Below are 57028 nucleotides of genomic sequence, written 5' to 3'. Positions count from 1 at the left end.
CCGATGAGTGCATCACGGTGAACATTGCAGACGGCGTCAACGGCCTTGCCGGGCAACTGCCGCAACTGGCCGAGCTCGCTGACGGGCAACGGGATTTCGTCCTCGGCAACGTCAAGGCGCGCCTGCGCATGCTGGCCCAGTACACCCTGGCCAACGCCCGCAATGGCCTGGTGATCGGCACCGACCATGCCGCCGAAGCGGTGATGGGCTTCTTCACCAAATTCGGCGACGGCGCCTGCGACCTGGCCCCCCTGAGCGGGCTGTGCAAGGGCCAGGTGCGGGCTATCGCCGCCGCGCTGGGTGCGCCGGAACACCTGGTGCACAAGGTGCCTACCGCCGACCTTGAAGAACTGCGCCCGGGCCTGGCCGACGAGCAGGTACATGGTGTCAGCTACGGGCAGATCGATGCCTTCCTGCAGGGTGAAAACGTCGATGACGCGGTCGCAGCCATCATCATCAATGCCTACGACAAGACCCGGCACAAACGCGAATTGCCCAAGGCACCGGCGGCACGATTCGCTACAATGCCGCCATCCTGAATGGACTCACCGGAGACTGTTGTGCAACGCCTGATCCTCACCGCCCTGTCCGCCGCCGCCCTCGCCGGCTGCGCGACGCCCTCCAAGGAAAGCCTCGACCAGTACATCGGCACCATGCTCGCCCAGCCGCTGTCGACCTACAGCCTGTTTCGTGAAGGCGATGTGCTGAGTTTCCAGGTTAACGTACCGGCCAACAACGGCTTGACTGATCGCAGCTTCCAGCTCGAAGCCTCCTGCGTTGAGCCGAACGTGGCGATCATGTACCTGGACGCCGACCAGCGCGCCTACTTCAAGAACCCCAGCGGCTACGCCCCGCCGCAGCCGATGCCTGATCGCTTCCATGCCATCCTGCTGAACAACCCGAGCTTCGCCGGGGCCTGCAAGACTCAAGCAAAGCCCGACTGGCGCAAGCTTAAAGGTGAAGATGGCGAGCCATGGGTGCTGGTCGACCGCAACAGCATCAACAAGATGGGCAACGACGTCAGCCTGTGGGCCGCCTTCGACCAGCCGAGCATCCTCCTCGACCTGCCATACAACGCGCCCTACGCGCAAAAGCGTGAGCATCATCGCTTCAACTGCAGCGCCGGTACCTACACCCTGCTGGCCGGCTACGATGTCGATGCCAACAACCGGGTCACCGACGGCATGGTCCCGTCACTGCCCAAGCCCGAGCCTGTGGCCGACAGCAACGCCGACTACCAGGCGCTGTTCGCCCTGGCCTGCGCCACGCCGGATAAAGTCGCGCAACTGGCGCCATTCAGCCCGCGCTTCAAGGCACCGATCGTCACGGCTGTGTTGCCGCCGGTCAGCCCGTCGGTGATGGTCGCCCTCGAGCGCCTGCAACTGCCCAAGCCGGCGCAACCGCTCACGTACCTGGATGCAGTCGGCACCTCGACCATAAAAGGCAAGACCTCGCCCATGCGCGAGGAGCAGTTCCTGTCGGTTGATGCCAATAGCCAGCAACTGATGGTGATCCTGCGCGGCAAGGGCTATGAGGCGCAAAAGATCACCTGGCGCGGATTGATCCCGCTGGTGAGCAAGACCGACTTCACCGGCATGAGCGAAAGCAGCGCGCTGACCAGTCTGAGCTTCAAGGGAGACTGGAAGACCATGGCGGTGGGCAGCAAGCTCAGCTATTCACAGCAAGGTGCGACCAACAACAACGTGATCGGCCAGTACGGCAAGGACCTGAAGATCACCGAGTGCACGGTGCAACAGCAACTGCCGGCCAGCACCCTCAACGCCAGCTTGAGCGGCAGCGCCAAGGCGCTGGACTGCAGCGTGCAGGGTGACGAGGATAAACGCGTCAACCACCTGTTCTACCTGGAAGACTACGGCTACTTCTTCAGCGCCAGCATCGACAAGAATACCTTCTACTACAATGATCTGCGCCTGCAGACGGTGAAGTGAACCCTGGGGCCGCTGACGCGGCCCATCGCCGGCAAGCCGGCTCCCACATTGGGTCGGCATGCACCATTGCCTGTGGGAGCTGGCTTGCCAGCGATCGACCGCGAAGCGGTCGCAAACCAGGCGACTCAGTCAAGCAGGCTGTCCCCCCGATTTGCAGCCCCCACGCTTTGGCTGGCAAACTTCGCCCATGCACGATACCCCGCTACAACCCGCTCAGCTCGGCGTCGCCCTGCGTCGCTGGCGCCTGCTGCACCGCATCAAGCAAGCGCATGCCGCACAGCTGTTCGGCGTGGCGCAATCGACTGTCTCGCGCCGGGAAAATGGCAGCCAGGCCATCGAGCCCAACGAACGCGCGCTGATCGAATCCCGGCTCGCCGCGCGCCTTGACGCCCCTGCCGAACAGGCCCTGGCCCGCCTGGTCAACGACAGCCCACGCCCCGTGCACCTGGTCTGCGACCTCAGCCACCGCTTGCTGGCCTGCTCCCCGGCCCGCGCCGCGCAGTTCAGCATCCCGTTGAGCGAGCTGCTCGGTCGTTCGCTGTGGCGCTATTGCAGCGCAGAAATCATCAGCAAGGAGGCGGCCCTCGACAGTCTCGGCTGGCGCGAGGTACTCGCCCCGCCAGCGCTGGAATTCGCCAGCGGCTGCAATGACTCGGCGCTCGTCCCCATCACCCAGAGCCTGTGCCGCTGGACCCGCATCACCCTCTCCGACGGCAGCGCCGCGCGGCTGGTGGAAACCCTCTGATACCCCACGGATTCTTTATCCATGGACGTTTGGCCCTCGCCCTCCTAGGCTTTGCCCCATGCCCACCACCTGGATCGACAACCCCATGAGTAGCACCACCCTCACGGGCCGCCTGGCATTCCTGCGCGAGGCCGAGAAACTCAAGGATGTATTGCGCAGCGCCCATACCTCCAGTGGCCGCCCGGAAAGCACCGCCGAACACAGCTGGCGCCTGTGCCTGATGGCCATCGTCTTCGCCGACCAGTTGCCCGCGCTGGATATGCTCAAGGTGCTCAAGCTCTGCGTCATTCACGACCTGGGCGAAGCCCTGCACGGCGACATCCCCGCGGTCAGCCAGGCTGACCACCCGGATAAGAGCGAACAGGAGCGCGCCGACCTGCTGGAGCTGACCCGTTCACTGGATGCTCCAATACAAGCCGAAATCCTCGCCTTATGGGAAGAGTACGAGCATGCCAGCAGCGAGGAAGCCCTTGCAGTCAAGGCCCTCGACAAGCTGGAGACCCTGCTGCAACACACCCAGGGCGATAACCCGAGCGACTTCGACTACGCCTTCAATCTGGGTTACGGTCGCAAATACACCAACGCCAGCCCACTCTTCCAGAACCTGCGCGCGCTGATTGACGAAGACACCCGCCGCCTTGTCGCCAATACTGGTTCAAACCCCGAGAACGCCATGATCCTGCGCCCCGAAACCCTGGCCGACTGCCCGGCCATCGAACTACTGACCGCTGCCGCCTTTGCGCACGCGCCACACTCGAGCCACACAGAGCATTTCATCGTCAACGCCCTGCGCCGCGCCGGGCAGTTGTCGGTGTCGCTGGTGGCCGAAGAGGCCGGGCACATCATCGGCCATGTGGCCTTGTCGCCGGTGAGCCTGTCCGACGGTTCTACCGGCTGGTATGGCCTGGGCCCGATCTCGGTGGCGCCCGAGCGCCACGGCCAGGGCATCGGCAGCCAGTTGATGCACGCGGCGCTGCAGGCCCTGCAAGCGTTGGGCGCTGCCGGCTGCGTGGTACTGGGCGATCCTGGCTACTACGGGCGCTTCGGCTTTGTTGTGCGCCCGGAGCTGGTATTGCCCGGTGTACCGCCCGAGTATTTCCAGGCCCGGAGCTACACCAGCCGGTGGCCACAGGCCCAGGTCAGCTATCACCCGGCTTTCGAAGCCACGAGTTGATCACAACTGCCGACGGAATGATTTGCACACGCGGCGAACCTTGTACAAAATCGCCGCCTTTGCCTCGAAAGGATGCGTGCAATGAAGTTCGAAGGGACTTTCCAATACATGGGCCAACACGGGATCGTCTTCAACGTCTCGCAGATCACCCTCACCGACAGCGAACGCGGGCGCCTGCGCGAGCTGCATTTTGGCGAAGCGAAAAGCGCCCACTACGAGGTTAACAGCAAGGTTGTCGAGGTCTACGACAAGATGCTGGCCAAGAACCTGCCGTGCACCATGATGATCGGCATCTCCAAGCCGCTGACCCGCCAGCAGGGCGACGTGCTTAACGCCCAGCGCACCAAGATCGCCAACCTCGCCGCCTCGGCCTTCGCCGGCGCCACCAGTTCCGTCGCCTCCCCTTATGTCGGTGTGCCTGTAGGCGCCGGTGTGCGCATGTACGCCAACGAAATCCTGCCCACCTACCATGCCGGCGACGTGCTGGTCAGCATTGAAGCGCGGGTCAACGGCGGCATCGGCCCGCAGAGCACTATCTCGACCCTGATCATCAAGACCTGAGTGGAGCCGCACATGTCCGAGATTACCCAGCTGGTTTTGGCCCTGGTGCTGTTCTTTTTGCTCGATCGCTTTCTCAAGCCCTACCCGCTGCGCAAGTGGCTGGGGGTCGCGCTGGTGGCGGTGGGTGCGGTCGGCTGCGTAGCGGCGAGCCAGACCCGCCTGCTGGGGGCGGACCTGGGGTTGCTGTCGATCTTCGCCGTTGCCCTGGGGGTCGGACTGTTCCTCAAGCGCCGTCGGTTTGAGCAGGTTGGCTGAGGCTTTGTAAGGGCTGATCGCTAATTTGGGATCGGTCCTACCTTCATGTCGGAGTAGTACGACATACGCCCGAAGTTGATTTGGGCATCTTTCCCTGCATGTCGATGAGGTGCGCGTGGCGCGTCTGCATTACACAGGGAAGGTTGTTGTGCAGATCGAAAAAACCTATGAGTACGCCGGAAACTTCGGCATCGTTTTCCACGTTTCGCAACTCGTGGTCATGCCGGATGATCGCGCACGGCTGCGCGAGTTGTATATCAGCGAGGCGAAGGGAGCGCACTACCAAGTCAATACAATGCTGGTGGCGCTCTACGACAGAATGCAGGCCGGCAAGCGTGTCTGTGAGATGAAAGTCGCTATTTCCCAGCCGCTTAATCGGCGTCAAGCCGATAAGTTGAACGACCAGAGAACATATACTTCCGGTACTGTCGGCAGCACTGCAGGGGGGCCTGTCGGCCTGCTTACAAAGGCGATCGTCGGAACAGCCGTTACTGCAATAACCGCTTACTTGGCTAAGCGCAGACTCCCGACTCACCACGCTGGTGACGTAATCATCAGTATCCAGGCATCTGTCAGTGGCGGCATCGGCACTCAGCAGTCAAGCGTTTCGACGATCATCAAGAATCAAGGCTGAAAACACATGTCGGAATTCGGTCAATTTTTTATCGCCTTCGTCTTCTTCGCACTGATTGAGCGCCTGCTCAAACCCTCCAAACTACGAAAATGGCTAAGTTTAACGTTCTTGCTGGGAGGTCTGCTGGGTAGAGTCACGCTGAGCGAAAAAAGTTACTGGGGCGGTTTTGACCTGTATCTGGTTTCGCTTTTTTCAATTGTCGGAGGCCTTGAGTTGTTCTTCAGGCGCAACCGCCACGAAGAGGATGCCTGAGCAGAGCACACATCATGTCTGAAGTTACGCAACTATGTTACGCGTTGATCCTGATCGCATTTCTGGATCACTGCCTGAAACCCTATTTAATTCGTAAATGGCTAGGACTTTCCCTATGCGCTGCCGGCATCACTTTACTGTTTAAACCAGGTGGCACCTATTGGGAGGCTAGGGATCTGTTCCTAGTGCCTTTGCTCGTATTCTGCGCAGGCACGACGCTGATCATCGGACGCCGCAAGTTTCAACCTGACGAATGAGTGAATATTTTCTAGTTGGGGCCTTTGCCATCTTCTCCATCTACGAGAGTCAAGGCTGAAAAGACCATGTCAGAGTCCAATCAACTCTTCCTCGTCCTGGCGTTTTTCATCCTGATAGATCGTCTGATCAAGCCGTACAGGCCGCGAAAATGGCTCGGCCTGACGTTCCTGGGTGGCGGCTTGCTGGGCAGATTAACGTTGACCGAAAGCCATTGGCTTGGCTTTGACTTGCACCTCGTTTCACTCTTTGCCGTTGTCGGCGGGCTGGAGCTGTTCTTCAGACGTCACCGATTCAATCCCGACCTCTGGGCCTGAGCAGGGCATACGCCATGTCTGCAATTACACAACTGTGCTACGTAATGATCCTGATGTCAGTGGTAGACCACTGCCTGAAACCCTACCCGGTCAGAAAGTGGCTGGGGATTTCGCTTTGGGGGGCCGGTACTTATGGTCTCTTCGCCTTTCCTGACAAGTACTGGTACGGGCTGGACATCTGGCTAGTGTCATTGCTCATCTTGAGTTCCGGCTCCAGTTTATTCTTCAGGCGCCGCAGGTTTGACCACCTGGACTGAATGGTTCTTTACCTGCAGCGCTCTGCGCCCTAAGCTGTCCCCTTCACCCATCTCCCCGAGGTATTCGTCCAATGCGCCATTAATGCCGCCGTCTTTGCGACGGCCAGTCTTCAGCCCCTTTCCCGGGGGACGTCGCGGGCATTTTATGGAGCATTCCATGACGAATACGTCGATCCTGACGCTGGACAGCGTCACCCTGGCCTTGCCGGATGGCAGGTTGTTGTTTTCCGATCTTGTCGAGACGTTCGACCAGCGCCGCACCGGCCTGGTCGGGCGCAATGGCGTGGGCAAGTCGCTGCTGGCGCAGATATTGGCCGGGCGGTTGCAGCCCAGCGAAGGACGCTGCCTGCGCGGCGGCCGGGTGCACTATGTGGGTCAGCATCCCACCGCTGCCAATACCACGGTGGCAGATCTGGCCCAGGTGCGCGAGGTGGTCGATGCCCTGCTGCGCATCGAGGCCGGCAGCAGCCAAGCCGCCGACTTCGATACCGTCGGCGAGCGCTGGGACGTCCGCGAACGCCTGCAGGCGCAGCTTGATCAGCATGGTCTGGCGCAACTGAGCTGGGAGCACCGCGCAGCTGTTCTGAGCGGCGGCCAGGCCATGCGCGTGGCGCTGCTCGGGGCCTTTATCGGTGATGCCGATTACCTGATCCTCGACGAACCCAGCAACCATCTGGACGCCGCCAGCCGCGAGACACTGATGACCCTGCTCGAGGGCTGGAACAAGGGCCTGCTGGTGATCAGCCATGACCGCGCACTGCTTGAACGCATGGAGCGCATCGTCGAACTCTCGCCCCTGGGCCTGAGCAGCTACGGCGGCAATTACAGCTTCTATGCCGAGCGTAAAGTCGAGCAGACCGGGCAGGCCGAACGCACGCTCGAACGCCTCAAGCTCGAACGCCAACGCCAGGCCCGCGAACTGCAACAACAGCGCGAGCGCCTGGAGCGCCAGCAGTCGCGGGCCAGCAAGGCGGCGCGCTCGGCCAATCAGGCGAAGATCCTCCTCGACCGCAAGCAGGAGCGCAGCGAGAGCACCGCCGGCAAGCAGCAACGTGACCATCAGGTGGCGCGCCAGGCCCTGAACGCACAGGTGCGCGACGCTGCACAGCAGGTTGAAACTTGCAGCCCGATCGTGATCCATGCGCCCGCGCCACAGCAGCCGATTGGCAGCCAGGTGGTGGTGCTCACGGACCTGCAGTTGCCCTTCGCCCGCCAAGGCCCGCTCAATGCCCGCCTGTACAGCGGTGAACGCGTGGGCCTGAGCGGTGCCAATGGCAGCGGCAAATCAACCTTGCTCAAGGTGCTGGCGAGTCAATTGGCACCAGCCGCAGGCCAGTGTGAGGTACGCGGGGAAGCCGCCTTGCTCGACCAGCACTGCAGCCTGCTGCCCGCCGAACAATCGGTGCTCGATTACCTGCGCAGCGCCACCGGCAATCCGGATGAGAGCCTCCTGCGCACCCGCCTGGCGCAACTGGGCCTGGGCGCTGAGCGCGTCACCTTGCCCAGCGGCGTGCTCAGCGGCGGCGAACGGCTCAAGGCAACACTGGCCGGGGTGCTGTACCGCGACACCCCGGTCCAGTTGTTATTGCTCGACGAGCCGAGCAACCACCTCGACCTGCCCTCCCTCGCCGCCCTGGAAGCCATGCTGCGCCAGTATCGCGGGACCTTGCTGGTGGCGTCCCATGACCGGGTGTTCATGCAGCAACTGGCGCTGGACGGCTACCTGCAGTTGGGCGAAGGCTCAGAACTGCACATCCGCCGTTGATTGCAGGCTGGTAAAGGCGCCGCCCAGGGTCAGGTTGTGGTGGGCGATGATCGCCTCGGCCGGCAAGCCGGGCGTGTCCATGCAGGTGTGGGCATCGCTGACCAGTACCACGTTGAAGCCCAGTTCACGGGCAACCCGGCAGTTGGTGTCGACGCAGTACTGGGTCTTGAGGCCGACGATGACCAGCTCATCAATGGCGGCCTCTCGTAACTGGTCCGCCAGCGACGTGGCAAAGAAGGCGCTGGGGCGGGCCTTGTCGAACACGATGTCGCGTGCAGGATCGACCGCCAGCGCGGGCAACAGTTGCCACGCGGGGCTGCCTGCGGCAATTGGCGACCCCTCGGGGCCGGTGTGGCGAACCGCAAAAACGGGGGCGTGGGCGGCGTGGGCGGCAGCGATCAGGGTGTTGACCCTGTTCAACACCTGCTCACCCTGCCAGGGCTGTTCGGGGCCATGGAACAAACCCACCTGCATATCCAGGACCAGCAGTGCGCGTTTTGCGTGCATCTTCATCTCTCCGTGATTGGCCAGCCCGGACGGAGAAAAGACAAGGCCCCGTCCATTGCTGGCGGGGCCTTGGTTTACCTGCTGCCTAAGGTTAAGCAGCCGTACCCGCCCCGCGTATAGCGGTGGTAGTGGTACGCGACGAGGTCAGCAGGCAAAGCTTCATGCTTCGATAATGCGCCCGGACTGTGGAACGGTCAATGCCTGTCGCGCCAGGCAGCGGCAAAGATTTTCCCTGCGACCAAGGTCCAATCTATGACTGGGCGTTCCCGATCTGCACGGGATGTATTATCGTGGCCAAGTGCGCAATAAGAACCGCCTGCCAGAGCAGGCATCTGCAACCGAATCGAGGGTGCCATGAGTAACGAAAGCATTAACTGGGACAAGCTGGGCTTCGACTACATCAAGACCGACAAGCGCTACCTGTCCTATTTCCGTAACGGCGAGTGGGACAAGGGCACCCTGACCGAAGACAACCAGCTGCACATCAGCGAAGGCTCGACCGCGCTGCATTATGGCCAGCAATGCTTCGAGGGGATGAAAGCCTACCGCTGCAAGGACGGCTCGATCAACCTGTTCCGCCCGGACCAGAACGCCCTGCGCATGCAGCGCAGCTGCGACCGCCTGCTGATGCCGCAGGTGCCGACCGAACAGTTCATCGACGCCTGCAAGCAGGTGGTCAAGGCCAACGAGCGTTTCATTCCGCCGTACGGCAAGGGTGCGCTGTACCTGCGACCGTTCGTCATCGGCGTGGGTGACAACATTGGCGTGCGGACCGCGCCGGAGTTCATCTTCTCGATCTTCGCCATCCCGGTCGGCTCGTACTTCAAGGGCGGCATGACCCCGCACAAGTTCCTGATCTCCGACTACGACCGCGCCGCGCCACAAGGCACCGGCGCTGCCAAGGTGGGCGGCAACTACGCGGCCAGCCTGCAACCGGGCTACAAGGCCAAGCAAGCCGGCTTTGCCGACTGCATCTACCTTGACCCGCTGACCCACACCAAGATCGAGGAAGTCGGCTCGGCCAACTTCTTTGGTATCACCGCCAACAACGAGTTCATCACGCCGAAGTCCGCTTCCGTGCTGCCGGGCATCACCCGCCTGTCGCTGATGGAACTGGCGCAATCGCGCCTGGGCCTGAAGGTCATCGAAGGCGACGTGCTGATCAACAACCTGGACCGCTTCGTCGAGGCTGGCGCCTGCGGTACCGCCGCGGTGATCACCCCGATCGGCGGCATCCAGTACGGCGACAAGCTGCACGTGTTCTACAGCGAAAGCGAAGTCGGCCCGGTCACCCAGAAGCTCTACAACGAGCTGACCGGCATCCAGAGCGGCGACATCGAAGGCCCGGCGGGCTGGGTTGTGAAAGTCGCCTGACCTGCAACAGGGGCCGCGTTGCGGCCCATCGCCGGCAACGCCGGCTCCCACAGGGGTCGGTGCAGGCCGGCCCATTGTGGTCCCTCTCCTAGATGAATTTTTCTTTAACCCGGGCACCGCCTATTCTTTGGCACAATCAAGTCTCTACCCGCCGCCCAGGTAAAAGCATGCCCCGCGTACTGACTATCGAAGACGACGCTGTCACCGCCCAGGAAATCGTCGCCGAACTTTCCAGCCATGGCCTGGAAGTGGAATGGGCCGACAACGGCCGTGAAGGCCTGGCCAAGGCCATTGCCGGCGGCTACGACCTGATCACCCTGGACCGGATGCTCCCGGAGGTCGACGGCCTGACCATCGTCACGACCCTGCGCACCCTGAAGATCGCCACGCCAATCCTGATGATCAGCGCCCTGTCGGATGTCGACGAACGGGTCCGCGGCCTGCGCGCCGGCGGTGATGACTACCTGACCAAACCGTTCGCCTCCGATGAAATGGCCGCCCGCGTCGAGGTGCTGCTGCGGCGTAACAGCGTGCCCCTGGCACAGACCCGCCTGCAAGTCGCCGACCTTGAACTGGACCTGATCAGCCACGAGGCCAAGCGCGGCGAGCAGACCCTCAACCTGCTGCCCACCGAGTACAAGCTGCTGGAATTCCTCATGCGTCATGCCGGTCAGGTGATTACCCGGATGATGATTTTCGAGGAGGTCTGGGGCTATCACTTCGACCCGGGCACCAACCTGATCGACGTGCACATCGGACGCTTGCGCAAGAAGATCGACGCCGCTGGCCAGACTCCGCTGATTCGCACCGTGCGGGGCTCGGGCTATGCCATTGCCGAACCCGTCTAAGGGCTGGAGCTCGTCCACCAGCCGCCTGCTGGCGCTGTACAGCTTCCTGTTCGTGGCCTGGAGCAGCATCCTCATGGGGGTGCTGTACTTCGAGGTCTCGGGCTACCTGAACAAGCTCACCCGCCATTCCTTGCTGCAGCGCCAGCACCTGTTCGCGCACATGAGCGGCAAGCAGCTCGATGATGCATTGATTGCCAGCCAGGCCTTTGAGGAGCGCAGTTTCGATGCCTATGGCCTGTTCGACGGGCAGTTCAATCCGCTCGGCGGGCAGATCCGCCAGGTGCCGCCCGAGCTGGGCCTGGATGGCAAGATTCATGAACTGAGCCGTTGCCTGGACGCCGACGACCCGCACCTGCCCCGCGACAGCTGCGATGCGGTGGCGATCAAGGTCCGCGATGGCCGCTGGCTGCTGCTGGTGCGCGACAACGGCTCGCTGTTCGTGGTCACCCGGATCATCCTCCACGCGCTGCTCTGGGGCCTGTCGCTGACCATCATCCCCGGCATCGCCGGCTGGTACCTGCTGCGCCGCAGGCCGCTCAAGCGTATCCGCGCGATCCAGGCCAGCGCCGAGCAGATCGTTGCCGGCGACCTGACCCGGCGCCTGCCGCTGTCGGCGCGGCGCGACGAACTGGACATGCTGGCGGCCATCGTCAACGCCATGCTCGATCGCATCGAGCGCCTGATGCATGAAGTCAAAGGCGTGTGCGACAACATCGCCCACGACCTGCGTACCCCGCTGACCCGCCTGCGCGCCCAGCTCTACCGCATTCGCCAGCAGGCCGGCGATGACTCGCCGCAGGCCGAAGCGCTGGAGCAGGCGATTGGCGAAACCGACACCTTGATGGCGCGTTTTCGCGGCTTGCTGCGCATTAGTGAACTGGAAGACCGCCAGCGCCGTGCAGGCTTCGTCGAGCTTGACCCCCACGGGCTGCTGCAGGAACTGCATGACTTCTACCTGCCCCTGGCCGAAGACGGCGAGATCGACCTGACCCTGGAGATGCCCGAACAGCTACCGGCGCTGCATGGCGACCGCGAGCTGCTGTTCGAGGCACTGGCCAACCTGGTGGGCAATGCCATCAAGTTCACGCCAGAGCAGGGCCAGGTGCTGATGCGGGCGCTGAGCGATGCCAAGGGTGTGCATATCGAGGTGCACGACAGCGGCCCGGGGATTCCCGAGAACGAGCGTGGGGCGGTGTTGAAGCGCTTTTATCGCAGCGAGGAAGGCCAGCGCCACCCGGGGTTCGGGCTGGGGTTGTCGATCGTTGCGGCGATCGTCGACCTGCATGGCTTTGAGCTGGAGGTGGGAGGGAGTGAGCTGGGTGGGGCGAAACTGGTGTTGCACTGTAGACGTTAGGGCCTCATCGCTGGCAAGCCAGCTCCCACGGGTCCTGTGGGAGCTGGCTTGCCAGCGATGAAAGCCCCGCCGATCAGTCAGCCAAGCGCCAGGTCGTGCCGCCCTTGCCGTCTTCCAGCACCACGCCCATGGCGGTCAGCTGGTCGCGGATACGGTCGGATTCGGCCCAGTTCTTGTCGGCACGCGCTTGCAGGCGCGCCTGGATCAAGGCTTCAACCTCGGCGGCATCGACCTTGCCTTCGGCACCGGCACGCAGGAAGTCATCAGCTTCCAGTTGCAGCACACCCAGCAGATCACCCAGCTCGCGCAGACGACCGGCCAGGCCAGCAGCGGCCTGTGGATCGCTCTCGCGCAGGCGGTTGATCTCGCGCACCAGGTCGAACAGCACGGCGCAGGCTTCGGGGGTGCCGAAATCGTCGTTCATCGCCGCCGTGAAGCGCTCGACGTACTCTTCGCCACCCTTGGCCGCCACTCGCGGCAGGCCGCGCAGGGCGTGGTAGAAACGCTCCAGGGCACCCTTGGACTCACGCAGGCTGTCTTCGGAGTAGTTGATCGAGCTGCGGTAGTGGCTCGACACCAGCAGGTAGCGCACCACCTCCGGGTGATACTTGTCGAGCACGTCGCGAATGGTGAAGAAGTTGTTCAAGGACTTGGACATCTTCTCGCCATTGATGCGAATCATGCCGCAGTGCATCCACGAGTTGGCGTACTGCTTGCCGGTCGCGGCCTCGCTCTGGGCGATTTCGTTCTCGTGGTGCGGGAACTCCAGGTCGTTGCCACCGCCGTGGATGTCGAAGCTCTCGCCCAGGCAGCAGGTGGACATCACCGAGCACTCGATGTGCCAGCCCGGACGGCCCGGACCCCAGGGCGACTCCCAGCTCGGCTCGCCCGGCTTGACGCCCTTCCAGAGGACGAAGTCGAGCGGGTCCTGCTTGGCTTCGTCGACCTCGATGCGGGCACCGATGCGCAGGTCTTCGATCTTCTTGCGCGACAGCTTGCCGTAGCCGACGAACTTGCCGACCCGGTAGTACACGTCGCCGTTGCCCGGCGCGTAGGCATACGCTTTGTCGATCAGGGTCTGGATCATCGCGTGCATGCCGGCGATATGGTCGGTGGCACGCGGCTCCTGGTCCGGCGGCAGGATGTTCAGGCGGCGCTCGTCTTCGTGCATCGCGTCGATCATGCGGGCGGTCAGGGCGTCGAAGGATTCGCCGTTCTCGTTGGCCCGGTTGATGATCTTGTCATCGATGTCGGTGATGTTGCGCACGTAGGTCAGGTCGTAGCCGCTGTAACGCAGCCAGCGGGTCACCAGGTCGAAGGCGACCATGCTGCGCCCGTGGCCCAGGTGGCAGAAGTCGTAGACGGTCATGCCGCAGACGTACATCCGTACCTTGTTGCCTTCAAGCGGTTTGAAGACTTCCTTGGTCTTGCTGAGCGTGTTGTAGATGGTAAGCACAAGAGTTCCTTAGCTGCCCCACGAATCGCGCAGGGTCACGGTGCGGTTGAACACCGGGCGACCCGGCTGGGAGTCTTTCAGGTCGGCGCTGAAGTAGCCTTCGCGCTCGAACTGGAAGCGGTCTTCTGGCTGGGCCTGGCCCAGGGAAGGTTCCGCACGACAACCGGTCAGCACCTGCAGCGAATCAGGATTGATGTTGTCAAGGAAGTTGCCGCCATCTTCGGTCTTCTCGGGGTTGGCCGAGCGGAACAGGCGGTCGTACAGACGCACTTCGCATTCGACGCTGGCGTCGGCCGGCACCCAGTGGATCACGCCCTTGACCTTGCGGCCCTCGGGGTTCTTGCCCAGGGTGTCCGGGTCGTACGAGCAGCGCAGCTCGACGATGTTGCCGTCGGCGTCCTTGATCGCCTCGTCGGCGCGGATCACGTAGCTGCCGCGCAGGCGCACTTCACCGGCCGGCTCCAGGCGCTTGTAGCCCTTTGGCGGCTCTTCCATGAAGTCGTCGCGGTCGATGTAGATCTCGCGGGCGAATGGCAGCGCGCGCACGCCCATGTCTTCTTTCGGGTGGCGCGGCAGTTCGAGGTTCTCGACCTGGCCTTCAGGGTAGTTGGTAATGACCACTTTCAGCGGGCGCAGCACGCACATGGCGCGTGGCGCAGTGCGGTCGAGGTCGTCACGGATGCTGAATTCGAGCATCGACATGTCGACCACGCCGTCGGAGCGGTTGGTGCCGACCATTTCGCAGAAGTTGCGGATCGACGCCGGGGTGTAACCACGGCGGCGGAAGCCCGACAGGGTCGACATGCGCGGGTCGTCCCAGCCGTTGACGTGCTGCTCGTCGACCAGTTGCTTGAGCTTGCGCTTGCTGGTGATGGTGTAGTTCAGGTTCAGGCGGCTGAACTCGTACTGGCGCGGCTTGGCCGGCACCGGCAGGTTGTCGAGGAACCATTCGTACAGCGGGCGATGGCCTTCGAATTCGAGGGTGCAGATCGAGTGGGTGATGCCTTCGATGGCGTCCGACTGACCGTGGGTGAAGTCGTAGTTCGGATAGATGCACCACGCGTCACCGGTCTGGTGATGGTGGGCATGACGGATGCGGTAGAGGATCGGGTCGCGCAGGTTCATGTTCGGCGAGGCCATGTCGATCTTGGCCCGCAGCACGCGCTCGCCGTCCTTGAACTCGCCGGCTTTCATGCGCGCGAACAGGTCGAGGTTCTCGTCAACCGAACGCTCGCGGAACGGGCTGTTCTTGCCAGGCGTGGTCAGGTTGCCACGGTATTCCTTGGCCTGTTCCGGGGTCAGGTCGCAAACATAGGCCTTGCCGGCCTTGATCAGCTCGACCGCCCAGTCGTGCAGCTGGTCGAAGTATTGCGAAGCGTAGCGCACCGGGCCGGTCCACTCGAAGCCCAGCCACTTGATGTCGCTCTGGATCGCGTCGATGTACTCCTGGTCCTCTTTGGCCGGGTTGGTGTCATCGAAACGCAGGTGACAGGCCCCGCCGAATTCCTGGGCCAGGCCGAAGTTCACGCAGATCGACTTGGCATGGCCGATGTGCAGGTAACCGTTGGGCTCTGGCGGGAAACGGGTGACGATGCTGCTGTGCTTGCCCGAGTCCAGGTCTGCCTGCACGATCGGACGCAGGAAGTTCGCAGGGATGGCGGGAGCGCCTTTGGCAGCGGCGTTGGGAGCGGTGTCGGCAGTGGGCTTGCTCATAGGATCCTTGAATACGGGGTGCACGGCCTGGGTAGGCCGACTGAATCAAAGCGCTTATCATAGCCGAAGCGGTCGAGCTGCCGACAGCATCGCGCCGACAAACTGGCGCGATATTCGCCGGCGAATGCAAAAAAACTGCCGCGAACCACGTATCGCGGGCTGTAGACTGTGCGTCAGGTGTGTATCGCGATACTGCGCGAACTATTTTCCAATGCCTTGAATAGCGAGAATTTGAGCATGACCCAAGTCAAATTGACTACCAATCACGGCGACATCGTCATCGAACTGAACGCCGAGAAAGCCCCGATCACCGTGGCCAACTTCATCGAATACGTTAACGCTGGCCACTACAGCAACACTGTATTCCACCGCGTCATTGGTAACTTCATGATCCAGGGCGGCGGTTTCGAGCCAGGCATGAAAGAGAAGAAAGACAAGCGTCCAAGCATCCAGAACGAAGCCGACAACGGTCTGAGCAACGACAAGTACACCATTGCCATGGCCCGCACCATGGAGCCGCATTCGGCTTCGGCACAGTTCTTCATCAACGTCGCCGACAACAGCTTCCTCAACCACAGCGGCAAGAACGTGCAGGGTTGGGGCTATGCAGTGTTCGGTAAAGTTACCGAAGGCACCGACGTTGTCGACAAGATCAAAGCCGTTGCCACCGGTTCCAAGTCCGGTCACCAGGACGTGCCGAAGGACGACGTGATCATCGAGAAAGCCGAGATCATTGAGTGATACTGCTGATCTCTGATCTGCACCTGCAAGAAGAACGCCCGGACATTACCCGGGCGTTTGTTGATCTGCTCGACGGTCGTGCGCGGCACGCCGAGGCGCTGTACATCCTCGGTGATTTCTTCGAGGCGTGGATCGGCGACGACGCCATGACGCCCTTCCAGACTTCGATTTGCCAAGCCCTGCGCGCCTTGAGCGACAGCGGCACGCAGGTCTTCCTGATGCACGGTAACCGCGACTTCCTGCTTGGCCAGGCCTTTTGCAAGGCCGCGGGCTGCACCCTGCTGGCTGACCCCAGCGTGGTCGAGATGGGCGGTGAGCCGGTGTTGCTGATGCACGGCGACAGCCTGTGCACCCGCGACCTGGCCTACATGAAAATGCGCCGTTACCTGCGCAATCCGCTGAGCCTGTGGATTCTCCGGCACCTGCCGCTGAGCACCCGCCAGAAGCTTGCGCGCAAGCTGCGCAGCGAAAGCCGAGCGCAGACGCGGATGAAGGCCAACGACATTGTCGATGTGACCGCGGAGGAAGTGCCGCGGATCATGCAGCAGTTCGGCGTGCGCACCCTGGTGCATGGCCATACCCATCGCCCGGCGATTCACAAGCTGGTGGTCGGCGATCAACCGGCGCGGCGTATCGTGCTGGGAGATTGGGACCGGCAAGGCTGGGCGTTGCAGGTGGATGAGCAAGGGTTTCAGTTGCAGCCTTTTGCTTTTCCCTGATTGAAGGCCCTGCGGGCCTTATCGCTGGCAAGGCCAGCTCCCACAAGGGGCCTGTGCATACAGTTCCTGTGGGAGCCGGCCTTGCCGGCGATGCTTTTACTTCAATGCCCCGCCGACGCCGGCCCGGCCTTGGCCGCGAACGGCGGCTTGGCCAGCCATACCAGCAGAACCAGGCCAGCGAAAATCCAGCCCATCAGGGTGAAGTAATCCACCGTCGACATCATGTACGCCTGACTGCTGAGCATTCGCTCCAGCTGCGCATACGACTGCCCGTTCGCCCCGCCCAGCTGGTTCAGCGCCTCACGGGTGGCCGGATCAAAGGTGCTGATGTTCTCGCTGAGGTAGGCATGATGCTGGTCCGCCCGGCGAATCCAGATCCAGGTAGTCAGCGACGCGGCAAAACTGCCGCCCAGGGTCCGCAGGAAAGTCGCCAGCCCCGAGCCATCGGCAATCTGGTGCGGCGGCAGGTCGGAAAGCAGGATGCTCAGGGTCGGCATGAAGAACAGCGCCACGCCGATACCCATGAACAACTGCACCAGGGCGATGTGCTGAAAGTCGACTTCGTTGGTAAAGCCGGCGCGCATGAAGCAACTGGTGCCAATCGCCAGGAATGCCAGCCCCGCCAGCAAGCGCAGGTCGAACTTGTGCGCGTACTTGCCGACAAACGGCGACATCAGCACCGGCAACAGGCCGATCGGCGCCACCGCCAGGCCCGCCCAGGTGGCGGTGTAGCCCATCTGCGTCTGCAGCCACTGCGGCAGGATCAGGTTGATGCCGAAGAACCCGGCATAACCGCCGACCAGCACGATGGTGCCGATGCGAAAGTTGCGGTGCACGAACAGGCGCAGGTTGACCACCGGGTGCTTGTCGGTCAGTTCCCAGATGATGAACACCGCCAGGAACACCACCGAGATCAGGCTGCCGATGACGATGAAATTCGACTCGAACCAGTCCAGGTCATTGCCCTTGTCCAGCACGATCTGCAAGGCCCCGACGCCGATGATCAGGCTCAACAGGCCGATATAGTCCATCGGCTGACGGCTGGTGCTGACCGGGCGGCTGCGCATCTGCTGGCGCACCACGACAGCCGCGAACAGGCCGATCGGCACGTTGATGAAGAAAATCCACGGCCAGCTGTAGCTGTCGGTGATCCAGCCACCGAGAATCGGCCCGGCAATCGGCGCCACCACCGTGACCATCGCCAATAGCGCGAGTGCCATGCCACGTTTCGCCGGCGGATAGACCGCGATCAGCAGGGTCTGGGTCATCGGATAAAGAGGCCCGGCAACAATCCCCTGGAGCACGCGAAAGCCGACCAGCTCAGGCATCGACTGGGCGATGCCGCACAGGAACGAGGCCAGCACGAACAGCAGCGTGGCCCAGATGAACAGCTTGACCTCACCGAAGCGCCGGCTCAGCCAGCCGGTCAGCGGCAAGGCAATGGCATTGCTCACCGCAAACGAGGTGATGACCCAGGTGCCCTGCTCCGAACTCACGCCGAGGTTGCCGGAAATGGTCGGCAACGCCACGTTGGCGATGGTGGTGTCGAGCACCTGCATAAAGGTCGCCAGCGACAGGCCGATGGTGGTCAGCAACAGGCTCGGCGGTGTAAAGGAAGCCTGATTGCCGCTCATCGCTGCGCCGTCTTGCTGGAGCCTGCACTGTTGTCATGGATCAGCTTGCTGATCAGGGTATCGGCCTCGACCAGCTGACGGTCGTACACCTGGGTGGCGAACGAAGCCTTCTGCGGCGGCTGCTGGGCCAGGACCGGGCCACTCTGGTCGTGCAGGTCGACCTCGACCTGGGTCGACAGGCCGATGCGCAGCGGGTGCTTGGCCAGTTGTTCGGCATTGATATGGATGCGCACCGGCACCCGCTGGACGATCTTGATCCAGTTGCCGGTAGCGTTCTGCGCCGGCAGCAGGGCGAAGGCGCTGCCGGTACCGGCGCCGAGGCTGTCGATGGTGCCGCTGTACTTGACGTCGCTGCCGTACAGGTCGGCAACAATATCCACAGGCTGGCCAATGCGCATGTTGCGCAGCTGGGTTTCCTTGAAGTTGGCGTCGATCCACAGCTGGTCCAGGGGGATCACCGCCATGGTCGCGGTGCCCGGCTGCAGGCGCTGGCCCAGTTGCACGGTGCGCTTGGCCACGTAGCCCGTGACCGGCGCCACCAGGGTGGTGCGGGCGTTGTTCAGATAGGCCTGGCGCAGTTCAGCGGCAGCGGCCATCACCTCGGGGTGCGACGACACCACGGTGTCATCGACCAGCGCAGTAGTGGTGTTGAGTTGCTGCCTGGCATTGCTCAGCGCACTCTGCGCCGATGACAGGTCGTCACGGGCGTGGGACAGCTCCTCCTGGGAGATGGCCCCGCCGGCGGCGAGGGTCTTGCGTCGATTGAAGTTTTCCTGGGCCTTGCTCAGCTCGGCCTGACGCGCCGCCACCTGGGCTTTCATGCCGTCGACATTGCTGTACAAGCCGCGCACCTGGCGTACGGCGCGGGCCAACTTGGCTTCGGCGGCCTGCAGGCCGACCTCGGCATCGCTGGGGTCGAATTCGAGCAGCACCTGGCCTTCGTGGACCAGGTCGCCATCGTCAGCGCCGATGCTGACTACGGTGCCGGTAACCAGCGGAGTGATTTCCACCACGTTGCCGTTTACATAGGCATCGTCGGTCTCTTCGCTCCAGCGCCCGTAGAGCTCGTGCCAGGCCCAGACCGCGCCGCCAGCGACGACGATCAGCAGCGCAAGGGCCAGCAGCCAGGTCTTGCGCTTGCGCTGGTTGTCGAGGTCCTGCGTGGTGTCATCCGCAGAAGAAGTAGTGGCCATTGCTAATTCCTTGGCTTAGTGAATACGTGAAGTCGAAGGCAGCGCGGCTGCCTGGGTGTCGCCCTGGAAACCACCACCCAGGGCTTGCATCAGCTGGATCGACATGTCGATCTGTTCGGCATTGAGCTCGGCCAGTTGGCGCTGGGCCTGGAGCAGCTGCTGCTCGACGCTGAGTACATCGAGGTAGTTGCCGATGCCGGAGCCGTAGCGCTGCATCACCGTGTCATAGGACTGCTGGGCGATGTCGGTGGCGTGCTGCTTGGCGACGATCTGCCGGCCCAGGGCATGCAACTGGTCAATGCTGTCGCTGACCTCGCCGAGGGCACTGACCAGGCGTTTGTTGTACTGGGCCACGGCCAGGTCGTAGTCGGCGTCGCGGGCATCGAGGTCGGCGCGCAGGCGGCCTCCATCGAAGATCGGCAGCGACACCGCCGGGGCAATATTGAAGAAGCGGCTCGGCGCACCGAAGATCGCATCGCCCAACAGCGCCTGGGTGCCAGCGGCGGCACTGAGGTTGAGGTTGGGGTAGAAGCGGGTCTTGCTGGCGTCGATCTCCTTGCTTGCCGCCTCGACCCGCCAGCGTGCGGCCACCAGGTCCGGGCGACGCCCGAGCAGCTCGGCCGGCAAGGCTGAAGGCAAGGCCACGGCGCCAGGCTTGAGCACGGCCGGGCGGCTGATCTGGCCACCGCGATCCGGGCCTTTGCCAAGCAGTACCGCCAGGGCGATCTGGGCGCTGCGCAGTTGTTTCCCGGCGTTGATCGCCTGCTCTTCGGAGCTGGCCGCCAGGCTTTCGGTCTGCTGGTACTGGTAGGTACTGTCGATGCCCGAGGCCAGGCGGCGCTGGCCCAGTTCGAGCATCTGCCGGGTGCGCTTGAGGTCGTCCTGGGTCAGGTCATGGACGATATAGGCCTGGCCCAGCTGGCTGTAGGCGCGGGCGACATCGGCAGCGAGGGTCAGGCTCGCGGCCTGGCGGTCGATCTCGGCGGCGCGGGCTTCGCCCAGGGCAGCTTCCCAGGCATCACGCTGGCCACCCCAGAGGTCGAAGGTGTAATTGAAGTCGACACCGAGGCTGCGCAGGGTCGAGTAGCTGCCGCCCTGCCCGCTCGGGTCCTGGTCGCGAGCCAGGCGCGAACGGCTGACGCTGGCCTCGGCATCCAGGGTCGGCATGCGTGCAGCATCGGCAGCATAGGCCGCGGCGCTGGCCTGGTGGGCACGGGCGCTGGCGATCTGCATATCAGGGCTGTCTTGCAGGGCTTCACGGATCAGGCCGTCGAGCTGTGGATCGCCCAACTGGGTCCACCAGTCGCTTTTCGGCCAGGCGGCAGGCGACAGATTGATGCCGCTCAGGGTCTGCGCGGCGTTCAACCCTGCAGCGTTAATGCTGCTGGCTTCGGTGTGCAGGCCACGGTAGCTGGCGCAACCGGCCAGGGTCAGGGCCAGCACCAGCAGGCTCAGGCCGGCACGCAAGGGTCTGGCGCTCATTTGGCACCTACACGCATGGCCGTCAGGGTGTCGCCGGAAGCCAGCAGCACCTTGGTCAGGATGGCTTCGAGGGTAGCCAGCTCGCTCGGCTCGAGCACGCCCACCAGCTCGTTCATCGCTGCTGCGCCGATCTGCGGCAGCTGGTCGGCGAGCTTCTGGCCGTCCTCGCTCAGTTCCAGACGAATTTGCCGACGGTCGTCAGGGCAACGGCGGCGGATGATCAGGTCTTTCTGTTCGAGACGGTCGAGCATGCGCGTCATCGAACCGCTGTCTACCGACAGGTAGCGACACAGCTCGGCCGGGGTGTCGACGCCGTACTGGGCGACGATGATCAGCACCTTGAACTGCGCAGCGGTAACGCCGTAGGGCTGCATGTGGCTGTCGATGATGCGGTCTTTGACCAGCGCGGCGCGGCCCAGAAGCATGCCGAGGGTGCAGTTCTGGAAGTTTTCCGGGGTGTAATGCTGCATGGACGGAGATACCTGCTTAGGCAGTAAGTTACACAATGTTACTGCTTAGGCAGCTAACGTCAAGGCATTAATTAGCTTGCTTATTATTTTGGCGATAGAAGGCAATCGCGGGGCAAGCCCGCTCCCACAGTGTGGGAGCGGGCTTGCCCCGCGATCAGGCATTCAAAAGAAGTGATTAATCAGGCAGGCACGCCACTGTGAAAGCGAAACTCTTCATCCGGGCTGCTGATCAGTTCGGCCTCGACCGCCCTGACCTTCTCCACCACCCGTTCGATATCCGCCGCATCACCGTACTGATGGGCGAGCTTCAGGTAACCCTGGTAATGCCGCGCCTCGCTGTTGAGCAGGCCGTGATAGAACTTGCCCAGCTCTTCGTCCAGGTGCGGCACCAGTGCGGCAAAGCGCTCGCAACTGCGCGCTTCAATAAAGGCACCGACGACCAGGGTGTCCACCAGTTTCACCGGCTCATGGGTCCGCACCACCCGGCGCAGGCCCGAGGCATAGCGCCCGGCCGACAACGGACGCAGGGCAATCTTGCGCCGTTTCATCAGGCGCAGCACCTGCTCGTGGTGCACCAGCTCTTCACGGGCCAGGCGCGACATCATGTTGATCAGGTCCAGGTGCGTGTTGTACTTGGCCATCAAGCTCAGCGCGGTGCTGGCGGCCTTGAACTCGCAGTTCTTGTGATCGATCAGCAGGGTCTCCTGGTCGGCAAGCGCCGCCTGGACCCAGGCGTCAGGGGTACGGCAACCAAGGAAGGCTTCGATTTCGGGAATAAGGGACATAGGCTCACAAACAGGCAGGGCAAACGGCAAGACCGGCGATTATACCGGCAGCAGCGCCGATCACCAGTGAACTATGCTTGATACATATCAACGCCCATTGCAGTTGGCGCCGACTATAGTCAGGCATTGGCCGCCATTTATGAAGGGAGTTCACGCTCATGCTAGAAGTACGCAGCATCCTGGTGGTACTTGATCCCGAACACGCGCACAGCCGGGCGCTGACCCGGGCCAAACTGATCGCCGGGGTCACCGGCGCGCGCCTGCACCTGCTGATGTGCGACAAGAGACAGGACCACAGCGCGCTGCTCAGCCTGCTGGCCAGCCAGCTGCATGATGACGGCTACGATAACGTGACCCATGAGCAGGCCTGGCACGACTCCCTGCACGAGTCGATCATCGACGTGCAGCAGGCCGAAGGCTGCGAGCTGGTGATCAAGGAACATCGCCCGGACAACCCGCTCAAGCGCGCCCTGCTCACCCCCAGCGACTGGAAGCTGCTGCGCCAGTGCCCGTGCGCGGTGCTGATGGTCAAGACCGAGCGGCCGTGGACTGGCGGAGTGATCCTCGCCGCGGTGGATGTCGGCAACCACGACGAGGCCCATCGCCTGCTGCACACCAGCATCATCGACCATGGCTACGCCATTACCAGCCTGGCCAAGGGCGAGCTGCATGTGATCAGCGCCCATCCGTCGCCGATGCTGTCAGCGGCAGACCCGGTGTACCAGCTCAAGGACACCATCGAACGCAAGTACCGCGAGGAATGCGCGGCGTTCCAGGCCGAGTTCGACATCAGCGATGAGCACCTGCATGTCGCCGAAGGCCCGGCGGATGTGCTGATCCCCTATACGGCGAGCAAGTACGACGCGGTGGTGACGGTGATCGGTACCGTGGCCCGTACCGGGATTTCCGGCGCGCTGATCGGCAACACCGCCGAGGTGGTGCTGGATGCGCTGGAGTGCGATGTGCTGGTGCTCAAGACCGAGGAAGTTAAGGTGCACCTGACGGAACTGGCCAGAAGCTGAGGGCCTCATCGCTGGCAAGCCAGCTCCCACAGGGACTGCATGCACTGATCTTGTGGGAGCTGGCTTGCCAGCGATGGGCTGCAAAGCAGCCCCGGCTTTTAGCCCAAGGCATCCTTGAGAAACCCCGGCGCGATATAGCGCTGGTAATGGGCTTCCGACAGCAAGAAGAATTCCCGATCAATGGCATCGCGCAACTCGGGCAGTTCCCAGTCACGAAACTCCGGCAACAACACCATGCCGTAAGCCTCCAGCTCACGGATCACCCGCGCCCCGCGGGCAATCAGTTGATACGCCCAGCAATATTCGGACTGGTGCGGCACGAAGCGGATCTTGCGCAGCTCCAGTTGCTCGCGCAGGCGCGTGGCATCAAAGACTTCAAGTTTGGCCACCATGACCTGCACCAGCAATTGCTCCAGGCGCAGCCACACCGCACGCTTTTCGTCTTCGTTGTAGCCGTTCCAGTTGATCACTTCATGGTGAAAACGCTTGCAGCCACGGCACACCAAGTCCCCGTAAACCGTGGAGCAGAGGCCGACACAAGGCGTTTTAATTGAATGATTGGACATGAAAAAATCGACAGTTTGGCGGTGGAACAGGCTGCCATGTTAGCCCTTTGTCTAACGAGGGTCACCCGCTAAAGTCATCCAGCGCGCCTTACCTTTATCGACTTTTTACCGTAGAATCACCCGGCCTTTTTAAGGCAGCAATGTCCGTTAGAAGCTGTTTTCAAAGCGTCACGAGCACAGTTCATCCGGTAGAACGGCGTTGGCCCGGGATATTCGTCAAGCGCATGTCCCGCGCCAGCCCTCATCAGCCTCCATTCTACAGGCGTAAAACTTTGAAAGCAGCTTCTGTAAGGATTTCCTGCAACCCTGGCTACGCGGCCCAAGAAGCCGTATTGCGCACGGGTGCCGGAATTTCTGGATGAGCGTCCCGGACACCCATTTGGGACCACTGATGAGGGTAATAACTGTGCTTGAAGCCTACCGCAAACACATCGAAGAGCGTGCCGCCCAGGGTATCGTGCCCCAGCCGCTTAACGCCGAACAAACCGCAGGCCTGGTCGAGCTGCTGAAGAATCCCCCTGCTGGCGAAGAAGCAGTCCTCGTCGACCTGATCACCAACCGCGTTCCACCAGGAGTGGACGAAGCCGCCTACGTCAAGGCCGGTTTCCTTTCCGCCGTCGCCAAAGGCGAAGCCAACTCCCCGCTGATCGACAAGAAGCGCGCCGTTGAGCTGCTGGGCACCATGCAGGGCGGCTACAACATCGCCACCATGGTCGAGCTGCTGGACAACGCCGAACTGGCCCCTGTCGCCGCCGAACAGCTCAAGCACACCCTGCTGATGTTCGATGCGTTCCACGACGTCGCCGAAAAAGCCAAGGCGGGCAATGCCCACGCCAAGGCCGTGCTGGATTCCTGGGCCGCCGGTGAGTGGTTCACCAGCAAGCCAGCCATCGCTGACAAGTACAGCCTGACCGTGTTCAAGGTCCCTGGCGAAACCAACACCGACGACCTGTCCCCTGCCCCGGACGCCTGGTCGCGCCCTGACATCCCGCTGCACGCCCTGGCCATGCTGAAAATGGCCCGTGACGGCATCGTGCCTGAGCAACAAGGCGCCATCGGCCCGCTCAAGCAGATCGAAGAAGTCAAAGCCAAGGGCTTCCCGGTTGCCTACGTCGGTGACGTGGTCGGTACCGGTTCTTCGCGTAAGTCCGCGACCAACTCGGTACTGTGGTTCTTCGGCGACGACATCCCGTACGTACCGAACAAGCGTGCTGGCGGCTTCTGCTTCGGCTCGAAAATCGCCCCGATCTTCTACAACACCATGGAAGACGCCGGCGCCCTGCCGATCGAGTTCGACGTGTCGAACCTGAACATGGGCGACGTCATCGACGTCTACCCGCACGCCGGCAAAGTCTGCAAGCACGGCACCGAAGACGTCATCACCACCTTCGAACTGAAGACCCCGGTGCTGCTCGACGAAGTCCGCGCTGGCGGCCGTATCCCGCTGATCGTCGGCCGTGGCCTGACCGAGAAAGCCCGTGCCGAGCTGGGCCTGGGCCCAACCGACCTGTTCAAGCTGCCTGAAGCACCTGTCGACACCGGCAAGGGCTACACCCTGGCACAGAAGATGGTCGGTAAAGCCTGCGGCCTGCCGGAAGGCAAAGGCGTGCGTCCAGGCACCTACTGCGAACCGAAGATGACCACCGTCGGCTCCCAGGACACCACTGGCCCGATGACCCGCGACGAGCTGAAAGACCTGGCGTGCCTGGGCTTCTCCGCCGACCTGGTCATGCAGTCGTTCTGCCACACCGCGGCCTATCCAAAGCCGATCGACGTCACCACCCACCACACCCTGCCGGATTTCATCCGCACCCGTGGCGGCGTGTCCCTGCGTCCAGGCGACGGCATCATCCACAGCTGGCTGAACCGGATGCTGCTGCCGGACACCGTCGGTACCGGTGGTGACTCGCACACCCGCTTCCCGATCGGCATCTCGTTCCCGGCCGGTTCCGGCCTGGTCGCCTTCGCCGCTGCCACCGGCGTCATGCCGCTGGACATGCCGGAGTCGGTACTGGTGCGCTTCAAGGGCAAACTGCAACCCGGCATCACCCTGCGTGACCTGGTCCACGCCATCCCTTACTACGGCATCCAGAAAGGCCTGCTGACCGTCGAGAAGAAAGGCAAGATCAACGCCTTCTCCGGCCGCATCCTGGAAATCGAAGGCCTGGACGAGCTGACCGTCGAGCAAGCGTTCGAACTGTCCGACGCCTCGGCTGAACGTTCGGCTGCCGGTTGCACCATCAAGCTGCCAGAAAAAGCCGTTGCCGAGTACCTGAAGTCGAACATCACCCTGCTGCGCTGGATGATCAGCGAAGGCTACGGCGATGCCCGCACCATGGAACGTCGCGCCCAAGCGATGGAAGCCTGGCTGGCCAACCCGCAGCTGCTGGCTGCCGACAAGGACGCCGAATACGCCGAGATCATCGAGATCGACCTGGCCGACGTCAAAGAGCCTGTGCTCTGCGCCCCGAACGACCCGGACGACGCCCGTCTGCTCTCCTCCGTACAGGGCGAGAAGATCGACGAAGTGTTCATCGGTTCGTGCATGACCAACATTGGTCACTTCCGCGCTGCCGGCAAGCTGCTGGACAAGGTCAAAGGCTCGATCCCGACCCGTCTGTGGCTGTCGCCGCCAACCAAGATGGACGCTCACCAGCTGACCGAAGAAGGCTACTACGGCATCTACGGCAAGGCTGGCGCGCGCATGGAAATGCCGGGCTGCTCGCTGTGCATGGGTAACCAGGCACGTGTTGCAGCGAACTCGACCGTTGTGTCGACTTCGACCCGTAACTTCCCGAACCGTCTGGGTGATGGTGCCAACGTCTACCTGGCGTCTGCCGAGCTGGCCGCTGTTGCCTCGATCCTGGGCAAGCTGCCAACCGTCGAAGAGTACATGGAGTACGCGAAGAACATCGACAGCATGGCTGCCGACGTTTACCGCTACCTGAGCTTCGACCAGATCGCCGAGTTCCGTGAAGCGGCTGCGAACGCCAAGATCCCGGTTGTTCAAGCGTAAGCTGACTTAGCGTGAAAAAAAGCCCCGCCAATTGGCGGGGTTTTTTATTGGGCCTGCTTTGCAGGCCATCGCTGGCAAGGCCAGCTCCCACAGGGAATGTCTACACAGGACCACTGTGGGAGCAACTGTCTTGATCAGGCTGTTTGCACTCGCCAAGGGGTATTGTCCCGCAGCATTGCATTCAGCCTGACGATCAGCACCCGCATGCAAGCTACGAGTGCCACCTTGGCGCACTTGCCACGTGCCCGAAGTGCTTCGTAGCGTGCTTTAAATTCTGTGTTGTGACGGATGATGATCCAGCTCGACATGTACAGCACTCGCCTTACATGGGCCCGACCACCCCATATCTGGCGGTGCCCTCGATGGCTACCACTATCGTTGTTGTAAGGCGCTACGCCCACCAGAGCGGCGATCTGACGGCGGTCCAACTGCCCCAGTTCAGGCAGTGAGGCGAGCAGATTTGCGGCGGTTACTCGACCGATTCCGGTCACTGCCAATAACTGACGCGCCCTGGTATCGTCCAGTTGCACCATCGCCTGGTCAATTTCTTCGTCGAGGCGTTTGATCAGCACTTTCAGGTGTTCTATGTGCTCATCAAAGTGGGCCATCGCCATTGCCGAGCGGCATTGCAGGCGACGCCGTTTGTCGTCATCACGGCTCTGCACAAATTGGGCGCGCTGCTTCACCAACTCGCGCAGCTCTTCGCGTTCCGGGCTGATCGGTTGGCTTTGAGGAACGCTGAGGTGTGCAGCGAAGTCCGCAAGGACTTCGGCGTCGATCTTGTCGGTTTTGGCTTTTTTACCCATGGCATCGGCGAATTTCCGGGCACGGGCTGGGTTGATGCAGATGGTTTCCAGTCCTGCTGAGGCCAGGGCGATCAACACATCTTTCTCGTAGCCGCCTGTCGCTTCGATCAGCACTCGGCTGATATTGAAGTCCTTCAGACGCTCAAGCAACGCCTCGAAGCCTGCGGAGTTGTTGGCCACTTCGAAGCGGATTTTCTGAGGTTTGATGCAGATCTCTAAAGTGGCTTTGGCAGTGTCGATTCCAACAGAAGACAACATGGCTGAACCCTCTTACACTCAGTTGTGAGAGCGCTCTGGCTTGGCCCACGCTTGTGATTCGAGAGGCGCTCAATCAACTGTTCGGGCTCGGGCCAGAGTGGAGAGGTGAATGGCAGCTTTGCTCCCACACGTGCTTTAAGCACTACCGGCGTACAGCTTGCCATTCACCGCTCTCACTTCTGATTCTATTCCTACCTCAAGACACAAGCCGGCGTTGCCGGCGATGAGGCCCTTCAGATCACGAACAAATCCACAAACCGCTGCACCGCCGTCGCCTCAAGCGCCGCCTGGTCTTTGCACAAGGCAAAGATCTCGGCGCTGCGCTGCCCGGTAAAACGCGTCGCTAGGTTGGCCTTGAACTTCTCTTCCAGCAATGGGATCCCCTCGGCCCGACGGCGACGATGGCCAATCGGGTACTCCACCACCACCTGCTCGGTGCTCGAACCGTCATTGAAAAACACCTGCACGGCATTGGCGATCGAACGCTTGTCGGCCTCCAGGTATTCACGGGTATAACGCGGCTCTTCGACGATCTCCATCTTCTCGCGCAGGCGGTCGATGATCGGGTGCGCGGCATGGAAATCATCTTCGTATTGTTCGGCCACCAGGTTGCCGAAAATCAGCGGCACGGCGGTCATGTACTGGAGGCAGTGATCGCGGTCGGCGGCATTGGCCAGGGTGCCGACCTTGGAGATGATGCGGATCGCCGATTCATGGGTGGTAATGACAATACGCTCGATTTCATGCAGGCGGTTGCGCACCTGCGGGTGCAGAATCACCGCCGCCTCACAGGCGGTCTGGGCATGGAATTCGGCAGGGAAGCTGATCTTGAACAGCACGTTTTCCATCACGTAGCTGGCGTATTTCTGCGTCAGGCTGAAGGCGCGCTTGTCTTCAGGCTTGAGCGCCAGGTCCTTGTTGGCATGACTGAACAGCACATCATAAAAGCCCCACTGCGGCGCGCTCAGCACCCCGGGAATACCCATCTCGCCACGCAGGGCGATATCGGCCAGGCGCACGCCACGGCTGGAAGCATCGCCCGCCGCCCAGGACTTGCGCGAGCCGGCATTCGGCGCATGGCGATAAGTACGCAGCGCCTGGCCATCAACGAAGGCATGGGAAAGTGCCGCCAGCAGCTGTTCGCGATTGGCGCCCATGAGCTTGGCGCACACGGCCGTCGAGGCGACCTTGACCAGCAGCACATGGTCCAGCCCGACGCGGTTGAAGGAGTTTTCCAGGGCAATCACACCCTGGATCTCGTGGGCCATGATCATCGCCTCAAGCACCACGCGCATGCTCAAGGGCGCTTCGCCATTGGCCACACGTTTTTGCGAGAGGTGATCGGCCACGGCCAGGATGCCGCCGAGGTTGTCCGAGGGATGCCCCCACTCGGCGGCCAGCCAGGTGTCGTTGTAGTCGAGCCAACGGACGATACAACCGATGTCCCAAGCGGCCTTGACCGGGTCCAGGCGGTAGCTGGTACCCGGCACCCGCGCGCCGAACGGCACCACGGTCCCTTCCACCAGTGGCCCCAGGTGCTTGGTACATTCGGGGAAGCGCAACGCCAGCAGGCCGCAGCCCAGGGTATCCATCAGGCAGTTGCGCGCCGTGTCCAGCGCCTCCGGCGATTCGGCCTTGAAGCCCAGGACGTAATCAGCGATGTCCTGCAGCACCCGGTCATAATCGGGGCGGTTGTTCATATCAACGTTGGCACTCATTTCACATCTCTCTGTTGACGTAGGTAACAGGGAGCCAAGCGCCGCTACTGGTTAGAAGGCATCACCGGGTACCCGTACCCAGCCCTCCATCAGTACGCGAGCGCTACGGCTCATGATTGCTTTGGTGACAGTCCACTCACCGTTCACCTGCCGGGCTTCGGCGCCAACGCGCAGGGTGCCCGACGGGTGACCGAAACGTACGGCCGTGCGCTCGCCACCACCGGCGGCGAGGTTGACCAGGGTGCCAGGCACTGCCGCGGCAGTACCGATGGCCACGGCGGCAGTGCCCATCATGGCGTGGTGCAACTTGCCCATGGACAGCGCCCTTACCAATAGATCAACGTCGCTGGCGGCCACGGCTTTACCGCTGGATGACTGATAGGCCTCCGGTGGCGCGACAAAGGCGACTTTCGGTGTGTGCTGGCGCTTGGCGGCTTCGTCGACATGCTCGATCAGGCCCATGCGCACCGCGCCATAGGCACGGATGGTCTCGAAACGGACCAGGGCTTGCGGGTCGCTGTTGATCGCGTCCTGCAGCTCGGTGCCGGTGTAACCGATGGCTTCGGCCTGGATGAAGATGGTCGGAATGCCGGCATTGATCAGCGTGGCCTTCAGCGTGCCGACACCGGGTACCACCAGGTCGTCGACCAGGTTGCCGGTGGGGAACATCGAGCCGCCCTCGCCGTCTTCATCGGCGGCCGGGTCCATGAACTCGAGCTGCACCTCGGCGGCCGGAAAGGTTACGCCGTCCAGTTCGAAGTCGCCGGTTTCCTGGACTTCGCCATTGGTGATCGGCACATGGGCAATGATGGTCTTGCCGATATTGGCCTGCCAGATGCGCACCACGGCCATGCCGTTGTGCGGGATGCGGCCGCTGTCGACCAGGCCGGCGCTGATGGCGAACGAGCCGACGGCTGCCGAGAGGTTGCCGCAGTTGCCGCTCCAGTCGACGAACGCGGTGTCGATCGAGACCTGGCCGAACAGGTAGTCGACATCGTGCTCGGGCTTGATGCTGCGCGAAAGGATCACGGTTTTGCTGGTGCTGGACGTTGCGCCGCCCATGCCGTCGATCTGCTTGCCGTAGGGGTCGGGGCTGCCGATCACCCGCAGCAGCAGCGCGTCGCGGGCCGGGCCCGGGATCTGCGCGCTTTCCGGCAGGTCGTCGAGGCGGAAGAAAACGCCCTTGCTGGTGCCGCCACGGATGTAGGTGGCGGGGATTTTGATCTGGGGTACGTGAGCCATGGGGGTCTTGTCCTGTTGTCGTTCAGCAATCTTCAGGCTATTCACCTTCCCTGTGGGAGCCGGCTTGCCGGCGATGGCATCGACGCGGTCTATGCACTGCGCGGTGCCGGCATCGCTGGCAAGCCAGCTCCCACAGAGGGCAAGTTGCCTGTACCTCAACCCATCAAACCGCTACCGCCGATTCGAGGAAGTCCTGGGCAAAGCGCTGCAGCACCCCGCCGGCTTCGTAGATCGACACTTCTTCGGCGGTATCCAGGCGGCAGGTCACCGGCACTTCGACACGTTCGCCGTTGGCCCGGGTGACAACCAGGGTCAGGGTCGCCCGCGGGGTGCGCTGGCCGAGCACGTCGAAGGTTTCGGTGCCGTCGATGCCCAGGGTCTTGCGGTTGACGCCCGGCTTGAACTCCAGCGGCAACACGCCCATGCCCACCAGGTTGGTGCGGTGGATTCGCTCGAAGCCTTCGGCGACGATGGCCTCGACACCGGCCAGGCGCACGCCCTTGGCCGCCCAGTCACGGGACGAGCCCTGGCCGTAGTCGGCACCGGCAACGATGATCAGCGGCTGCTTGCGCTGCATGTAGGTTTCGATCGCTTCCCACATACGGGTGACCTTGCCTTCCGGCTCGATGCGCGCCAGCGAACCCTGCTTGACCTTGCCGCCTTCCTGGACCATTTCGTTGAACAGTTTGGGGTTGGCGAAGGTTGCGCGTTGCGCGGTCAGGTGGTCGCCACGGTGGGTCGCGTAGGAGTTGAAGTCCTCCTCCGGCAGGCCCATTTTCGCCAGGTACTCACCGGCCGCACTGTCGAGCATGATGGCGTTGGACGGCGACAGGTGGTCGGTGGTGATGTTGTCCGGCAGCACCGCCAGCGGGCGCATGCCCTTGAGCGTGCGCTCGCCGGCCAGGGCGCCTTCCCAGTACGGCGGGCGGCGGATGTAGGTGCTCATCGGGCGCCAGTCGTACAGCGGGGTGACCTTGGGTCCGGTGTCTTCCTGCACGGCGAACATCGGGATGTACACCTGGCGGAACTGCTCGGGCTTGACCGCCGCCTTGACCACCGCGTCGATCTCTTCGTCGCTTGGCCAGATGTCTTTCAGGCGGATTTCCTTGCCATCGACCACGCCCAGCACGTCCTTCTCGATGTCGAAGCGGATGGTGCCGGCAATCGCATAGGCCACCACCAGCGGCGGCGATGCCAGGAACGCCTGCTTGGCGTACGGGTGGATACGACCGTCGAAGTTGCGGTTGCCCGAGAGCACGGCGGTGGCGTACAGGTCGCGATCGATGATCTCTTGCTGGATGACCGGATCAAGCGCACCGGACATACCGTTGCAGGTGGTGCAGGCAAAGGCGACGATGCCGAAACCGAGCTGCTCCAGCTCGTCATCCAGGCCCGCCTCTTTCAGGTACAGGGCCACGGTTTTCGAGCCCGGTGCCAGCGACGATTTCACCCACGGCTTGCGCACCAGGCCAAGCTTGTTGGCGTTGCGTGCGAGCAAACCGGCGGCAATCACGTTGCGCGGGTTGCTGGTGTTGGTGCAGCTGGTGATCGCAGCAATGATCACCGCGCCATCGGGCATTTGCCCCGGCACTTCGTCCCACTGGCCGGCAATGCCTTTGCTCGACAGGTCGCTGGTGGCGACCCGGGCGTGGGGGTTGGATGGCCCGGCCATGTTGCGCACCACGCTGGACAGGTCGAAGCGCAGCACCCGCTCGTACTCGGCGTTGGCCAGGCTGTCGGACCACAGGCCGGCGACCTTGGCGTAGGTTTCCACCAGCTTGACCTGCTCGTCTTCACGGCCGGTGAGCTTGAGGTAGTCGATGGTCTGCTGGTCGATGGAGAACATCGCCGCGGTGGCGCCGTATTCCGGGGCCATGTTGGAGATGGTCGCGCGGTCGCCCAGGGTCAGGGCGCGAGCACCTTCGCCGTAGAATTCCAGGTAGGCGCCAACCACCTTTTCCTTGCGCAGGAATTCGGTCAGGGCCAGCACCACGTCAGTGGCGGTGATGCCCGGCTGCGGTTTGCCCGAGAGCTCGACGCCGACGATCTCCGGCAGACGCATCCACGAGGCGCGGCCGAGCATGACGTTCTCGGCTTCAAGGCCGCCGACGCCGATGGCGATCACGCCCAGGGCATCGACGTGCGGGGTGTGGCTGTCGGTGCCGACACAGGTGTCCGGGTAGGCCACGCCGCGCTCGGCATGGATCACCGGCGACATCTTCTCCAGGTTGATCTGGTGCATGATGCCGTTGCCTGGCTGGATCACGTCGACGTTCTTGAACGCCTTCTTGGTCCAGTTGATGAAGTGGAAACGGTCTTCGTTGCGGCGGTCTTCGATGGCGCGGTTCTTCTCGAACGCCTGCGGGTCGAATCCACCGCATTCCACCGCCAGGGAGTGGTCGACGATCAGCTGCACCGGCACCACCGGGTTGACCTGGGCCGGGTCACCGCCACCGTCGGCGATGGCGTCGCGCAGGCCGGCGAGGTCGACCAGCGCGGTCTGGCCAAGGATGTCGTGGCACACCACGCGGGCCGGGAACCAGGGGAAGTCGAGGTCGCGCTTGCGCTCGATCAGCTGGCCCAGCGAGGCATTGAGGCTGGCCGGATCGCAGCGGCGCACCAGGTTTTCCGCCAGTACGCGGGAGGTATAAGGAAGACGGTCATAGGCGCCGGGCTTGATCGCATCGACCGCCGCGCGGGCGTCGAAATAATCCAGGCCAGTGCCCGGCAGGTTCTTGCGAAATTCACTATTCATGGCACAGGGACTCAATCACGGTAAGGTCGGTGGCACAGCGGCCAGCCCGGAACCCTGTGGGAGCTGGCTTTGCCAGCGATGCAGCCAGCGCGATGCACCTGACACCGCGTCGATTCCATCGCCGGCAAGGCCGGCTCCCACAACAGCACAAGCTCCAGTGCTGGCCCAGTGAGCCAGTCTCAGCGTTGTTCGATTGGCACGAACTTGCGCTGTTCGACGCCGGTGTACTCGGCGCTCGGGCGGATGATGCGGTTGTTGGCACGCTGCTCGAATACATGCGCCGCCCAGCCGGTCAGGCGCGAGCAGACGAAGATCGGGGTGAACAGCTTGGTCGGGATGCCCATGAAGTGGTACGCCGAGGCATGGTAGAAGTCGGCATTGGGGAACAGCTTCTTCTGCTCCCACATGGTCTTGTCGATGGCTTCGGACACCGGGTACAGCACAGTGTCGCCCACCTCATCGGCCAGCTTCTTCGACCAGGCCTTGATCACTTCGTTACGCGGGTCGGACTCTTTGTAGATGGCATGGCCAAAGCCCATGATCTTGTCCTTGCGCGCCAGCATCTGCAGCAGCTCGGTGACCGCTTCCTGCGGGCTCTGGAAGCGCTCGATCAGCTCCATCGCCGCTTCGTTGGCGCCGCCATGCAACGGGCCGCGCAGCGAGCCGATGGCCGCGGTGACGCAGGAATACAGGTCGGACAGGGTCGAGGCACAGACCCGCGCGGTGAAGGTCGAGGCGTTGAACTCGTGCTCGGCGTAGAGGATCAGCGAGACGTTCATCACCTTGACGTGCAGCTCGCTCGGCTTCTTGCCGTGCAGCAGGTGCAGGAAGTGGCCGCCAATGGTGTCTTCATCGCTGGTGCAGTCGATGCGCACGCCATCGTGGGTGAAGCGGTACCAGTAGCACATTACCGCCGGGAACAGCGCCAGCAGGCGGTCGGTCTTGTCGTGCTGCAGGTCGAAGGTCAGCTCCGGCTCCAGGGTGCCGAGCACCGAGCAACCGGTGCGCATGACGTCCATCGGGTGAGCATTCGCCGGAATGCGTTCGAGCACTTCTTTCAGGGCTTGCGGCAGGTCACGCAGGGCCTTGAGCTTGTGCTGGTACTCGGCCAGTTGCGCCTTGCTCGGCAGCTCGCCGTACAGCAGCAGGTAGGCGACTTCTTCAAACAGCGCGTGCTCGGCCAGGTCGCGCACGTCATAACCGCGATAGGTCAGGCCGGCACCGGCCAGCCCTACGGTCGACAGTGCGGTTTGCCCGGCCACTTGACCACGCAGGCCGGCACCGCTGAGTACTTTTGCTTCGGCCATGTCTTTCTCCACTTTTGAAATTGTTATGGAATCTTGGCTAATCGCGGGGCAAGCCCGCTCCTACAGGTTCGGGCATTCAGCCCTTTTTCTGGGCGAACAGTGCGTCGAGCTTCTGCTCGAACACGTGGTAGTTGATGGCGTCGTACAGCTCCATGCGAGTCTGCATGGTGTCGATGACGTTTTTCTGCGTGCCGTCGCGACGCAGCGCGGTGTAGACGTTTTCGGCAGCCTTGTTCATGGCGCGGAAGGCCGACAGCGGGTAGAGCACCAGCGAGACATCGACCGAAGCCAGTTCTTCGGTGGTGTACAGCGGCGTGGCGCCGAACTCGGTGATGTTGGCCAGGATCGGGGCTTTGACCCGGTCGGCGAAGGTCTTGTACATCGAAAGCTCGGTGATGGCTTCCGGGAAGACCATGTCGGCACCGGCCTCGATGCAGGCGGCGGCGCGGTCCAGGGCCGCTTCCAGGCCTTCGACGGCCAGCGCGTCGGTACGCGCCATGATCACGAAGCTGTCGTCGGTACGGGCGTCGACGGCGGCCTTGATGCGGTCGACCATCTCCTGCTGGGAGACGATTTCCTTGTTCGGGCGGTGGCCGCAGCGCTTGGCACCGACCTGGTCTTCGATATGGATAGCGGCGGCGCCGAACTTGATCATCGACTTGACGGTACGCGCAACGTTGAACGCCGAGGAGCCAAAACCGGTATCGACGTCCACCAGCAGCGGCAGGTCGCAGACGTCGGTGATGCGCCGTACGTCGGTCAGCACGTCGTCCAGGCCGCTGATGCCCAGGTCAGGCAGGCCCAGCGAGCCTGCGGCCACGCCGCCACCGGACAGGTAGATGGCCTTGAAACCGGCACGCTGGGCCAGCAGCGCGTGGTTGGCGTTGATCGCACCGACCACCTGCAACGGGTGTTCGGCGGCAACTGCATCGCGAAAGCGCTGGCCGGGACTGCTTTTCTGACTCATGACTCACCTCGTGGGCTGGTAGCGTCCAGATAGTGACGCTCGATGTTGCGTTTGGAGGCGCCGATGTGACGGCGCATCAAGAGCTCGGCCAGTTCACCGTCACGGTCGGCGATGGCATCGAGAATCCGGTGGTGTTCGGCGAACGCCTGGCGTGGCCGGTTGGGCGTGGCGGAGAACTGGATGCGATACATGCGCACCAACTGATACAGCTCGCCGCAGAGCATCTGCACCAGGGTGCGGTTGCCGCTGCCCTGGATGATCCGGTAATGGAAGTCGAAATCGCCTTCCTGCTGGTAATAACCAAGGCCGGCCTGGAAGGTGGCGTCGCGCTCGTGGGTGTCGAGCACCCGGCGCAGCTCGTCGATCTCGGCTACGCTCATACGCTCGGCGGCCAGGCGGCAGGCCATGCCTTCGAGGGACTCGCGAATCTCGTACAGCTCGATCAGCTCGGCATGGCTGAGCGACACCACCCGTGCCCCGACATGGGGCACGCGCACCAGCAGGCGCTGGCCTTCCAGGCGGTGGATCGCCTCGCGCAGCGGCCCGCGGCTAATGCCGTAGGTGCGCGCCAGCTCAGGCTCGGAGATCTTGCTGCCGGGGGCGATCTCGCCTTTGACGATAGCCGCCTGGATACGCCGGAAGACGTTTTCCGAGAGGGTTTCGCTGTCGTCTGCCACTGTGCCGGGGGCTTGGGCTGTGTCCAGCATATTGTCGACACCTCATAAATCAATGAGGGCAAAACTAGCCAAACCAGCATGAATAGTCAAAGACAAAATCAACATTGTCGACAATCGTCTAAGAACGAACTTCAAGGTCCCCGCTGTTGTCTGAGTGCAGCCGCTGGCGCCAGCACACCAGCGTGATAGAATGCCGCGCCTCCCGACGGGGCACGAATAGTGTGTCTGTCATCTGTTCATGCAGGTGCCAGGTAAACGAGGAAGCTTGCGCAGTACTGCCAGTGGCCTTGACCCGAACATCGCACAGCACCGCGCCAGGATTTATGAGACTTACGCCCCTCCCACTGTTGTTCAGCCTCTGTCTGTTGCCGGCCCTGGGCCAGGCCGCGGAAAAGACCGTGTACGGCCTTAATGAATACGCCCGCCTGGCCGATATCGACCTGGAAGTGGCAGCCAAACTCGACACCGGGGCCAAGACCGCCTCGCTCAGTGCCCGCGACATCAAGCGCTTCAAGCGCAACGGTGAGTCCTGGGTGCGCTTCTACCTGGCAATTGACGCTGCCCACTCGCATCCGATAGAACGACCACTGGCCCGCGTCAGCAAGATCAAGCGACGCGCCGGTGATTACGACCCGGACGAAGGCAAGGCCTATACCGCCCGTCCGGTGATTGCCATGAACATCTGCATGGGTACGGCCCTGCGCAGCATCGAAGTGAACCTGACCGACCGCAGCGCGTTCCAGTATCCGCTGCTGATCGGCTCCGAGGCCCTCAAGCACTTCGACGCGCTGGTCGATCCAAGCCTTAAATACGCTGCCGGCAAACCCGCCTGCGCCACTGACGCTCACACCGCAGAGTAATCCTGATGCGCTCTCTTACCCTCCATCTGAAAGTCCTGATTACCGTCCTGGTGCTACTGGGCATCCTGGTCACGGCCTATCAGATCTTCTTTCTCGGCATTCCGGTGACCGAGGATGAAACCGATGACCTGTGGAACATCGACGCCAAGGTCGAGTTCGTCGCCAGCCCCAAGGACCCGGTCAAGGTCCAGATGTTCGTACCACCGCTGAGCCGCGACTACGTGAGCCTCAACGAGAGCTTCATCTCCAATAACTATGGCGTCAGCGTCAACCGCGTCGACGGCAACCGCAAGGTGACCTGGTCGGCACGCCGCGCCAACGGCAACCAGACCCTCTACTACCGTCTGGTGCTGACCAAGCGCTACAGCACCGAAAAGGCCAAGATCAAGGGCCCGACCTTCCGTGACAGCCTGGCCGTCGAAGGCCCCGAGAAGATCGCCGCCGAAGCCCTGATGGCACCTATTCGCCAGCATTCGGCCGACGTCGAAACTTTCGTCGGTGAAACCATCAAGCGGGTCAACAACCTCAACGACGACAACGTCAAGCTGCTGCTGGCCGGCGACACCTCGTCGCTGAACAAGGCCAAGGTCATCGACCTGCTACTGTCCATCGCCCACGTACCGGTCGAGAAGGTCCACACCATCCGCCTGGTCGCCGACCAGCCGCAAACCCCGGAACTGTGGCTGCGCAGTTTCAACGGCACCGACTGGCTGTATTTCAACCCGGACACCGGCGAGCAAGGCCTGCCTGCCGACCGCCTGCTGTGGTGGACCGGCGATGACAACCTGATCACCGTCGATGGCGGCAAGAAAGCCAACGTCAGCTTCAGCCTCAACAACAGCGAAATGAACGCCATTCGCCTGGCCAAGCTGACCGACGAGAACACCGACGCCGACTTCCTCGAATACTCGCTGTACGGCCTGCCGCTGCAGACCCAGCAGACCTTCATGATCATGGTGATGATCCCGATCGGCGTACTGGTGATCCTGGTGCTGCGCAACCTGATCGGCATCCAGACCCTGGGTACCTTCACCCCGGTGCTGATCGCCCTGGCCTTCCGCGAAACCCAGCTGGGCTTCGGCATCATCCTGTTCACGGTGATTACCGCGCTCGGGCTGTCGCTACGCTCCTACCTCGAACACCTTAAATTGCAGATGCTGCCGCGCCTGTCGGTGGTGCTGACCTTCGTCGTGGTGCTGATCGCCGCGATCAGCCTGTTCAGCCACAAGCTGGGCCTGGAACGCGGCCTGTCGGTGGCGCTGTTCCCGATGGTGATCCTGACCATGACCATCGAGCGACTGTCGATCACCTGGGAAGAGCGCGGTGGCGGCCATGCCATGAAAGTGGCGATCGGCACCCTGTTCGCCGCCTCCCTGGCGCACCTGCTGATGAGCGTGCCGGAGCTGGTGTACTTCGTCTTCACCTTCCCGGCGGTGCTGCTGGTACTGGTCGGCTTCATGCTGGCGATGGGTCGCTACCGCGGCTACCGCCTGACGGAGCTGGTGCGTTTCAAGGCTTTCGTGAAGGCTGACGCCTGATGTTCGGTCTCTGGAAAACCTGGAAAGCCCTGGAGGCCCGGGGCATCATGGGTATCAACCGGCGCAATGCGGACTACGTCCTCAAGTACAACAAGCGCCACTTGTACCCGATCGTCGACGACAAGATCATCACCAAGGAGCGTGCGATCCAGGCCGGCATCCATGTGCCGGAAATGTACGGGATCATCTCCACCGAGAAAGAGATCGACAAGCTCGGGGAAATCATCGGCGGGCGCAGCGACTTTGTCGTCAAGCCTGCCCAGGGTGCCGGCGGTGACGGCATCCTGGTGGTTGCCGATCGCTTCGAAGACCGTTATCGCACGGTCTCGGGCAAGATCATCAGCCACGAGGAAATCGAGCACCAGATCTCCAGCATTCTCACCGGCCTCTACTCCCTGGGCGGTCACCGCGACCGCGCACTGATCGAGTACCGGGTCACCCCGGACCAGATCTTCAAGAGCATCAGCTACGAAGGCGTGCCGGACATCCGCATCATCGTGCTGATGGGCTACCCGGTGATGGCCATGCTGCGTTTGCCGACCCGCCAGTCCGGCGGCAAGGCCAACCTGCACCAGGGCGCCATTGGCGTCGGCGTGGACCTGGCTACCGGCGTGACCCTGCGCGGTACCTGGCTGAACAACATCATCAGCAAGCATCCGGACACCACCAACGCGGTGGACGGCGTGCAACTGCCGAACTGGGACGGCTTCATGAAGCTTGCCGCCGGCTGCTACGAGCTGTGCGGCCTGGGCTACATCGGCGTCGACATGGTCCTGGACCAGGACAAGGGCCCATTGATCCTCGAACTCAACGCCCGCCCCGGCCTGAACATCCAGATCGCCAACGACTGCGGCCTGACCCTGCGTACCCACGCAGTCGAGGCGCACCTGGAGCAGTTGGCCAAAGACGGCCGTCAGGAGAGCGTCGAAGAGCGCGTGCGCTTCGCCCAGGAGCTGTTCGGCCACGTGCCGAGCTGAGTCAACACTCCGCCTGCGTCAGCCTTCCCGGCTGGCGCGGGCTGGAGACTCAATGTCGTAGTCAGCGCTAGGAGCATTTCCTACAGAGGACTACAATCGCCTCCCCCGCATTCATAGCTGTTACTTGCATGCCGACCTGTACGCTCCATCCCCTGCCCTACCAGGCCAACCCTGCGGCCTACTTCGCGCGCGTCCGCAAGGCTCCCGGCGCCGTGCTGCTCGACAGCGCCCGGCCGACCGCCGAGCGTGGCCGCTTTGACCTGCTCAGTGCCTGGCCACTGCAGACCCTGGCGCCCACTGTGGATGAAAGCGGCAGCGCCTACCTGCAGCGCCTGCGTGAAAGCCTGGCGCAACTGGGCCGGGCGGATGTACCCGATGGCATCGAACTACCGTTTGCCGGTGGCCTGATCGGCTACTTGAGCTACGACTTCGGCCGGCGCCTGGAGCATTTGCCCAGCATTGCCGTCGACGACCTGGGCCTGGCCGATGCCAGTCTTGGCCTGTATGCCTGGGCGCTGATCAGCGACCACCAGCTCAAGCACAGCCAGCTGCTGTTTCACCCAAGCCTGGCCGAGGCCGAGCGCCAGCGCCTGATCGAACTGTTCGAGGCTCCCGCCCCCGCCGACGCCACCGGTTTCTCGCTGCAAGCACCGATGCGCGGCGATATCAGCGCGCAAACCTACCGCCAGGCCTTCGACCGCGTGCAGCAGTACATCCATGCTGGCGACTGCTACCAGATCAACCTCACCCAACGCTTTCGCGCGCCGTGCCAGGGCGAGCCCTGGCACGCCTACCAGGCCCTGCGCCAGGCGTGCCCGACACCCTATTCGGGTTTCCAGCTACTGGCCGATGGCAGCGCGCTGCTGAGCTTCTCGCCGGAGCGTTTCATCCAGGTCAGCAATGGCCAGGTAGAAACCCGGCCGATCAAGGGTACCCGCCCACGCAGCAGCGATGCCGCTGAAGATGCGCGCAACGCCGCCGAACTGCTGGGCAGTCGCAAGGATCGTGCAGAGAACCTGATGATCGTCGACCTGTTGCGCAACGACCTGGGGCGCACCTGCGAGATCGGCTCGGTGAAGGTGCCGGAACTGTTCAGCCTGGAAAGCTACCCCAACGTGCATCACCTGGTCAGCAGCGTCACCGGGCGCCTGGCCGCCGGCAAGGATGCCCTGGACCTGATCGCCGACAGCTTCCCCGGTGGCTCGATCACCGGTGCCCCGAAAATCCGCGCCATGCAGATCATCGACGAGCTGGAGCCCAGCCGCCGGGCGCTGTACTGCGGATCCCTGCTGTATGTGGACGTGCGTGGTGAGATGGACAGCTCGATTGCCATCCGCAGCCTGCTGGTCAAGGACGGTCAGGTGTGCTGCTGGGGGGGGGGCGCAGTGGTGGCGGATTCGGACTGGCAGGCGGAGTACGAAGAGTCGATCACCAAGGTCAAGGTGTTGCTCGAGACCTTGCAAAGTCTCTAAAAGCATCGCTGGCAAGCCAGCTCCCACAGGTTGGGTGGTGAACCTGTGGGAGCTGGCTTGCCAGCGATGAGGCCCCTACAGGCTCAACGACCGGTTCGAAGCCTTGATGAACTCTTTCTTCAGCGCCTCGAAATCATGCACCGCCGGGAACTGCGGAAACTCGCGGATCACGTTCTCCGGCGCATGGAACAGAATCCCTGCATCCGCCTCGCCGAGCATGGTGGTGTCATTGTACGAATCCCCCGCGGCAATCACCCGGTAGTACAGGCTCTTGAAGGCCAGCACCGACTGGCGCTTGGGATCTTTCTGGCGCAACTGGTAACCGGTAACCCGATCGGTTTCGTCTGTGATCAAGCGATGGCAAAGCAGCGTCGGGAAGCCCAGCTGGCGCATCAGCGGCTGGGAGAATTCGTAGAAGGTGTCGGAAAGGATCACCACCTGGAAGCGCTCACGCAGCCAGTCGACGAACTCGATGGCGCCGTCCAGCGGCTTGAGCGTGGCGATCACCGCCTGGATATCGGAAAGCTTCAGGCCATGCTCATCGAGAATGCGCAGGCGTTGCTTCATCAGCACGTCGTAATCGGGAATGTCGCGGGTGGTGGCCCGCAGCGATTCGATTCCGGTTTTTTCCGCGAAGGCGATCCAGATTTCCGGGACCAGCACACCTTCCAGGTCGAGACAGGCAATTTCCACAGCACACTCCTCGAACAACGCCAAAAATGGGAAGCCGCACTCTACATGCGCGGCGTCGACACCGGCAATTTTTGTTAAGATCGCAGGTATTACGAGCGCCAAGCGCCATTCAATGACCGGAAGCCGCCTGATGAGCCAACCCTTCGACGTCGCCGCCCTGGCCGCGACCTACGCCAACAAGTCGCCACAAGACATCCTCAAGCTGGCCTTCGAGCACTTCGGCGATGACCTGTGGATTTCCTTCAGCGGTGCCGAGGACGTGGTGCTGGTGGACATGGCCTGGAAGCTCAACAAGAACGTCAAGGTCTTCAGCCTCGACACCGGCCGCCTGCACCCGGAAACCTACCGCTTCATTGACCAGGTGCGCGAACAGTACAAGCTGCCGATCGAAATCCTCTCCCCCGACCACAGCAAGCTCGAGCCCTTGGTCAAAGAGAAAGGCCTGTTCAGCTTCTACAAGGACGGCCATGGCGAGTGCTGCGGCATCCGCAAGATCGAACCACTGCGGCGTAAGCTGAGCACCGTCAGCGCCTGGGCCACCGGCCAGCGCCGTGACCAGAGCCCGGGCACCCGCAGCCAGGTCGCCGCGCTGGAAATCGACAGCGCGTTCTCCACCCCCGAGCACACCCTGTACAAGTTCAACCCGCTGGCGCAGATGAGCAGCGAAGAAGTCTGGGGCTACATCCGCATGCTCGAGCTGCCGTACAACAGCCTGCACGAGCGCGGCTTCATCAGCATCGGCTGCGAACCCTGCACGCGCCCGGTGCTGCCGAACCAGCACGAGCGCGAAGGCCGCTGGTGGTGGGAAGAGTCAACCCAGAAGGAATGCGGGCTGCACGCCGGCAACCTGATCACCAAGGGCTGACCGCCTCGCCCTGACAATAGCGTTCCAGGTGCTGCTCGAGATCGACAATCGCCTGTCGCAACATCTGCACCAGCTGACTGATACGGTGGGCTGGAGCCCGCGAGGTGCAGGCCTGTTCCAGCTGGACACAGATTGCCAGCACCTCATGCGCCCGGATCATCCGGGCGCCGCCCTTGAGACGGTGCACCAGGTCGGCCAGCGCCACCAGGTCCTTGCCGTCATGCAGCCGGTCCAGCTGCCGCAGATCCTGGCGATTGCTGCTGACCAGATCGCCGAGCAGGGCCTGCACCTTGCCCTGATCACCTGCGGCCAGCACCAGCAGGCTGGAAATGTCCATGCCTGGCAGCACCGGTAATGCCTCAGCCGCCACCGGCACCACGGTGCGGCCCGCCACACCCCCCAACGCCTGCGCCAGGTCATCGATGCTCAAGGGCTTGAACAGGCAGGCATTCATCCCCGCCGCCAGGCAACGGGCGCGCTCCGACGCCTGCGCGTTGGCGGTCACCGCCAGCACCTGGCAGGCCCGCCTGCCTGTCCGTCGTTCATGCTCGCGGATCGCCCTGGCCAGCCGATAGCCATCGAAGATCGGCATGTTGCAGTCGGCGAGGACCACATCGAACGACTCTCGCAGCCAGCAACGCAACCCCTCGCCGCCGTGCTCGCAAACCCGCACGCGATGGCCCAGATAGCCCAGCTGATGCATGAGCAGAATGCGGTTGGCCGGATAGTCATCCACCACCAGCACCTTGAGCGACTTCACCCCGCCAGCGTTTTCCCGGCGCCCACCTGGCACGTCGCTGGAAGCCGAAGGTGGCAGGCAGGTCAGGCTCAACTGCAGCTCGACGCGCGTACCAACACCGATGCTGCTGTCGAGCTGCATGCGCCCGCCCATCAGCTCGCACAGCATCCGGCAGATGCTCAGCCCCAGCCCCGCACCATTGCGCCCCGCCTGCCGGTTGTTGCTGGCCTGGCAATAGGGTGTGCCCAGGCGTGCCAGGTCGGCCATGGGAATGCCGACGCCGGTATCTTCCACCACCAGGGTGACCGCGACCCGGTGGCGCTGCCGTTGAGTTTCCAGGCGAACCCGCACTGAGCCTTCACGGGTGAACTTGATGGCATTGCTGATCAGGTTGGACAGAATCTGCTTGAAACGCAGGGCGTCGAGCAACACATCGCTTTCCAGCGCACCGACAACCTCCAGATGCAGGCGCAGGCCCTTGCTCAAGGCCTGCTGTTCAAACATGCGCACCACCCCTTCGACCTGCTGACGCAGTGGGGTGCGGCGCGGCTCGAGCAGCAAATGGCCGGACTCGATGCGGGTGACATCCAGCACATCGCCCAACAACTCAAGCAGACCGCGCGCCGAGCTTGAGGCCACCTCGATGGCCAGCCGATCGAGCACGCCCTGATCGGCCTTTTCCTGGGCGAGCTCCAGCATGCCCAGCAGGGCATTCATCGGCGTGCGGATCTCGTGGCTCATGGTCGCCAGAAACGTCGTCTTGGCCTGATTGGCCGCCTCTGCCTGTTCCTTGGCCGCTTGCAGTTCGGCGTACATCGCGGTCAGCGCCCGTTCGGCCCGTTCACACTTGCGGATCGACTGGCGCAGGTAGTGAATCCAGATCAGCGCCAATGCCAGCAAGCTGCCGACCACCGCACAGGCCTGGGCGATCAAGCGCCCGTTCTCGTGCCAAAAGCTGTCGACTCTCGCCAGCGTGGGGTTTTGCACCACCGCCGCGTGAGCGTGAGCCTCTAAGGCGTGCAAGCCGCGGATTGCATCCGGCCATATGCTCTGCGGTACTTCCTGGGCGCCTGCCACCCCGGCCAGGCACAGCAGTGCCAGCAACACCAGCGCTTGCAGCAAGCGAGCATGCACAAAATTCGGCAACCTAAACGAGCAGGTTGCGCTTGGCGACATCCGCCAGGTCCACCAACGACTTGACCCTCAACTTTTCGATCAGACGGGTTTTGTAGGTACTGATGGTCTTGTTGCTCAACAGCATCGCATCGCCGATGGCCTTGTTGCTCAAGCCACGGGCCAGCTGTTGCAGCACCAGCAGTTCACGATTGGTCAGGCTGGCGATGCACTCGGCCTCCGAGGCCCGGACATCGACTCTTCTCACAGAGCTGAGGGCAACTTCAGGGAAGTAGGTGTAGCCAGACATGACCGCATGCACGGCCTTGCTCAGTTCGCACAGGTCATCGGTTTTCGACACATAGCCGACCGCGCCCGCCTTCATGCAGCGCAGGGAAAAATAATCGGCCTGTTGTGAGGTCAAGATCAGAACTTTCAGCGCCAGCTTCATCGCCTTGACCCGGGCAATGACCTCCAGGCCGTCGAGCCCCGGGATGCTGATATCCAGGATCATCAGGTCAGGGGTCAGCTCACGCGCCAGGCGTACGGCATCGATGCCGTTATCGGTCTGGCCGACCACCTTGAAGCGTTCGCTGACCAGCAGCAGGTTGACGCTGGAGCGAATAAACGGGTGATCATCCACGATCAGGACACTACTCATGCTTTCCCTCATACCACGATGGTGACTGGGTCCGATTCACCCCTTGAAGGCAATTTCGCGGCTCTGCTCGCCCTCGACCAGCTCGAAGCGGTAGTGGCGTCCGGCCTTTTTCTCGAATGCGCGGGTATTGCCCGGTAACACATGGTGCTTGGTCGCCGGGGCACAGTCCTTGTTGCCCGCAGCGCAGTCATTGAAATGATCAAGGACAATCGTGGTGTTGCCCCTGTTGGGGACCAGGAAGCGCCCTGCCTCATGCTCAATGGCGGTCTGGTAGCGACTTGCCTGTGGCCGTATAAAGAGTATCGAGCCGTAACCGGCAAGAATGTTGACGCCGACCTTCAGCGCGTCCTCATAACGCTCGGCCTCGTCCTCGGTAATCGCGAAGCCGTCGTTGACCTCCGGCAGCACCGGGATGAAACGCAACCTGAAGTAGCGCTCGTGGTCACGCTCCCCACGATAGAGCAAGCGCACCGCCTGCATGCCATTGGCGGGGATGATCAGCCGCGCGGGACTGACCACCAGGCCACGCTGCAACGCCTCGCGGCCATCCATCTCGACCTCGCGCGCCTGACCCTGGTTGTCGTAGACCATCTCGACGACACTGACCTTGACGAACGCAGTGGTGTCGCCGCCATTGCGCACGCGTTTGAGCAGCGTGCTCTTGCCGCCGTCCAGATAGTCGTAGAACGTACCGATATTGAGCTCGGGACCGGCAAGCGCGGTGGTGACCATCGACATCAACCGCAGCGGTACTGCCAGCGTTCCTTTCATCTATTTAGCTCCCAGCATAACTGGCTAATTAATATCATTCTCATGCACTAGACGAGACCGAGCAACCGGCAGGGCCCGTAGGAAACGTCCTGATCTAACAGAGAAATTTCCATTGCCGACGGTTAGCGGTCGTCTAAAGTGCGGCATCCAGAACCAGCGTCACGTCGCCCTGATAGGTTTCACCCGGGTACAAGAGCATCGAGGCGGTGTCGGCCTGTGACACTTCGAATAGCAGGCGCGCCTGGCGATCGAGCGTGGCCTCGACGGTTTCGATGGTCAGCGAGGACGGAGCGCCAACCGGCAACACCAGGTTGTCCACCGGCGCACCGAGGTGCCTCATGCTTGCCGGCAGCGTCAGGGCAACCTTCAGCGGAACCTGATGGCCGCCACGACCGCGAATGCCACAACGCCCACCCAGGTCGTATTCGCAGCGGGTATGCACGCTGATTGCACCGGTGGTCCAGATCCGGAACGGCAGGATCCGGTACAGGCGCTGGGGCGGCGCGCCGCGATTGATCCAGCCCATCCAGCCGCCTGGTGGTTCAAGCACCGCCCGCTCGGAACCGGCCGGAAACTCGACCTTCAAGGGGTGTTTGACAGTGAACTCGAAATTCAGCGTTAGCAGGTCGGTGCTGACGCTGGTGACTCGGTTGCCCAGGTCGAAGTCCGCCCCGCTACCCCCGACGCTCAACTGCAACTGAGCCCGGTAGATGCCACTTTTCAACGAAAGAGGCGACGGCAACACCAGCTCAAAGCCCAGGCCCGTGACGGTGCTGTCGACGTTCACAACAGACCCGGCACTGCCGCTTCGTGCGTCCATGTAGCAACCGCCGGGCACCAGCATATCGACCCGGCCCAGGTACTGGGTAACGGCTTGATGTTCAGTAAACGCCGCAGGTACGCAAACACCCTGACTTGGCCCGACCAGGACCATGAGGCCCGGCTGAATCCTCAAACCGAAATGCGTAGGCCTGAACCGGACAGAAAAAGACTCTCCTTGCTCATTGACCAGATTCAGGGTTCTGGTAGCTGGCAGCCGGAAGTAGTACTTGTCACGAGCTTGCAGTGCACGGTGGATGAACGCCGTAGAGAATCTCAGCGGCAAACTGACCGTGTATCGATACTCGCTGCCGGCGCAAGGCACAAACCCCGAGCAGAATTCTGCCCGCGGCGTGGTGTTGACGAAACCACTGGGCGGCCTGCCGCTATAGCCTGGCGCGTACTCGCCAGTAATGTCCACCACGCTGGCCTGGGCAACGCCTGCGAGCGGCCCCAGGCACAACGCTGCCAGCGTCGCGAGAAGTGCGGCAAAGGCTGCGCACCGAGGTTTTTCCAGCCATCGCATCAAGCATCCTCCTTTGTTTGTTTCAGCTCGGCCTGGGCCACATTGGCCCCGGCGCAGGTCAGGTCACCGACCAGCAGAACGTCGTTCTCCCGGGTGTACTTGCCTTGATCGAAACTGACCAGGCACAAGGCATCGGCGCCCCGGCGAATTTCCAGGGTCGGTGTCGACTCGCTCATCTCGATGGCGAAAAAGCCATCCGCTTCGCTGACACTGCGGCTGGCGTGATTGATTACCAGCGCGCCCCTGAGCGGCTGCCCCTTGGCGTCGACCAGGCGACCGATCACGGTGAGGGTCCGCATCACGCGGATGCGGTGATAGTCGACCCCGCCACGGTTGAGGTGATACTCGACCGTCGAAGGCTGGATGACCGCCGTATGGGCGTCGTTACCGTCGAAGTCGAAGTGCACCTGGCCGGCCTTGTAGGCGCTGACCGGAATGACGTTGCGCCCCGGGCGCAGCACGGCGCTGTGGCCGTGGTGGTCATCGGCACGCATGCGCACACCTTGCAGGTCCGAATCGACATCGACGATCAGGCCTGCCTCGTGGGGCAGGTACTGCCCGGACATCGCCACTTTGCCGGCGCCGACCGCCAGCACACTGTCGAGGTTCAAACCCGCGGTCAGCTCGCCGTTGTAGGAGGAGCGCTGGGCATAGGCATCGCCATGCAGCAGCGGGCTCTCGAACAAGGCGCTGCCGCCAAACCCGGTACCGTAGCGGTCCAGCGCAACCGTGCCGGCCAGGCTCTGCAGGGCGCCGTAGTCAACGTCCTGCTGATAGGTCAGCGAGGCGTTCTGGTCGCGCGCACCGTCGCGGGACGTGCGACTGCCCAGGGTTGCCGAAATCCTTCGCCCCGGCCCGCCAAGACTCATGCTCATGCTCAAGGTGACGCCACGGTTGCGCGCGTCGCCGGAGCTGCTGGTGCCCGGGCGATCGAACAGCGACAGGCGCCAGTTGGTGTCGGAGTTCAGCAACTTGCCGAAGTAGCCCCAGCCGACATCGAAACCCATGCCATCGGCCCCTGTGCCGCTGCTGTGCGACACCCGCAAGGTCGCGGTACTTTGCCGATCGACCCGGTGGTTGAGCGACAGCGCACTCTGGCGGACTTCGCGAACCCTGAAGTCCCCGTACGCACCAGGCTGGTCCTCCTCGAAGCGGCGGCTGTCCAGCCAGGAGCGGCTCTGGCTGAACACCAGCGAACCCGAGGCGTAGTTGTAGATGCCTTGCAGGTCATAGCCGTTGCCGTGGTCTTCGGTGTGAAAAACACTGCCATAGAGCTTGAGCGGATCGAGCACATCCCAGTCCAGCGAACCGCCATACTGCAGAAGCTCGTCGATTCGCTGGGCAGAGAGCCCGAGCACCGCCCGCGGATGCAACAGGTAGTTAGTGAAGACGCCGGCCGTCAGGCTGTTGTCATAGTCCTTGTCCCAATTGCTCCACAGGCTGCTTTGCTGCCCCATGTAAACGTTGTAGCGCCACGGCGACTCGGCGTTGCTCCAGTTGGAGGGCTTGTAGATGAAGGCTTCGCTGCGTGAGGTTTCCTGGTTGTCTTCAATCAGGCGGATCTCCACCTCATAGATCCCCCCGGGCAGCACCCGGGTATCCAGCGCCTGCAAGCCGGCCTGCACCGCCTGGCTGTTGATCAGCACACCATCACGGTAGATTTCGACGATCCCGGCGCGGTTCGGCGTGACATAGACCGGAGTGGCGCTGGCCTGGCCGTTGTTGACCGCCAGGCTGTCGCTGCTGCCGAGCATCAGGCCACGGGTGGTGTCGGGCAGGTTGCCGAGCAAGCGCGGCTGGCGGGTCAGGCCCTGGGCGCCCGGGGTGAAGTAACCCAGGCGAAAGAAGTGCTTGTCGTGCAAACGCTCGGCATAGAGCTGGTCCACGCGGTGCCGGGTTTGCTCGACGTAATCGCTGTTGCGGTCGAACCGCGCCTCGCCCACGGTGGTCCAGTTGCCGAAACTGCCCTGCCCTTGCACAGCATAACGACCGGTGGTTTCCAGGTCGCCACCGACCAGGTTCAACTGGTTGCGCAGCAGCAAGCCGTGGCTGCCACGTTCGGGCAACTGATGATAAAGCGCCGGCTGATCGCTGCGTTCCGCCGCCGTGGTAAGAATCGACAGCTGCGAATTCACCAGGCTGTAGTGCAACGCCACCAGCCCTCGCGGGCAACTGGACAGGCAGTTGCCCAGCGCCCTTGGCTCCTGGAGCTGTTCGCGCCAGCGCGAACGCTCGGTGTCGGAGGCGTGGCTCTCGAAGGTGTCGGTGAAGTCGAGCAGTTGCACCTGTTCATCGCGCGACAGCACCACCAGGGCATCGCCCAGGTAGCGCCCATCGAGGTCGACGCGAACGGCCAGGGGCACATCGAAAAAGTGCTCGCCAAATTCCTGCGGCAAGCCTTGCGCCTGGCTCAGCACCCCCAAGGGCCCGGCCTGCCCTCGGGCTTCGGCCCAGGCACAGGCTGTACCTGAGAGCACAAGGCACCCCAGGGCCAGTCGAATGGATGCAGCGAGAGACAAGTAATTAGCCATGTCCATTTTTTCACAGGCAATACTCACCCCGCACTCGTTCGAACGAATGAGCAGCGGGGTGAATAGAAGGGGATGGAACAGCGCTTGGCTGGCGACTTACGGCGAGACGGTCTCGAACAACATGTTGACGATGCCCTGGTAGTTGCCCGGCACGTAGCCACTCGGGCCGGCCGACTGGGCGGCTACGTCAAAGGCGACCAGGGTGCCTGCCGCTGCCGCGGCTGCCGGCACCACCGGAACCGAAGTGGTGGTCAAACCGGTGCCGTTGACCGCAACGTCCAGGCCGATGCTGTTGGCGCCGCTGTTAATCACCGCCGGGCTGAGCAGGCGCGCAGAAATCGCCCCGGTGGTGCTCTTGACCTGCAGCTGCTTGCGGATCGGCTCAAGCGATTCGCGCAGGGCATTCCAGGCCATGTTTTGCGGTTCGTTCATCCAGTTGCCGCCCACCGGCTCGACATAGAAGTTCTCGGTCGGGATGGTGGCCGTTACGGTAACTTGTTTCTCCAGCGGGTCGGCGGCGAATACATTACCAACGGCCAGCAGGGCGAGAGGTAGGGCCAGAAAAGTGCGCTTCATGAATAATTCTCCTCGAATAGACCTGTGAAAACGTCACAGACGACGTGCCGACGGCGAGTGTGTCCGCCGGCTTGTGCCGCACCGCGCAGGGCGGTTGACGAGGAGGATTATTCGGCAGATGTCCGACGCAAAAAGTCGGACCACTCCCAGCAAGATTGGGAAATTTCCCAAAGAAAAACAGGGTTCAATCGCACAAAAAAACGCCCCAAAAGGGGCGTTTTCTGAACATCGGACAACCACGCGCAGATCAGTGCACCGGCAACTCGACACCGTCGAACAGCTCTTCAAGCTCTTGCTTGTTGTGACATGCGATAGCCTTGGCCATCACTTCACGGGTCAGGTGCGGGGCGAACTTCTCGATGAAGTCGCACATGAAGCCGCGCAGGAAAGTGCCACGGCGGAAACCGATCTTGGTCACGCTGGACTCGAACAGTTCGCTGGCATCGAGCACTACCAGGTCATTGTCGAGCTTGGTGTCGACGGCCATCTTGGCGACGATGCCGACACCCAGGCCCAGGCGCACGTAAGTCTTGATCACGTCGGCGTCGGCGGCGGTGAATACCACTTTCGGGGTCAGGCCGCGGTGGCTGAAGGCTTCGTCGAGCTTGGAACGGCCGGTGAAACCGAACACGTAGGTGACGATCGGGTATTCGGCCAGGGCTTCAAGGGTGAGCTTCGGCAGTTTGGTCAGCGGGTGGCCTTGCGGCACCACCACGCAGCGGTTCCAGCGGTAGCACGGCATCATCACCAGGTCGCCGAACAGCTCCAGGGCTTCGGTGGCGATGGCGAAATCGACGGTGCCGTCAGCGGCCATCTCGGCAATCTGCATGGGCGAACCCTGATGCATGTGCAGGGCCACTTCCGGGTACTGCTTGATGAAGCTGCTGATCACCGGCGGCAGGGCATAACGCGCCTGGGTGTGGGTCGTGGCGATCGACAGGGTGCCCTTTTTCTCGTTGGAGAATTCCTGGGCGATCTGCTTGATGCTTTCGACCTTGCGCAGGATCTCACCGGCGGTGGTGATGATGCGCTCACCGGCCGGAGTCACGCGGGTCAGGTGCTTGCCGCTGCGGGCGAACACTTCGACGCCCAGCTCGTCTTCGAGCAGGCGGATCTGCTTACTGATGCCCGGCTGGGACGTATACAGGCTCTGCGCTGTCGCGGAGACGTTGAGGTCGTGGTGCGCCACTTCCCAGATGTAGCGCAATTGTTGAAGCTTCATAGGTATCCCTCAAATCAGCTGGGCGTCACCGGCAGCAGCGACGATTTATAACTATATTAGTGGTTTGAAGAATAAATCTAGAACTATTTTAGCAGTCTTCCAGGAACCCACCTACCCCACGCAGTTAAGACTTCCTACGCCCCAAGTGTTGCGCGAGCGGCACCATATACACCGGCACCGGCGACAGTTGCAGCAAGCGCACCGCGGTGCGTCCGATCGGGATATCGACGCCAGCGCCCTGGCTATGGCTGCCGAAGATCAGCAGGTCGACACTCAGGCGCTGGGCCTGCTCGAGAATCACCTGCGCCGGATCGCCCTGACGCACGCGTACGGCCTTGATCAGGGCCAGGTCAGCCTCCTCGCCCAATTCGTCACGAAAGTTTTCCAGAACCCGTTGTTCGATGTTGGCCATCACCGTGGTGACGCCTTCGCTGTGCAGTTCATCGAGGGTCTGTTCGTCCAGATAGCTCTGCAGCAGCGATTCGGCGAACTGGCCCATGGGCTCGACCGCATGGATGACGTAGAGCTCTGCGTTGAAGGTCCGCGCCAGTGCCAGCGCGTGTTGCATGACAAAAGGCGCGTACACACCGAGGTCAGTGGCATACAGCATGGAATGGATCATTCGACCTCCTCGACTGCCATGACGGCAGAGCAAGCTTCAGCTTAGCAGCGCCAAGAACCGTCGCAGGGCCGTCCGGCGCCGAGGTTTGCCCGTTAGCCCAGGGTCGGTTCGTTGCTGATGCCATGGGGCACATGGCCAGTGGCGACGACGCTGCGGGCCCGTTCGCAGTGGCCGGCCTGGTCGTCGAAAAACACATCGGCGGCGAAGGCTTCGAGGAACGCCGATTTGTCCAGACCGCCGAGGAACAGCGACTCGTCCAGGCGGATATCCCACTCGCGCAAGGTACGGATCACTCGCTCGTGGGCCGGTGCCGAGCGGGCTGTTACCAGCGCCGTGCGGATCGGACAGGCGCCTTCGGGGAACTCCTTCTGCAACAGGTTCAGTGCCGCCAGAAATGGTTTGAACGGCCCGCCGCGCAACGGCTCGCGGGCTGACTGGCGCTCGCTGGCCTGGAAGGCTTCGAGACCGCCAAGCTGGTAGACCCGTTCGGACTCATCGGAAAACAGCACCGCGTCACCGTCGAAAGCGATGCGCAGTTCGTCACTGGCAGCGCGCCGGGCACCACCGGAGAGAATGGTGGCAGCGGCAAAGCCGGCTTCCAGGGCACTGCGCACATCATCGGCATCGGTGGACAGGAACAGGTGACAGCCAAACGCCGCCAGATAAGGATAAGGACTACGGCCGCCAACGAAGGCAGCGCGGTAGATACCCAGGCCATGATGCTCGATCGAGTTGAATACCCGCAGACCGGTGTCGGCGCTGTTGCGCGACACCAGCACCACCTCGACCCGGGGCTGGCCAAGACTGGCGTTCAGGCCCAGGAGCTTTTGCACCAGGGGGAAGGCGTCACCGGGTTCGAGCACTTCGTCTTCGTGTTCGATCTGGTACTGGCGATAGGCTTCAACGCCCTCGGCCAGGTACAGGCGGTGACTCTCGCTGAGGTCGAACAGCGCTCGGGAGGAGATGGCGACGACCAGTTTGTCGCCTAGATTCTTGCTCATGTACTGTTCCCCTTGGGGCCTTATCGCGGGGCAAGCCCGCTCCTACATTGTGGGAGCGGGCTTGCCCCGCGATGCTGTTTGCCGATCAATAAAGGCCAAAGCCTGATATAGCGCCTGCATCTTCGGCAATTCACAGCCCGCCGCCCTGGCCTGGGCCAACGGCTCGGCATAAATCGCCGCCAGCTCCAATGGCCGCTGCTGGATAAAATCGTGGTACATGCTCGGCCAGTAGTCGGGCATCTTCTCGGTCACCGCAAACAGGTGTTCGGCATAGCCTGGCGGCAACGCGTAACCGCAGGCGCGCGCGCCCTGCACCACCTCGGCCATCAGCGCCTGGATCAAGGCGCGGCTGTCGGCATCGGTCATCAGCGGTGTGGTGCTGGCCTTGAGCAGCACTGACAAACCATTGTAGGGCACATTCCACACCAGCTTTTGCCAACGCGCCTGGGCCAGGTTGGTCATGGCCTGGGAGTCGATGCCAGCGGCATGGAACAACGCAGCCCCGGCCTCGACAATTTGCTGACGGCTGTCTTCATCCGCCGCCGGACCACTGTGATACCCCAGGTTCACCGCCCCCAGCGACTGGTGGCGGATCACCCCCGGCGCTTCGCGGTTGACGCAGATAAAACACAAGCCGCCGAGCAGGTGCAGATTGGCGGGTAACAGCGGCCGCAGTTGGTCCTCGACGCCCAGGCCGTTCTGCAGCAGCAGCACCTTGGCATCAGGCGCCGCTACCTTGGCGATCAAGGGTGCAAGCTCGGCGTTGCTGGTGGTCTTGGCGCCGACCAACAGCCAGTCGCAGGGCGGCATGTCGGTGGCATCGGCATAGGCCCGGACCTGCATCTGCACGGTGCCATGCACGGCGCTGTCGACCCGCAATCCGTTGAGCTGAACGGCGTCGAATTCACTGCGCAAGAGGAAATGCACCTCGAACCCGGCACGCGCCAGCATCAGGCCATAGAAGCCACCAATGGCGCCGGTTCCGATCACGCCGATACGCGGGCTGCTCGTGTTCATCCTGCTCTCCTCAACCGTTCATTTTTTGTTCAATTTTTTTACACGTAAATCAACCGCTTTACGATCCTTAACTATACTCAGGCGAACAAGGTCAAAAAATCGACACGGAGTCGAGCATGCGTGGCTTCCTGCTGCACCCGGACGATGTTCCGGTGGAGCTGACCCTGCGTCAGTCGCCCAAACTGTTCCGCCAACGGCTGCACACTATCAGCCTGGGCGGAATCGCCTGCAACCACCCACGGGCCTACCGACGGGGCATGGCGGTGGAAATGCTCATCCCCTCCCTCGGCGCCGAGGCACGCTATCCCGGTTATGTGGCCTGGTGCCAGAAGCAACAGGACGGCTATCGGGTGGGCATTGCCTTCATCGACGAGCAAGCGCTGTTTGGCGCACGCATGGGCGAACAGGTGTGTCAGATCCAGCACTTCTGCCAGGCCGAAAGCCCCGATGCGGACGTAGAAGCCCTCGCCCAGCAGTGGGTCAGCCTGCACGCCGGCGAGTTCTCCGATGCCAGCCTTGAGGCAAGTCATACCCGGGAAATCCTCGTTCCTGGGTAAAAACCCCGTGCCTATGGGCCTTTCCTTGCAGGAAAGCGGCCCGTGCCCATTGTCGAGCCACAGTGTAACGCGCTAAGGTTCGGCTCCCCGCTGCGTACAATTTTCGCTGCTCCGCCGCACGGGGATCGCTGGCGGCCGGCACCCGTGACCTGACGAGTAACACGATGGCTGATTTACCGATCGATGACCTAAACGTTGCCTCCAACGAGACCTTGATCACCCCCGATCAGCTCAAGAAGGAAATCCCCCTCAGCGCTACCGCCCTGCAGACCGTGACTGCCGGTCGCGAAGTGGTGCGCAATATCCTCGACGGCAAGGACCACCGCCTGTTCGTGGTGATCGGCCCCTGCTCGATCCACGACATCAAGGCTGCCCACGAGTACGCCGAGCGCCTCAAGGTGCTGGCGGCAGAGGTGTCCGACACCCTGTACCTGGTCATGCGCGTGTATTTCGAAAAGCCGCGGACCACGGTCGGCTGGAAAGGCCTTATCAACGACCCGTACCTGGACGACTCGTTCAAGATCCAGGACGGCCTGCACATCGGTCGCCAGCTGCTGCTGGACCTGGCGGAAATGGGCCTGCCTACCGCCACCGAAGCACTCGACCCGATCTCTCCGCAGTACCTGCAGGACCTGATCAGTTGGTCGGCCATCGGCGCCCGTACCACCGAATCCCAGACCCACCGCGAAATGGCCTCGGGCCTGTCCTCGGCGGTCGGCTTCAAGAATGGCACCGACGGCGGCCTGACCGTTGCCATCAACGCCCTGCAGTCGGTTTCCAGCCCGCACCGTTTCCTCGGCATCAACCAGGAAGGCGGCGTGTCCATCGTCACCACCAAGGGCAACGCCTACGGCCACGTGGTGCTGCGTGGCGGTAACGGCAAGCCCAACTATGACTCGGTCAGCGTCGCCCTGTGCGAACAGGCCCTGGCCAAGGCCAGGATCAAGCCGAACATCATGGTCGACTGCAGCCACGCCAACTCCAACAAAGACCCGGCCCTGCAGCCGCTGGTGATGGAGAACGTCGCCAACCAGATCCTCGAAGGCAACCAGTCGATCATCGGCCTGATGGTCGAAAGCCACCTGAACTGGGGCTGCCAGGCGATCCCGAAAGACCTCAACGACCTGCAGTACGGTGTGTCCATCACCGACGCCTGCATCGACTGGGAGTCCACCGAGAAGACCCTGCGCAGCATGCACGCCAAGCTCAAGGACGTGTTGCCCAAACGCCAGCGCGACTGACAGGCAGATACAACAACGCCGGGCAATTGCCCGGCGTTTTTGTTGGTGCGTTGAAGAGCAGCACTAATGGCTGCCCTTCGCGATCCTCAGGCCTTGTTGGTGGCGTGCTTTTGCTGACGTTCCATGTAACGTTCGACGTAGGAGCACGACGGGATCACGGTATAGCCCATGTCTTCGGCGTACTTGAGCGCCTGTTCGGTGAGTGCCGCAGCGATACCCCGGCCACGCAATGCGTTCGGTACGAACGTGCGGTAGATATCCAGGGTCTGCTTACCCAGGTCCATGTAGGTCAGGTAAGCACGATGACCGTCCACATTGGTCTCGAACTGATGACCAGCCTGGTCATGGTGGATGGACAACGCCTCGCTCATCACTACTCCTCGCGGGTCTTGTGCTATGACCCCTACCTTACCGATGTTTGTCCGGCGAAGGAACCTCTACGCCACCCCGTGC

At 62.5% G+C, this 57028-nt stretch carries 53 protein-coding genes and 1 pseudogene (1 of these 54 running past the window's edge); 26 read left to right on the top strand and 28 right to left on the bottom strand.

Annotation, left to right across the window (positions count from 1 at the left end):
• The 12 genes and pseudogenes from nadE to CCOS864_RS10380 all read left to right on the top strand — a co-directional run.
• Positions 1 to 539, top strand: partial view of an ammonia-dependent NAD(+) synthetase gene (nadE, locus tag CCOS864_RS10430; RefSeq protein ID WP_115086218.1) — the 3' portion only. 319 nt of this gene lie to the left of the window's left edge; the window shows 539 of its 858 coding nt (coding positions 320–858); its start codon lies off the left edge, out of view; it ends in the stop codon at positions 537 to 539.
• A gap of 21 nt (positions 540 to 560) precedes the next feature.
• Positions 561 to 1949 (top strand): hypothetical protein, encoded by a 1389-nt coding sequence (locus tag CCOS864_RS10425; RefSeq protein ID WP_115086217.1) that lies wholly within the window; start codon positions 561 to 563, stop codon positions 1947 to 1949.
• Positions 1950 to 2136: 187 nt separating this feature from the next.
• Positions 2137 to 2694 (top strand): helix-turn-helix domain-containing protein, encoded by a 558-nt coding sequence (locus CCOS864_RS10420; protein ID WP_115086216.1) that lies wholly within the window; start codon positions 2137 to 2139, stop codon positions 2692 to 2694.
• An 85-nt stretch (positions 2695 to 2779) separates the two neighbouring features.
• Positions 2780 to 3340, top strand: a pseudogene (locus CCOS864_RS28405) (HD domain-containing protein); the annotation flags it as partial.
• Positions 3341 to 3367: 27 nt separating this feature from the next.
• Complete coding sequence (locus CCOS864_RS28400; protein WP_233674668.1) at positions 3368 to 3868, top strand: GNAT family N-acetyltransferase; 501 nt, start codon at positions 3368 to 3370, stop codon at positions 3866 to 3868.
• Positions 3869 to 3949: 81 nt separating this feature from the next.
• Positions 3950 to 4429: a hypothetical protein gene (locus CCOS864_RS10410; protein WP_115086215.1), complete on the top strand. Its 480-nt coding sequence runs from the start codon at positions 3950 to 3952 to the stop codon at positions 4427 to 4429.
• A gap of 12 nt (positions 4430 to 4441) precedes the next feature.
• A complete protein-coding gene (locus CCOS864_RS10405; protein WP_115086214.1) occupies positions 4442 to 4684 on the top strand; it encodes a hypothetical protein in 243 nt (80 codons plus the stop codon).
• A 115-nt stretch (positions 4685 to 4799) separates the two neighbouring features.
• A complete protein-coding gene (locus CCOS864_RS10400) occupies positions 4800 to 5318 on the top strand; it encodes a hypothetical protein (RefSeq protein WP_244211896.1) in 519 nt (172 codons plus the stop codon).
• 6 nt (positions 5319 to 5324) lie between these two features.
• Entirely contained in the window at positions 5325 to 5570 is a 246-nt protein-coding gene (locus CCOS864_RS10395; protein ID WP_115086213.1) for a hypothetical protein, read from the top strand.
• A 14-nt stretch (positions 5571 to 5584) separates the two neighbouring features.
• A complete protein-coding gene (locus CCOS864_RS28025) occupies positions 5585 to 5827 on the top strand; it encodes a hypothetical protein (RefSeq protein WP_148708526.1) in 243 nt (80 codons plus the stop codon).
• Between the two features lie 66 nt (positions 5828 to 5893).
• Positions 5894 to 6142 carry a hypothetical protein gene (locus CCOS864_RS10390; RefSeq protein ID WP_115086212.1) on the top strand — a complete coding sequence of 83 codons (249 nt, stop codon included), beginning with the start codon at positions 5894 to 5896 and terminating at the stop codon, positions 6140 to 6142.
• Between the two features lie 414 nt (positions 6143 to 6556).
• Complete coding sequence (locus CCOS864_RS10380) at positions 6557 to 8164, top strand: ABC-F family ATP-binding cassette domain-containing protein (protein ID WP_115086210.1); 1608 nt, start codon at positions 6557 to 6559, stop codon at positions 8162 to 8164.
• Here the strand turns inward: CCOS864_RS10380 and CCOS864_RS10375 are convergent.
• The gene (locus tag CCOS864_RS10375; RefSeq protein ID WP_115086209.1) at positions 8141 to 8677 is read right to left on the bottom strand and encodes a cysteine hydrolase family protein; all 537 of its coding nucleotides are present in this window, start codon (positions 8675 to 8677) and stop codon (positions 8141 to 8143) included. The genes CCOS864_RS10380 and CCOS864_RS10375 overlap by 24 nt on opposite strands.
• Before the next feature lie 348 nt (positions 8678 to 9025).
• Between CCOS864_RS10375 and CCOS864_RS10370 the strand changes: the two genes are divergently transcribed.
• From CCOS864_RS10370 to CCOS864_RS10360, 3 genes are all read left to right on the top strand, one after another.
• On the top strand, positions 9026 to 10045 hold the full coding sequence (locus tag CCOS864_RS10370) for a branched-chain amino acid aminotransferase (protein ID WP_115086208.1): 1020 nt from the start codon (positions 9026 to 9028) through the stop codon (positions 10043 to 10045).
• Positions 10046 to 10212: 167 nt separating this feature from the next.
• Positions 10213 to 10893: a response regulator transcription factor gene (locus tag CCOS864_RS10365; protein ID WP_115086207.1), complete on the top strand. Its 681-nt coding sequence runs from the start codon at positions 10213 to 10215 to the stop codon at positions 10891 to 10893.
• Positions 10871 to 12247: a sensor histidine kinase gene (locus CCOS864_RS10360; protein WP_115086206.1), complete on the top strand. Its 1377-nt coding sequence runs from the start codon at positions 10871 to 10873 to the stop codon at positions 12245 to 12247. The genes CCOS864_RS10365 and CCOS864_RS10360 overlap by 23 nt, the downstream gene beginning before the upstream one ends.
• Positions 12248 to 12320: 73 nt before the next feature.
• On the opposite strand, the gene cysS is transcribed toward CCOS864_RS10360, so the two are convergent.
• Positions 12321 to 13703 carry a cysteine--tRNA ligase gene (cysS, locus tag CCOS864_RS10355; protein ID WP_115086205.1) on the bottom strand — a complete coding sequence of 461 codons (1383 nt, stop codon included), beginning with the start codon at positions 13701 to 13703 and terminating at the stop codon, positions 12321 to 12323.
• A 9-nt stretch (positions 13704 to 13712) separates the two neighbouring features.
• Entirely contained in the window at positions 13713 to 15416 is a 1704-nt protein-coding gene (locus CCOS864_RS10350; RefSeq protein WP_115086204.1) for a glutamine--tRNA ligase/YqeY domain fusion protein, read from the bottom strand.
• A 237-nt stretch (positions 15417 to 15653) separates the two neighbouring features.
• Here CCOS864_RS10350 and CCOS864_RS10345 point away from each other — a divergent pair, with 237 nt between their 5' ends.
• Entirely contained in the window at positions 15654 to 16157 is a 504-nt protein-coding gene (locus CCOS864_RS10345; RefSeq protein WP_115086203.1) for a peptidylprolyl isomerase, read from the top strand.
• Positions 16154 to 16876 (top strand): UDP-2,3-diacylglucosamine diphosphatase, encoded by a 723-nt coding sequence (gene lpxH, locus CCOS864_RS10340; protein WP_036996340.1) that lies wholly within the window; start codon positions 16154 to 16156, stop codon positions 16874 to 16876. Before CCOS864_RS10345 ends, lpxH begins: the two co-directional genes overlap by 4 nt.
• 101 nt (positions 16877 to 16977) lie before the next feature.
• On the opposite strand, the gene CCOS864_RS10335 is transcribed toward lpxH, so the two are convergent.
• From CCOS864_RS10335 to CCOS864_RS10315, 5 genes are all read right to left on the bottom strand, one after another.
• Positions 16978 to 18510 carry a DHA2 family efflux MFS transporter permease subunit gene (locus CCOS864_RS10335; protein WP_115086202.1) on the bottom strand — a complete coding sequence of 511 codons (1533 nt, stop codon included), beginning with the start codon at positions 18508 to 18510 and terminating at the stop codon, positions 16978 to 16980.
• Positions 18507 to 19703 (bottom strand): HlyD/EmrA/EmrK family protein, encoded by a 1197-nt coding sequence (locus tag CCOS864_RS10330; protein ID WP_115086201.1) that lies wholly within the window; start codon positions 19701 to 19703, stop codon positions 18507 to 18509. The genes CCOS864_RS10335 and CCOS864_RS10330 overlap by 4 nt, the downstream gene beginning before the upstream one ends.
• 15 nt (positions 19704 to 19718) lie before the next feature.
• A complete protein-coding gene (locus tag CCOS864_RS10325; protein WP_115086200.1) occupies positions 19719 to 21185 on the bottom strand; it encodes an efflux transporter outer membrane subunit in 1467 nt (488 codons plus the stop codon).
• Positions 21182 to 21655 carry a MarR family winged helix-turn-helix transcriptional regulator gene (locus tag CCOS864_RS10320; protein WP_115086199.1) on the bottom strand — a complete coding sequence of 158 codons (474 nt, stop codon included), beginning with the start codon at positions 21653 to 21655 and terminating at the stop codon, positions 21182 to 21184. Before CCOS864_RS10320 ends, CCOS864_RS10325 begins: the two co-directional genes overlap by 4 nt.
• Positions 21656 to 21834: 179 nt before the next feature.
• A complete protein-coding gene (locus tag CCOS864_RS10315; protein ID WP_115086198.1) occupies positions 21835 to 22440 on the bottom strand; it encodes a MiaE family protein in 606 nt (201 codons plus the stop codon).
• 158 nt (positions 22441 to 22598) lie between these two features.
• Here CCOS864_RS10315 and CCOS864_RS10310 point away from each other — a divergent pair, with 158 nt between their 5' ends.
• The gene (locus CCOS864_RS10310) at positions 22599 to 23462 is read left to right on the top strand and encodes a universal stress protein (RefSeq protein ID WP_115086197.1); all 864 of its coding nucleotides are present in this window, start codon (positions 22599 to 22601) and stop codon (positions 23460 to 23462) included.
• A 98-nt stretch (positions 23463 to 23560) separates the two neighbouring features.
• On the opposite strand, the gene CCOS864_RS10305 is transcribed toward CCOS864_RS10310, so the two are convergent.
• Positions 23561 to 24028 (bottom strand): DUF1289 domain-containing protein, encoded by a 468-nt coding sequence (locus CCOS864_RS10305; protein WP_115086196.1) that lies wholly within the window; start codon positions 24026 to 24028, stop codon positions 23561 to 23563.
• A gap of 406 nt (positions 24029 to 24434) precedes the next feature.
• Between CCOS864_RS10305 and acnB the strand changes: the two genes are divergently transcribed.
• Positions 24435 to 27044 carry a bifunctional aconitate hydratase 2/2-methylisocitrate dehydratase gene (gene acnB / locus CCOS864_RS10300; protein ID WP_166675671.1) on the top strand — a complete coding sequence of 870 codons (2610 nt, stop codon included), beginning with the start codon at positions 24435 to 24437 and terminating at the stop codon, positions 27042 to 27044.
• A gap of 134 nt (positions 27045 to 27178) precedes the next feature.
• On the opposite strand, the gene CCOS864_RS10295 is transcribed toward acnB, so the two are convergent.
• From CCOS864_RS10295 to CCOS864_RS10265, 7 genes are all read right to left on the bottom strand, one after another.
• A complete protein-coding gene (locus tag CCOS864_RS10295) occupies positions 27179 to 28108 on the bottom strand; it encodes an IS110 family RNA-guided transposase (protein ID WP_115086194.1) in 930 nt (309 codons plus the stop codon).
• A 233-nt stretch (positions 28109 to 28341) separates the two neighbouring features.
• Positions 28342 to 29826: a 2-methylcitrate dehydratase gene (prpD, locus tag CCOS864_RS10290; protein ID WP_115086193.1), complete on the bottom strand. Its 1485-nt coding sequence runs from the start codon at positions 29824 to 29826 to the stop codon at positions 28342 to 28344.
• 51 nt (positions 29827 to 29877) lie between these two features.
• Complete coding sequence (gene prpF / locus CCOS864_RS10285; RefSeq protein WP_115086192.1) at positions 29878 to 31068, bottom strand: 2-methylaconitate cis-trans isomerase PrpF; 1191 nt, start codon at positions 31066 to 31068, stop codon at positions 29878 to 29880.
• A 163-nt stretch (positions 31069 to 31231) separates the two neighbouring features.
• Positions 31232 to 33823 carry a Fe/S-dependent 2-methylisocitrate dehydratase AcnD gene (gene acnD / locus CCOS864_RS10280; RefSeq protein WP_115086191.1) on the bottom strand — a complete coding sequence of 864 codons (2592 nt, stop codon included), beginning with the start codon at positions 33821 to 33823 and terminating at the stop codon, positions 31232 to 31234.
• 179 nt (positions 33824 to 34002) lie between these two features.
• Entirely contained in the window at positions 34003 to 35130 is a 1128-nt protein-coding gene (prpC, locus tag CCOS864_RS10275; protein ID WP_115086190.1) for a bifunctional 2-methylcitrate synthase/citrate synthase, read from the bottom strand.
• Positions 35131 to 35206: 76 nt separating this feature from the next.
• Positions 35207 to 36097: a methylisocitrate lyase gene (gene prpB / locus CCOS864_RS10270; RefSeq protein ID WP_010222526.1), complete on the bottom strand. Its 891-nt coding sequence runs from the start codon at positions 36095 to 36097 to the stop codon at positions 35207 to 35209.
• On the bottom strand, positions 36094 to 36804 hold the full coding sequence (locus tag CCOS864_RS10265) for a GntR family transcriptional regulator (protein ID WP_045194728.1): 711 nt from the start codon (positions 36802 to 36804) through the stop codon (positions 36094 to 36096). Before CCOS864_RS10265 ends, prpB begins: the two co-directional genes overlap by 4 nt.
• 293 nt (positions 36805 to 37097) lie before the next feature.
• Between CCOS864_RS10265 and rloA the strand changes: the two genes are divergently transcribed.
• From rloA to pabB, 4 genes are all read left to right on the top strand, one after another.
• Positions 37098 to 37634 carry a retropepsin-like aspartic peptidase RloA gene (gene rloA, locus CCOS864_RS10260; protein WP_026001282.1) on the top strand — a complete coding sequence of 179 codons (537 nt, stop codon included), beginning with the start codon at positions 37098 to 37100 and terminating at the stop codon, positions 37632 to 37634.
• A gap of 5 nt (positions 37635 to 37639) precedes the next feature.
• Complete coding sequence (gene rloB / locus CCOS864_RS10255; protein ID WP_115086189.1) at positions 37640 to 39172, top strand: osmotic stress tolerance membrane protein RloB; 1533 nt, start codon at positions 37640 to 37642, stop codon at positions 39170 to 39172.
• Positions 39172 to 40149: an alpha-L-glutamate ligase-like protein gene (locus CCOS864_RS10250; RefSeq protein WP_115086188.1), complete on the top strand. Its 978-nt coding sequence runs from the start codon at positions 39172 to 39174 to the stop codon at positions 40147 to 40149. Before rloB ends, CCOS864_RS10250 begins: the two co-directional genes overlap by 1 nt.
• Before the next feature lie 128 nt (positions 40150 to 40277).
• Positions 40278 to 41621 carry an aminodeoxychorismate synthase component I gene (pabB, locus tag CCOS864_RS10245; protein ID WP_115086187.1) on the top strand — a complete coding sequence of 448 codons (1344 nt, stop codon included), beginning with the start codon at positions 40278 to 40280 and terminating at the stop codon, positions 41619 to 41621.
• 75 nt (positions 41622 to 41696) lie between these two features.
• On the opposite strand, the gene thrH is transcribed toward pabB, so the two are convergent.
• Complete coding sequence (gene thrH, locus CCOS864_RS10240) at positions 41697 to 42314, bottom strand: bifunctional phosphoserine phosphatase/homoserine phosphotransferase ThrH (RefSeq protein WP_038609216.1); 618 nt, start codon at positions 42312 to 42314, stop codon at positions 41697 to 41699.
• Between the two features lie 130 nt (positions 42315 to 42444).
• Here thrH and CCOS864_RS10235 point away from each other — a divergent pair, with 130 nt between their 5' ends.
• Entirely contained in the window at positions 42445 to 43179 is a 735-nt protein-coding gene (locus CCOS864_RS10235; protein WP_115086352.1) for a phosphoadenylyl-sulfate reductase, read from the top strand.
• On the opposite strand, the gene CCOS864_RS10230 is transcribed toward CCOS864_RS10235, so the two are convergent.
• The 10 genes from CCOS864_RS10230 to CCOS864_RS10185 all read right to left on the bottom strand — a co-directional run bounded on the left by CCOS864_RS10230 (position 43166) and on the right by CCOS864_RS10185 (position 54777).
• Positions 43166 to 45052 (bottom strand): ATP-binding protein, encoded by a 1887-nt coding sequence (locus CCOS864_RS10230; protein WP_167458874.1) that lies wholly within the window; start codon positions 45050 to 45052, stop codon positions 43166 to 43168. The two genes, CCOS864_RS10235 and CCOS864_RS10230, sit on opposite strands and share 14 nt — an antisense overlap.
• Before the next feature lie 13 nt (positions 45053 to 45065).
• A complete protein-coding gene (locus CCOS864_RS10225) occupies positions 45066 to 45692 on the bottom strand; it encodes a response regulator transcription factor (protein ID WP_115086185.1) in 627 nt (208 codons plus the stop codon).
• A gap of 36 nt (positions 45693 to 45728) precedes the next feature.
• Entirely contained in the window at positions 45729 to 46463 is a 735-nt protein-coding gene (locus tag CCOS864_RS10220) for a fimbrial biogenesis chaperone (RefSeq protein ID WP_115086184.1), read from the bottom strand.
• A 133-nt stretch (positions 46464 to 46596) separates the two neighbouring features.
• Positions 46597 to 47808, bottom strand: a complete 1212-nt coding sequence (locus CCOS864_RS28210) for a hypothetical protein (protein WP_167458873.1) — start codon at positions 47806 to 47808, stop codon at positions 46597 to 46599.
• Positions 47808 to 50339 (bottom strand): TcfC E-set like domain-containing protein, encoded by a 2532-nt coding sequence (locus CCOS864_RS10210; RefSeq protein WP_115086351.1) that lies wholly within the window; start codon positions 50337 to 50339, stop codon positions 47808 to 47810. Before CCOS864_RS10210 ends, CCOS864_RS28210 begins: the two co-directional genes overlap by 1 nt.
• A gap of 96 nt (positions 50340 to 50435) precedes the next feature.
• Positions 50436 to 50915 carry a CS1 type fimbrial major subunit gene (locus CCOS864_RS10205; RefSeq protein ID WP_115086182.1) on the bottom strand — a complete coding sequence of 160 codons (480 nt, stop codon included), beginning with the start codon at positions 50913 to 50915 and terminating at the stop codon, positions 50436 to 50438.
• 247 nt (positions 50916 to 51162) lie between these two features.
• On the bottom strand, positions 51163 to 52137 hold the full coding sequence (cysB, locus tag CCOS864_RS10200) for an HTH-type transcriptional regulator CysB (protein WP_115086181.1): 975 nt from the start codon (positions 52135 to 52137) through the stop codon (positions 51163 to 51165).
• Between the two features lie 124 nt (positions 52138 to 52261).
• Positions 52262 to 52759 carry a universal stress protein gene (locus tag CCOS864_RS10195; protein ID WP_010222541.1) on the bottom strand — a complete coding sequence of 166 codons (498 nt, stop codon included), beginning with the start codon at positions 52757 to 52759 and terminating at the stop codon, positions 52262 to 52264.
• Positions 52760 to 52851: 92 nt separating this feature from the next.
• Entirely contained in the window at positions 52852 to 53760 is a 909-nt protein-coding gene (locus CCOS864_RS10190) for a 5'-nucleotidase (protein WP_115086180.1), read from the bottom strand.
• A gap of 42 nt (positions 53761 to 53802) precedes the next feature.
• On the bottom strand, positions 53803 to 54777 hold the full coding sequence (locus CCOS864_RS10185) for a putative 2-dehydropantoate 2-reductase (RefSeq protein ID WP_115086179.1): 975 nt from the start codon (positions 54775 to 54777) through the stop codon (positions 53803 to 53805).
• Positions 54778 to 54893: 116 nt separating this feature from the next.
• On the opposite strand from CCOS864_RS10185, the gene CCOS864_RS10180 reads away from it, so the two are divergent.
• Both CCOS864_RS10180 and CCOS864_RS10175 read left to right on the top strand, forming a co-directional pair.
• Entirely contained in the window at positions 54894 to 55334 is a 441-nt protein-coding gene (locus tag CCOS864_RS10180; RefSeq protein WP_115086178.1) for a PilZ domain-containing protein, read from the top strand.
• A gap of 164 nt (positions 55335 to 55498) precedes the next feature.
• On the top strand, positions 55499 to 56575 hold the full coding sequence (locus CCOS864_RS10175) for a 3-deoxy-7-phosphoheptulonate synthase (protein ID WP_115086177.1): 1077 nt from the start codon (positions 55499 to 55501) through the stop codon (positions 56573 to 56575).
• 86 nt (positions 56576 to 56661) lie between these two features.
• On the opposite strand, the gene CCOS864_RS10170 is transcribed toward CCOS864_RS10175, so the two are convergent.
• Complete coding sequence (locus CCOS864_RS10170; RefSeq protein WP_010222546.1) at positions 56662 to 56946, bottom strand: GNAT family N-acetyltransferase; 285 nt, start codon at positions 56944 to 56946, stop codon at positions 56662 to 56664.
• Between the last annotated feature and the right edge of the window lie 82 nt (positions 56947 to 57028).

Origin of the sequence: Pseudomonas wadenswilerensis, from assembly GCF_900497695.1 — a bacterium.
Classification (GTDB): Bacteria; Pseudomonadota; Gammaproteobacteria; order Pseudomonadales; family Pseudomonadaceae; genus Aquipseudomonas; species Aquipseudomonas wadenswilerensis.
Note: the sequence above shows the minus strand (reverse complement) of the source record. Positions and strands in the feature narration are given on the sequence as shown.

Coding starts and splice junctions, on each gene's coding strand:
- CCOS864_RS10420 (WP_115086216.1), top strand. CDS start 2,137: ATGCACGATACCCCGCTACAACCCGCTCAGCTCGGCGTCGCCCTGCGT.
- CCOS864_RS28400 (WP_233674668.1), top strand. CDS start 3,368: ATGATCCTGCGCCCCGAAACCCTGGCCGACTGCCCGGCCATCGAACTA.
- CCOS864_RS10410 (WP_115086215.1), top strand. CDS start 3,950: ATGAAGTTCGAAGGGACTTTCCAATACATGGGCCAACACGGGATCGTC.
- CCOS864_RS10405 (WP_115086214.1), top strand. CDS start 4,442: ATGTCCGAGATTACCCAGCTGGTTTTGGCCCTGGTGCTGTTCTTTTTG.
- CCOS864_RS10395 (WP_115086213.1), top strand. CDS start 5,325: ATGTCGGAATTCGGTCAATTTTTTATCGCCTTCGTCTTCTTCGCACTG.
- CCOS864_RS28025 (WP_148708526.1), top strand. CDS start 5,585: ATGTCTGAAGTTACGCAACTATGTTACGCGTTGATCCTGATCGCATTT.
- CCOS864_RS10390 (WP_115086212.1), top strand. CDS start 5,894: ATGTCAGAGTCCAATCAACTCTTCCTCGTCCTGGCGTTTTTCATCCTG.
- CCOS864_RS10380 (WP_115086210.1), top strand. CDS start 6,557: ATGACGAATACGTCGATCCTGACGCTGGACAGCGTCACCCTGGCCTTG.
- CCOS864_RS10375 (WP_115086209.1), bottom strand. CDS start 8,677: ATGAAGATGCACGCAAAACGCGCACTGCTGGTCCTGGATATGCAGGTG.
- CCOS864_RS10370 (WP_115086208.1), top strand. CDS start 9,026: ATGAGTAACGAAAGCATTAACTGGGACAAGCTGGGCTTCGACTACATC.
- CCOS864_RS10365 (WP_115086207.1), top strand. CDS start 10,213: ATGCCCCGCGTACTGACTATCGAAGACGACGCTGTCACCGCCCAGGAA.
- CCOS864_RS10360 (WP_115086206.1), top strand. CDS start 10,871: ATGCCATTGCCGAACCCGTCTAAGGGCTGGAGCTCGTCCACCAGCCGC.
- CCOS864_RS10350 (WP_115086204.1), bottom strand. CDS start 15,416: ATGAGCAAGCCCACTGCCGACACCGCTCCCAACGCCGCTGCCAAAGGC.
- CCOS864_RS10345 (WP_115086203.1), top strand. CDS start 15,654: ATGACCCAAGTCAAATTGACTACCAATCACGGCGACATCGTCATCGAA.
- CCOS864_RS10335 (WP_115086202.1), bottom strand. CDS start 18,510: ATGAGCGGCAATCAGGCTTCCTTTACACCGCCGAGCCTGTTGCTGACC.
- CCOS864_RS10330 (WP_115086201.1), bottom strand. CDS start 19,703: ATGGCCACTACTTCTTCTGCGGATGACACCACGCAGGACCTCGACAAC.
- CCOS864_RS10325 (WP_115086200.1), bottom strand. CDS start 21,185: ATGAGCGCCAGACCCTTGCGTGCCGGCCTGAGCCTGCTGGTGCTGGCC.
- CCOS864_RS10320 (WP_115086199.1), bottom strand. CDS start 21,655: ATGCAGCATTACACCCCGGAAAACTTCCAGAACTGCACCCTCGGCATG.
- CCOS864_RS10315 (WP_115086198.1), bottom strand. CDS start 22,440: ATGTCCCTTATTCCCGAAATCGAAGCCTTCCTTGGTTGCCGTACCCCT.
- CCOS864_RS10310 (WP_115086197.1), top strand. CDS start 22,599: ATGCTAGAAGTACGCAGCATCCTGGTGGTACTTGATCCCGAACACGCG.
- CCOS864_RS10305 (WP_115086196.1), bottom strand. CDS start 24,028: ATGTCCAATCATTCAATTAAAACGCCTTGTGTCGGCCTCTGCTCCACG.
- CCOS864_RS10295 (WP_115086194.1), bottom strand. CDS start 28,108: ATGTTGTCTTCTGTTGGAATCGACACTGCCAAAGCCACTTTAGAGATC.
- prpD (WP_115086193.1), bottom strand. CDS start 29,826: ATGAGTGCCAACGTTGATATGAACAACCGCCCCGATTATGACCGGGTG.
- prpF (WP_115086192.1), bottom strand. CDS start 31,068: ATGGCTCACGTACCCCAGATCAAAATCCCCGCCACCTACATCCGTGGC.
- acnD (WP_115086191.1), bottom strand. CDS start 33,823: ATGAATAGTGAATTTCGCAAGAACCTGCCGGGCACTGGCCTGGATTAT.
- prpC (WP_115086190.1), bottom strand. CDS start 35,130: ATGGCCGAAGCAAAAGTACTCAGCGGTGCCGGCCTGCGTGGTCAAGTG.
- prpB (WP_010222526.1), bottom strand. CDS start 36,097: ATGAGTCAGAAAAGCAGTCCCGGCCAGCGCTTTCGCGATGCAGTTGCC.
- CCOS864_RS10265 (WP_045194728.1), bottom strand. CDS start 36,804: ATGCTGGACACAGCCCAAGCCCCCGGCACAGTGGCAGACGACAGCGAA.
- rloA (WP_026001282.1), top strand. CDS start 37,098: ATGAGACTTACGCCCCTCCCACTGTTGTTCAGCCTCTGTCTGTTGCCG.
- rloB (WP_115086189.1), top strand. CDS start 37,640: ATGCGCTCTCTTACCCTCCATCTGAAAGTCCTGATTACCGTCCTGGTG.
- CCOS864_RS10250 (WP_115086188.1), top strand. CDS start 39,172: ATGTTCGGTCTCTGGAAAACCTGGAAAGCCCTGGAGGCCCGGGGCATC.
- pabB (WP_115086187.1), top strand. CDS start 40,278: ATGCCGACCTGTACGCTCCATCCCCTGCCCTACCAGGCCAACCCTGCG.
- CCOS864_RS10235 (WP_115086352.1), top strand. CDS start 42,445: ATGAGCCAACCCTTCGACGTCGCCGCCCTGGCCGCGACCTACGCCAAC.
- CCOS864_RS10225 (WP_115086185.1), bottom strand. CDS start 45,692: ATGAGTAGTGTCCTGATCGTGGATGATCACCCGTTTATTCGCTCCAGC.
- CCOS864_RS10220 (WP_115086184.1), bottom strand. CDS start 46,463: ATGAAAGGAACGCTGGCAGTACCGCTGCGGTTGATGTCGATGGTCACC.
- CCOS864_RS28210 (WP_167458873.1), bottom strand. CDS start 47,808: ATGCGATGGCTGGAAAAACCTCGGTGCGCAGCCTTTGCCGCACTTCTC.
- CCOS864_RS10210 (WP_115086351.1), bottom strand. CDS start 50,339: ATGGCTAATTACTTGTCTCTCGCTGCATCCATTCGACTGGCCCTGGGG.
- CCOS864_RS10205 (WP_115086182.1), bottom strand. CDS start 50,915: ATGAAGCGCACTTTTCTGGCCCTACCTCTCGCCCTGCTGGCCGTTGGT.
- cysB (WP_115086181.1), bottom strand. CDS start 52,137: ATGAAGCTTCAACAATTGCGCTACATCTGGGAAGTGGCGCACCACGAC.
- CCOS864_RS10195 (WP_010222541.1), bottom strand. CDS start 52,759: ATGATCCATTCCATGCTGTATGCCACTGACCTCGGTGTGTACGCGCCT.
- CCOS864_RS10190 (WP_115086180.1), bottom strand. CDS start 53,760: ATGAGCAAGAATCTAGGCGACAAACTGGTCGTCGCCATCTCCTCCCGA.
- CCOS864_RS10185 (WP_115086179.1), bottom strand. CDS start 54,777: ATGAACACGAGCAGCCCGCGTATCGGCGTGATCGGAACCGGCGCCATT.
- CCOS864_RS10180 (WP_115086178.1), top strand. CDS start 54,894: ATGCGTGGCTTCCTGCTGCACCCGGACGATGTTCCGGTGGAGCTGACC.
- CCOS864_RS10175 (WP_115086177.1), top strand. CDS start 55,499: ATGGCTGATTTACCGATCGATGACCTAAACGTTGCCTCCAACGAGACC.
- CCOS864_RS10170 (WP_010222546.1), bottom strand. CDS start 56,946: ATGAGCGAGGCGTTGTCCATCCACCATGACCAGGCTGGTCATCAGTTC.